Genomic DNA, 56,798 nt, shown 5'->3' with positions numbered 1-56,798 from the left:
TGGTGATGGATGATGCCGGTACGCGCATGTTTGTCTGCTCCGATACCGATTTTTGCCACCAGCAGCAGGAACAACAGCATGCACAGTGAACAGCCGCTGCTCGCGGTCAATAACCTGACGCACCTCTACGCGCCGGGCAAAGGTTTTGAAGACGTCAGTTTTGCGCTCTATCCCGGAGAGGTGCTGGGGATTGTCGGTGAATCCGGCTCGGGGAAAACCACGCTGCTGCGCAGCCTGTCGGCGCGTCTGGCGCCCCAGCAGGGCAACATTCTTTATCGCGGCCGCGATCTGTATCAGCTCAGCGAGAGCGAGCGCCGGCGGTTACTGCGCACCGAGTGGGGCGTGGTGCATCAGCATCCGCTGGATGGCCTGCGTCCGCAGGTGACGGCGGGCGGCAATATTGGTGAGCGTCTGATGGCGATTGGACAGCGTCATTACGGCGACATCCGCAACGAGGCGCTGCGCTGGCTGCAGGACGTCGAAATTCCGGCCAACCGCATCGACGATCTGCCCACCACCTTTTCTGGCGGCATGCAGCAGCGTTTGCAGATTGCGCGCAACCTGGTGACGCAGCCGACGCTGGTGTTTATGGATGAGCCGACCGGCGGGCTGGATGTCTCGGTGCAGGCGCGCCTGCTGGATCTGCTGCGCACGCTGGTACGCGAACTGAATCTGGCGGTGATTATCGTCACCCACGATCTCGGCGTCGCGCGTTTGCTGGCGCACCGCCTGCTGGTAATGAAGCAGGGCAAAGTGGTGGAGAGCGGACTCACCGACCGGGTGCTCGACGATCCGCACCATCCGTACACCCAGCTGCTGGTTTCATCGGTGCTGGCATAGAACACGCTGGCGGTGCGCATTAATGCGCACCCTACAGGTCTGCTACCCGCGTGGTGTGTAGGGTCGCCATTAATGGCGACCGTGCTGCGGGGATCAGTGGTCAAAACATTCAGGACATCAACATGCAACCCATTTTGCGCGTAGAGAATCTCAGCAAAACCTTTGTGCTGCACAACCAGAACAGCGCCGAGCTGCCGGTGCTGCAGCACGCCAGCCTTGAGGTGGCCGCCGGCGAATGCGTGGTGCTGCACGGGCGCTCCGGCAGCGGTAAATCCACGCTGCTGCGTGCGCTGTACGGTAACTATCAGGCCAACAGCGGCCACATCTGGCTGCAGCATCATGGCCAGTGGGTCGATCTGGCACAGGCACCGGCGCGTCAGATGCTGGCGATCCGCCGTGACACCGTCGGCTGGGTCAGCCAGTTTCTGCGCGTGATTCCGCGCGTACCGACGCTGGAGATTGTCATGCAGCCGCTGCTGGAGCGCGGCGTCGAACGCGCCCGCTGTGAACAGCGCGCCCGCGAACTGCTGACGCGTCTTAACGTGCCGCAGCGCCTGTGGTCGCTGGCCCCCTCGACCTTCTCCGGCGGGGAACAGCAGCGCGTTAACATCGCACGCGGCTTTATCGCTGACTATCCGGTGCTGCTGCTGGATGAACCCACGGCGTCACTTGACAGCGCTAACAGCGCGGCGGTGGTGGAGCTGATTGAACAGGCGCGCGCCCGCGGCGCCGCTATCGTAGGTATTTTCCATGACGAAGCGGTGCGCGCCCGGGTGGCCGACCGCCTGCACGTCATGCAGCCGCTGCACACAGGAGAACAGGCATGATCGTGAATAATGTCCGGCTGGTGCTGGAAAATGAGGTCGTCAGCGGATCGCTGGAGATGCGCGGTGGCCGGATCGCCAGCTTCAGCGACAGCGGCAGTCAGCAGCCAGGCGCGCTGGACGGCGGGAACGCGTTTTTGCTGCCGGGGCTGGTCGAGCTGCATACCGACAACCTCGATAAATTCTTTACGCCACGGCCCAAAGTCGACTGGCCAGCGCATTCGGCGATGAGTAGCCACGATGCACTGATGGTCGCCAGCGGCATCACCACGGTGCTGGACGCCATCGGCGTCGGTGACGTGCGCGACGGCGGTCATCGCCTCGAAAACCTGAGCAAAATGATTACGGCGATTCAGGACAGCAACCGCAAGGGCATCAACCGCGCCGACCACCAGCTGCACCTGCGCTGTGAGCTGCCGCACCACACCACGCTGCCGCTGTTTGAAGCGCTGATGAGCACCCCGGAGCTGTCGCTGGTGTCGCTGATGGATCATTCACCCGGCCAGCGCCAGTATGCATCGCTGGAGATGTACCGCACCTACTATCAGGGCAAATATCAGCTCAACGATGAGCAGATGGATCAGTTTGAGCGCGAACAGCTGGCGCTGGCTGCCGAATTCTCCACGCCGAACCGCAACGCCATCGCTGGCCTGTGCCAGGCGCGCGGTATTCCGGTTGCAAGCCACGATGATGCCACGGCGGCGCACGTCGCGGAGTCACACGCGGTGGGCAGCGCCATTGCCGAGTTTCCCACCACGCTGGAAGCGGCACGCGCCTCGCGCGACTGCGGCATGCGGGTGCTGATGGGCGCGCCAAATATCGTGCGCGGCGGATCGCACTCCGGCAATGTCGCGGCGTGGCAGCTGGCCAGCCACGGCCTGCTGGACATCCTCTCGTCAGATTACTATCCGGCCAGCCTGCTGGATGCGGTATTCCGCCTGGTGGCCGACGAGCGTAATGCGCTGACGCTACCGCAGGCGGCGGCGCTGGTCACGCGTAACCCGGCACAGGCGATTGGCCTGCACGATCGCGGCACGATTGCGGAAGGGCTGCGCGCCGATCTGGTGCTGGCACACACCGATCACGGTCATGTGCACATTCGCCACGTCTGGTCACAGGGCAGGCTGGTGTTCTGATGGCGCGCCTCATCTGGCTGACCGGGCCCTCGGGCTCGGGTAAAGACAGCCTGCTGAACGCGCTGCGCGAGGCGCCGCCGGACAAGCTGGTGATTGCCCATCGCTATATCACGCGACCGGCCGATGCCGGCGGTGAAAACCACGTGGCGCTAAGCGAAGCCGAATTCCGCCGGCGTGAAGCGCTCGGCCTGTTTGCCATCAGCTGGCGCGCACACGGCCTGAGCTACGCGCTCGGCGAGGAGATTGAGCACTGGCTGGCGCGCGGTCTTAACGTGCTGGTCAACGGTTCACGTCTGCATCTGCCAGTCGTGCGTCAGCACTACGGCGAGCAGCTGCTGCCGCTGGTACTGCAGGTCTCGCCGGCCGTGCTGGCGGCACGGCTGCGCCAGCGCGGACGCGAAAGTGAAGCCGACATTCAGCGACGGCTGGCGCGTGCGGCAGAACCGCTGCCCGCCCACTGCCACGCGCTCAACAACGACGGCGCGCTGATCGACACGCTCCATCAGCTGCGCCAGTTACTGGAGCATCCGCCATGAATCTGACCTTTCTCGGTACGGGCGGCGTGCAGGCCGCGCCGCTGTTCGGCTGCGACTGTCGCGCCTGTGAACGCGCCCGGCAGCAGCCACGCTATGCGCGTCACGCCACCAGCGCGCTGATCGACACCGGTCGCGAGCGCATCCTGCTCGATGCCGGTCTGCCCGATCTGCATCAGCGCTTCCAGCCCGGTGAGCTGAGCCGCATTCTGCTGACGCATTTCCACATGGATCACGTGGCCGGCCTGTTCAGTCTGCGCTGGGGCCGCGGCGCGCCGATTCCGGTGTGGGCGCCACCGGATGAAAAGGGCTGCGACGATCTGTTTAAGCATCCCGGCCTGCTGGCGTTTCGCCCGGCGCTGACGCCTTTTGTCGCGCACAGCTTCGGCAGCCTGCAGGTGACGGCGCTGCCACTGCAGCATTCGCGGCTGACTTACGGCTACCTGTTCGACTGGCATGGCACGCGGCTGGCGTGGCTGTGCGACACCTGTGGTTTGCCACCGGACACCGCCGATTTCCTGCAGGGCCAGCCACTCGATCAGCTGGTGATCGACTGCAACGATGCGCCGCGCGCCGCGGTGGGTAATCACAACGACGTCACCCGCGCACTGGACATCGTGGCCCGGCTGGCTCCGCGCCAGGCATGGCTGGTGCACCTGTCACATGAGATGGATAACTGTTTGCTGGACAATGGGTTACCGGAAAACGTCAGCGTACCGTTCGATGGCCAGCAGATTGCTGTCGGTTTGCGCGACGCTGTCACCGTTTAATCATGGTTCTGTCATCAGACCTTCATCGCCAGTGTCCGTAATAACGGGCAATCAACACCTCAGAAGAGATGGAGCGCAACATGGCACAGGCACTACTCAAAACCGTCGTCGACAATGCACATCCTGCCCAGCGCCATGGCGACAAAGTGCTGTCGGTGCAGGGGCTGTGCAAAGCCTTCGGTGATAACCGCGTGCTGGATGATGTCAGTTTCGATCTGCATGCGGGCGAGCTGGTGGCGGTAATCGGCCGCTCGGGCGCAGGCAAATCGACCCTGCTGCATATGCTGAACGGCACCATTGCCAGCAGCGAAGGCGCGATTCTCAGCATGCGTCACGGCGAGGCGGACCGCGATGTGGTGACGCTCAACAGCCGGCAGATGCGCGAATGGCGCAGCGAGTGCGGCATGATCTTTCAGGACTTCTGCCTGGTGCCGCGCCTCGACGTGCTGACCAACGTGCTGCTGGGCCGGCTCAGCCAGACTTCAACGCTGAAATCCTTTTTCAAAATCTTCTCCGACACCGACCGTGCGCAGGCGATTGAACTGCTGCAGTGGATGAACATGCTGCCGCAGGCGCTGCAGCGGGCGGAGAATCTGTCCGGCGGCCAGATGCAGCGCGTCGCCATCTGCCGCGCGCTGATGCAGCGCCCGAAAATCCTGCTGGCCGACGAGCCGGTGGCGTCGCTCGATCCCAAAAATACCAAACGCATCATGGATGTGCTGCGCCAGGTGAGCGAGCAGGGCATCAGCGTGATGGTCAACCTGCACTCGATTGAACTGGTGCAGCAGTATTGCACCCGGGTGATCGGCATCCAGCGCGGCAAAGTGCTGTTTGACGGCCATCCCGCTCAGTTGACCGACAGCCTGCTGCATGCGCTGTACGGCGACGAAATTAACCAGCTCCACTAACTCCCACGGCAAGAGAAAATCTCACAATGAAACTGACTGCTTTAGCTTTACTGACAGGCGCTCTGATGGCTTTTGGCGTTAACGCAGCGGATGCACCGAAACAGCTGAACCTGGGAATTCTGGGCGGGCAGAACGCCACCCAGCAGATTGGCGATAACCAGTGTGTGAAAACCTTCTTCGACAAAGAGCTGGGCGTGGATACGCAACTGCGCAACTCGTCTGACTATGCCGGCGTGATTCAGGGGCTGCTGGGCAACAAGATCGATATGGTGCTGAGCATGTCGCCGGCATCTTACGCCTCGGTCTATCTGCAAAACCCGAAGGCCGTGGATATCGTCGGTATCGTGGTGGATGACAAAGATGGCTCGAAAGGCTACCACTCGGTGGTGATCGTTAAAGCCGACAGCCCGTATAAGAAGCTGGAAGATCTGAAAGGTAAATCGTTTGGCATGGCCGATCCGGATTCCACCTCCGGCTTCCTGATGCCCAATCAGGCCTTTAAGAAAGAGTTTGGCGGTACGGTGGATGATAAGTATAACAACACCTTCTCCAGCGTGACGTTTTCCGGTGGCCACGAGCAGGACATCCTCGGCGTGCTGAACGGCCAGTTCGACGGCGCGGTGACCTGGACGTCGCTGATTGGCGATTACAACAGTGGCTATACCTCGGGGGCCTTTGGTCGTCTGATTCGTATGGATCACCCGGATCTGATGAAGCAGATTCGCATCATCTGGCAGTCGCCGCTGATTCCTAACGGCCCGATTCTGGTGAGTAATAACCTGCCCGCTGACTTCAAAGCGAAAGTGGTGGCCGCGATCAAAAAGCTGGATAAAGAAGATCACAGCTGCTTTGTTAAAGCGGTGGGCGGCGCCCAGCACATCGGCGCCGCCAGCGTCGCGGATTACCAGAATATCATCGATATGAAGCGCGACCTGATGAAGGGTGCTCGCGGGTAACCGCTCAGGGCAACGCGTGGCAAGGTGCGCATCAATGCGCACCCTACGACGCCATGCAGACAATATTGTAGGGTCGCCATTTATGGCGACCTGATTACCCTGCTGGCATCAACAAAGGATCTCTCCCTTGACCGATTTCGAACACTACTACCAACGTATCCGCCGCCAGCAAAAGCGCGACACGCTGCTGTGGTCGCTGCTGCTGGTGGCGCTCTATCTCGCGGCCGGCAACGTGGCGGAATTCAACCTGGTCACGGTCTGGCAATCGCTGCCTCACTTCTTTGACTACATCGGCGCGACGCTGCCGGTGCTGCACCTGCCGCTGCTGTTCGCGGACGTCAAAACCGAGGGTTCGCTGGCTTACTGGGGCTATCGCCTGCACTTTCAGCTGCCGCTGATCTGGGAAACCCTGCAGCTGGCGCTGTCCTCCACCCTGATTGCGGTACTGATCGCCGCCGTGCTGGCGTTTTTCGCCGCTGATAACACTCAGACGCCGCGCAGCCTGCGCGTGGCGATTCGCGCCTTTGTTGCCTTCCTGCGCACCATGCCGGAGCTGGCGTGGGCGGTAATGTTCGTGATGGCGTTCGGCATCGGTGCCATCCCCGGCTTTCTGGCGCTGGCGCTGCACACCATCGGCAGCCTGACCAAACTGTTCTACGAATCAATTGAGAGCGCCTCCGACAAACCGGTGCGCGGTCTCGCCGCCTGTGGTGCCAGCAAGCTGCAGCGTATGCGCTTCGCCTTCTGGCCGCAGGTGAAACCGACCTTTCTCTCCTACAGCTTTATGCGGCTGGAAATTAACTTCCGCTCCTCCACCATCCTCGGGCTGGTAGGCGCGGGCGGCATCGGTCAGGAGCTGATGACCAACATCAAACTGGATCGCTACGATCAGGTCAGCATGACGCTGCTGCTGATCATCGTGGTGGTATCGCTGCTGGATACGCTATCCGGCTGGCTGCGCCGCCGTGTAGTTGAAGGAGACGTAAAATGATCGCCTTAGCGCCCGACGTGGCGAAACTGAAACAGCAGCACGCTGCACTGTTTGCCGCGCAAAACCGTTATCTGCGGCGCATCGCGCTGATTGCACTGGCGCTGGTGCTCTACTATCTGTTCTTCTTCAGCGTGTTCGGCATCGACTGGCAGCGCTTTGTCATCGGCTGCCAGCAGCTCGGACGCTATTTCCTGCGCATGTTCGTCTGGCAGGATTTCGTCAACTGGCCGTTTGGCTACTATTTCTCGCAGGTCGGCATCACGCTGGCTATCGTGTTTGCCGGCACGCTCACCGCCACCGTCATCGCGCTGCCGGTCTCCTTTCTGGCGGCGCGCAATGTGATGCACGATCCGCTGACGCGGCCGATATCACTGCTGGTGCGCCGGCTGCTGGATGTGCTGCGCGGCATCGACATGGCCATCTGGGGATTGATCTTCGTGCGGGCGGTAGGCATGGGGCCGCTGGCCGGGGTGCTGGCGATTGTGATGCAGGACATCGGCCTGCTGGGCAAGCTGTATGCGGAAGGGCATGAAGCGGTTGAACGTTCACCCAGTCGCGGCCTGAGCGCAGTGGGGGCCAACAGCCTGCAAAAACACCGTTACGGCATTTTTACCCAATCGTTTCCCACCTTTCTCGCGCTGAGTCTGTATCAGATTGAATCCAACACCCGCTCGGCGGCGGTGCTGGGTTTTGTCGGCGCCGGTGGCGTCGGGCTGGTCTACGCCGAAAACATGCGCCTTTGGAACTGGGATGTGGTGATGTTCCTCACCGTGATTCTGGTGGTAGTCGTGATGGTGATGGACGCCATCTCCAGCCGGCTGCGTAAACGCTACATCATCGGGAAAGGGGTGCCGCTGTGGCAGCCTGCCGCGCGCGACTGAGCCGTTCACTGCGCTGCCAGGCGCGCTCCAGCGCCTGCACCAGCTGCGCCTGCTGCCAGGGTTTCGCCAGCCGTTCACACAGCGGTAGCGTCACCGGCGTCTGGCGCAGATCCTGACCGCTGATCAGCAGGGTGGCCAGTTGTGGCCACTGCTGCTGCGCCTGACGAATCACATCCGCACCGTTCAGGGCACCCGGCAGCATCAGGTCACTGATCAGCAGATCGATATCCGGCGTCTGGCGCAGCAGCGTCAACGCGCTCTCGCCGTCAGCACACTCCAGCGTCAGATAACCCAGCTGATGCAGATGTTCGCACAGCGTCTGGCGCACCGCCGGCTCGTCATCCAGCACCAGTATCAGGCGATCGCGGCTGGCGCGCGGCGTCAGCACCGGCGCGCTCACCAGCGGCTGCGCGGCTTCCGGCGCGCGCGGCAGCAGCAGACGCACCGTGGTGCCCTGGCCCGGCGCGGTCTCCAGTTCGATCTGTCCGCCGGACTGGCGCACAAATCCGTACACCATCGACAGCCCCAGCCCGCTGCCGCTGCCGGTGGCTTTGGTGGTAAAGAAGGGTTCAAACACCTGTTCCCGCACCTCGGCGGACATGCCGCAGCCGTGGTCAATCACTTCAATGGTGACGCGGTCGCGCTTGCCATCAGCCTCCTGAATTCGCTGATTCCAGATGCGCAGGCGGATCTCGCCGCTCTGGCGCTCCATGGCATCGCGCGCGTTCACCACCAGATTCATCAGGGCGTTCTCCAGCTGACCGGCATCAATCCACGCCGGCCAGCCGGGGCGCTGCGCATCCACCACCAGATGCTGGCCGGGCAGCAGGGAGTGCTGCAGCAGCGACTGCAGGTTTTCCACCAGCTCCACCACCGCAACGGCACGCGGATAAAGCGCCTGCTTGCGTGAGAAGGCCAGCAGACGCTGCGTCAGCTGAGCGGCACGATCGGCGGCCAGCCGCGCGCGCTCAATGCGGCTGGCCAGCGTGCCGGGCGGTAGCTGATCGACGGTCAGCGCCAGGCTGCCGATGATCACCGCCAGCAAATTATTGAAATCGTGCGCCAGGCCGCCAGTCAGCTGACCGACCGCTTTCATCTTCTGGCTGTGCAGCAGTGCCGCTTCCAGCGCCTTACGCGAGGTGCGCTCCAGCACTGTGTTGACCATGCCGCGCCGCGGCACCGGGCTGAAGCGCAGTTCCAGCGTGCGGCCATCCGGCAACCTGACTTCCTGCGCGTCGTGCAGGCTGCTGAGCTGCACATCGACGCGATCGAGCAAACGCTGATAGTGCATGCCGCGATGCAGCTCGCGCGGCGCGAAGCCCAGCAGTTCGGCGTACTGCGCATTCCACACCACCAGTTGACCGCTGTTATCAAACAGCGCGAAGCCGTCGCGCATGGCGAGGAAGGTCGATTCCAGCTGGTTACTTTTCTCTTTCAGTAGCTGCGAAGTGTGCGCCAGCGAAGCGGTGTTGCGGGCGAACACGTTAAAGGCGCGCGCCAGATCGCCCAGCTCATCGCGCCGTGCCAGGCCGGGCACGCTGACGCTTTTCTCCCCCTGCGCCAGCCGCGTCATGGCGTGCGCGATGGCGGTAAGGCTGGAGCCGAGATTGCGGTAGATGTAGTAACCGGCGTAACCGGTAATCAGCAGCGCCAGTAGCATAAACAGACCGATGAAACCGATGATTGAATCCAGTTCCTGATGGGCGGTGGCGCTGCGCGCATCGCTCTGCTGCGCTACCAGCTGAACGTAGTGGGTGATGTCTTCGTTGAGCATCGCCACCAGCGCCTTGATGCGATACGTGGCGTAGGCGATGGCGATGTCACTCTGCTCCAGCTGACCGGCCACCGGCAGCAGCTGCTGGCTGGTGCTGACCAGCCGCGCGCGCTGCATCGCCAGCACGCCCTGCAGCGGCAGCGCAGACCAGATCGGCAGCACGCTGTTGAGCTGTTGCACTGCGGCCTGCGGCGTGGCGGACTTAATTGCCACGGTTAACAGCGCGGCCGTCTGCTGGCGCAGCGGCAGAAACGCGCCGTCGCTGGCCAGCAGGTCGATACGGTTGAGCAGCAGCTGCGCCTGCCACAGGCCGCTGAGCATCACGTTACGCTGTAAATGGCGCTGATGCCCCTCCAGCAGCAGCTGGCTGATGCTTTGCTCCAGCATCTGGCTGCGCTCGCGGATGCGTGCCAGCAGCGCCGGCTGCTGTGCGGCCAGCGGCGCGCTGGCCAGCTGACTCAGCGACTGCTGCAGCGCCTGCTGGGTCTGCTGCAGACGCGCCGATTCGCTCTGGTATTCGAGCGCGCCCACCACCTGCGCCAGCCGCACCGCGGCGATGGCAACATTGGCCGTATCACGCGCCAGCGCCAGGCTGCCGTTCATATCGGCCAGCGTTTGTGCCTGTGCCTGCTCCTGAATGTGACCGGCGTGGCGAAAACCGAAAATAGCCACCAGGCTCACCGCCAGCGTAACGCTCACCACCAGCAGGTTAAACATCAGCAGGCGCCCGCGCGCGCCGGCGTGCCAGTGCAGACTGTGACTCATTGCTGCCGCTCCTTACCGCTCAACTCCGGCGAGTATAGAAGCGCGGCCGGAGCGCAATATGACAAATATGAACGGCGTCTGACATTTTCCATTTATCTGGCGTTGCTTAACTCGCGGCTATCCACTGGCAGCAGGAGCCTGAAGATGGCGGCGACACCGATATTAGAAATGCGGGCAATTACCCGGCGCTTCGGCAGCTTCTATGCGCTGAAAGGCGTCGACCTGACCGTCTGGCCGGGTGAAGTGCACGCGCTGATGGGCGAAAACGGTGCCGGTAAAAGTACCTTAATGAAGATTCTGGCCGGCGCGTATACCGCCAGCAGCGGGGAAATTCTTATCGATGGTCAACCCTATACCATCAGGGGCCCGAAAGAGGCGCTGGCGGCAGGGATCACCCTGATTTATCAGGAAATTAACCTGGCACCGAATCTGACGGTGGCGGAAAACATCTTTCTCGGCAGTGAAATTTCCCGTGGCGGGCTGGTGAAGCGTCGCCATATGGCGGAAGAAGCGCAGCAGGTGATTAACCGCCTTGGCGCGCAGTTCAGCGCCACCGATCTGGTGAGCCGCCTGAGCATCGCCGAGCAGCAGCAGGTGGAAATTGCCCGCGCGCTGCATCGCAACAGCCGCATCCTGGTGATGGACGAACCCACCGCTGCGCTCTCGAATCGCGAAACCGAACAGCTGTTTGCACTAATCAAACGCCTGCGCAGCGAAGGCATGGCGATCATCTACATCAGCCACCGCATGGCAGAAGTGTATGAACTCTCCGATCGCGTCAGCGTGCTGCGCGACGGCCAGTACGTCGGCAGCCTGACGCGCGAACAGCTGAACGCCAGCGAACTGGTGCGCATGATGGTTGGCCGTCCGCTCAGCGATCTGTTCAACAAAGATCGCGCCATTAGCTTCGGCGAAATTCGCCTGGCGGTAAATCATCTGACCGACAACCGCAAAGTGCATCCCAGCAGCCTGGCTGTGCGCGCCGGGGAGATTGTCGGGCTGGCCGGACTGGTCGGTGCCGGCCGCAGCGAGCTGGCGCAGCTGATTTTTGGTGTGCATCAGCCAGCCGGCGGGGAAATCTGGATCGACGGGGAAAAAGTGCAGATTCACTCGCCGCGAGACGCCATTGCGCGCGGCATCGGTTTCCTGACCGAAAACCGCAAAGAGCAGGGGCTGTTTCTGGAACTGGCAGCGCAGGAAAACATCGTGATGGCCACGCTTGAGCGCGATGCCAGCTACGGCCTGCTTAACCGGCGTAAAGGGCAGAAGATCGCCAGCGAGGCGATTCAATCGCTGAATATCCGCGTGCCGCACGCCCAGGTGCGCGCTGGCGGTTTATCCGGTGGCAACCAGCAGAAGCTGCTGATTTCGCGCTGGGTATCGATAGCGCCGCGCATCCTGATTCTGGATGAGCCGACGCGCGGCGTGGATGTCGGCGCCAAGAGTGAAATCTACCGCATGATGAACCAGATGGCGCAGCAGGGCGTGGCAATTTTGATGATCTCCAGCGAGCTGCCGGAAGTGGTGGGCATGAGCGACCGCGTGTACGTGATGCGCGAAGGCACCATCGCCGGCGAGCTGAGCGGCGAGCAGATTAGCCAGGAAAACATAATGACACTGGCCACCGGCGCGCAGCCGGTCCAGGCCTGAGGAGACGGGAATGACCAGTGAAACCGCACGCGTAAAAAGTCCAACGCTAAAACGTGCGTTGATGAGTGACCTGCTGCAAACCGTGGGTATCTTGCCGATTCTGATCCTGATCGTGGCGGTATTTGGCTTTGTCGCCCCGAACTTTTTTACCGAAGCTAACCTGCTGAATATCACGCGTCAGGCCTCGATCAACATTGTACTGGCGGCGGGCATGACGTTTGTCATTCTCACCGGCGGTATTGACCTGTCGGTTGGCTCAATGCTGGGCACCACGGCGGTGGTAGCGATGGTGGTGTCGCTCGATCCGGCGTTTGCCGGGCTAACCATCCCCGCCGCGCTCGGAGCCGGGCTGATCATGGGGCTGTTCAACGGCATTCTGGTCGCCTGGGCGGGCCTGCCGCCGTTTATCGTCACGCTGGGCACCTATACCGCGCTGCGCGGGGCGGCCTATCTGCTGGCTAACGGCACCACGGTGATTAACTCGGATATCAACTTTGAGTGGATAGGCAACGGTTATCTCGGCCCGATCCCGTGGCTGATTATCATTGCCTTTGCGGTGATTGCGCTGTGCTGGTTTATTTTGCGCCGCACCACGCTTGGCGTGCATATCTATGCGGTGGGCGGCAACATGCAGGCAGCGCGCCTGACCGGTATTAAAGTCGGCGCGGTACTGGTGTTCGTCTACGCCATGAGCGGCCTGCTGTCCGGGCTGGGTGGCCTGATGAGCGCATCGCGTTTGTACAGCGCTAACGGCAACCTCGGCGTGGGCTATGAGCTGGACGCGATCGCCGCGGTGATTCTGGGCGGGACCAGCTTTGTCGGCGGCATTGGCACCATTACCGGCACGCTGATTGGCGCGCTGATTATCGCCACGCTGAACAACGGCATGACGCTGATGGGCGTGTCGTACTTCTGGCAGCTGGTGATTAAGGGCGGGGTGATCATCATTGCGGTGCTGATCGATAAGTACCGTACGCGGCATCACGTGGGGTGAGGGGCGGGCGCTGGCTTTGGCCCTCACCCCAACCCTCTCCCGCTTGCGGGAGAGGGGGCTGTCCGGAGAGAAGAGGTAACTAACGTGCTTCACCTGAACACCATGCAGAACGGTTCCCTCTCTCGCTCGCGGGAGAGGGGGCAGCCCGGAGCGAAGATCTGGAAAACGAGAGCTTCACCTGAAAACTATGCAGAACGGTTCCCTCTCCCGCACGCGGGAGAGGGTTAGGGTGAGGGCAAAGGCAAAGGCAATCAGGGCATAAAACCAAAAAAGCAGGAGAACATCGACTATGCGTTTTAATCCGATTATCACCGGACTGCTGGCCGCGACGCTGTTCAGTGCGCCATTTGTGCAGGCCAAAGAACTGAAATCCATCGGCGTGACGGTGGGCGATCTGGCTAACCCGTTCTTCGTCCAGATCACCAAAGGGGCGGAGCTCAAGGCGCGTCAGCTGGCGGGCGATAAGGTCAACGTGACGCTGGTCTCCAGCGGCTATGATCTTGGCCAGCAGGTAGCGCAGATTGACAACTTCATTGCCGCTAAAGTGGACATGATCATCCTCAACGCCGCCGACTCCAAAGGCATCGCGCCGGCGGTGAAGCGCGCGCGTGATGCCGGCATCGTGGTGGTGGCGGTGGACGTGGCCGCCGACGGTGCCAATGCCACCATCACTTCCGATAACACCCAGGCCGGGGCCATGGCCTGTAAATACATCTCCGACCGCCTGAAAGCCAAAGGCAACGTGGTCATCATCAACGGACCACCGGTGTCAGCGGTGCAGAACCGCGTGGAAGGTTGTATGAATGAGCTGAAAACCCACCCGGATATCAAACTGCTCTCTTACAACCAGAACGCCAAAGGCAGTCGCGAAGGCGGACTGGAAGTGATGACCGGTCTGCTGTCGGCCAATCCGAAGATTGATGCCGTGTTCGCCATCAACGATCCTACCGCTATCGGTGCCGATCTGGCGGCGAAACAGGCGCAGCGCAACGAATTCTTTATCGTCGGCGTCGATGGATCGCCAGACGGCGAAGAGGCGCTGAAGCGCAAAGGCTCGCTGTTTGTCGCGACACCAGCCCAGGATCCGCAGGTGATGGCGGCCAAAGCGGTTGAGATTGGCTATGACATCCTGCAGGGCAAGCCAGCGCCGGATAAGCCGGTGCTGATTCCGGTAACGCTGATCGATCGTAACAATGTCAGCAGCTACAAAGGCTGGACGGTGAAATAAGCCACACGGGCGTCGCGGTGCACACTGCGCGCCGCGACGCCCGCCGGAGACGCAGCTATGCAACGTTCCGAAGTTAACGCTATTTTGCAACTGACCCGCGAATTCTTTCTGCGGCAGGATGTGCATCTGCCGCCGTGGGCCGATTACGGTCTCAGCCAGTGGCGCGCGCTGGACACCTCAGCCGCTGCCGAACTGCTGGCGCTGCACCTCGGCTGGGATGTCACCAGTTTTGGTGCCGATGATTTCAGCCAGACCGGCCTGACGCTGTTTACCCTGCGCAACGGTTCACGCGGCGGACAGCCGTGGGGCAAACCGTATGCGGAGAAGATCATGCACGTGCGCGAAGGGCAGGTGACGCCGATGCATTATCATCCGCAAAAAATGGAAGACATTATCAACCGCGGCGGTGGCAACCTGATTGTCACGCTACACAATCGCGACGGCGATCGGCTGGCGGATTCGCCGGTACAGGTCACGCTGGATGGCATCTGCCAGACCCATGCCGCCGGTTCCCAGCTGCGGCTGTCACCCGGCGAGAGCGTCACGTTACTGCCCGGTGTCTGGCACAGCTTCTGGGGCGAAACCGGCTACGGCGATGTGCTGGTGGGCGAAGTCTCCATGCCCAATGACGATGAGCACGACAACGTCTTTCTTACCCCGCTGGCGCGCTTTAATCCGATTGATGAGGATGAAGCGCCTCGCTGGCTGCTGTGTAACGAATATCACCGCTGGCTGGCATAACAGGAGTGTTCCATGGCACTGATCTCTCTGGCGCAGGGCCTCGCCCATGCGCAGCAGCACGGTTACGCGCTCGGCGCGTTCAACGTTCTCGACACCCACTTTCTGCGCGCGCTGTTCCATGCGGCGGAGCAGCAGCGTTCGCCGTTTATCATCAACATTGCCGAGGTGCATTTTAAATACGTCAGCCTGGAACCGCTGATCGCCGCTATCCGTGCCGAAGCGGCGCTGCACGCCATCCCGGTGGTGCTCAACCTCGATCACGGCCTGCATTTTGATGCGGTGATGCGGGCAATTCGCCTCGGCTTCACCTCGGTAATGTTCGATGGTTCAACCCTGAGCTATGACGAGAACATTCGCCAGACGCGGGAAGTAGTGAAGATGTGCCACGCGCTGGGCATTTCGGTTGAGGCTGAGCTGGGCGCCGTGGGCGGCGATGAGGGGGGCGCGCTGTTTGGCGAAGCGGACAGCATTAAATTCACCGACCCGGCGCTGGCGGCGGAATTTGTCCAGGCAACCGGCATCGACTGTCTCGCCGTGGCCATCGGCAACGCGCACGGCAAATACAAAGGCGAGCCAAAGCTCGATTTTGACCGTCTGGCGGCGATTCGCGCAGCGGCTGGCATTCCGCTGGTGCTGCACGGCGGTTCCGGCATCAGCGACGCCGATTTCCGCCGCGCCATCAGCCTCGGCATCCACAAAATCAACTTTTACACCGGTATGTCGCAGGCGGCGCTCGCGGCGATTGAAACGCAAATCACCCAGCGCGACGCGCGCTATGACTCTTTCGCCGAACTGTTAATGGCGGTTGAACGCGATATCGCCAGCGTTGTGGCTCAGCAGATGCAGGTGTTTGGCAGCGCCGGGAGGGCCTGACATGGCAGCACGCAACGGCATTCTGGCGGCGGGTAACATGCTGGTGGATCACGTGCAGCGCATCAGCCACTGGCCAGAACAGGGCTGGCTGGCGGAGATTAGCCACAGCGAGAAATGCAGCGGCGGTGCGGCGCTGAATGTGCTGTTTACCCTGGCGCGCATGCAGGTCGGTCTGCCGCTGGCCGCCGTGGGGATGCTGGGCGAGGACAGCGACGGCGATTACCTGCTGCAGCTGCTGGATGAACATCATGTGGACCGTCAGCACGTTCAGCGCACCGGTGCGGCAGCCACGGCGATGACGCAGGTGATGACCGCGCCGGACGGTCAGCGCACCTTTTTTCACGCGCGCGGGGCCAATGCGCAGCTCGATGTGGCGCACTTCGCTCACCTCGCCACCGCGCACCGCATCTTCCACCTCGGCTATCTGCTGTTACTGGATAAGCTCGACCAGCCCGATGCGCAGTACGGTACCCGCAGTGCCCGGCTGCTGGCGGAGATGCAGCAGCGCGGTTATCTCACTTCGCTCGATCTGGTTTCGCGCGCCGGCGAGTATCAGACGCTGGTGAAGCCGGCACTGCGCTGGCTCGATTATCTGGTGATTAACGAACTGGAAGCGCAGGCGCTCACCGGCATCGAGCTGCGCAGCAGTGGTACGCTGGCGTCGCCGGCGGCGTTTGCTGCGGCGGCACGCTGGCTGCTGGCGCAGGGTGTGCGCCAGCGCGTGGTGATTCATGCACCGGAAGGTGCCTGGGGCCAGCAGCCAGCGGGCGACGGCCTGTGGCAGCCCGCCTGGTGCTTAGCGGCAGAAGAGATTGTCGGCAGCGTCGGGGCGGGCGATGCCTTCTGCGCCGGCGTGCTGTACGCCAGCCATCAAAACTACAGCCTGCAGCAGACGTTAAAGCTGGCCCATACCTGCGCCAGCTTTAATCTGCATGCGGCCAACGCGCTGGACGGCATCCGGCCACTGAGCGAGATGCAGCGCTGGATGGATCAGGCGATTTGCGTTTCGCGCGCCGCGGCGGACGGGCGCATCACATCGGCGGAAAAAACATAGCCCAGTCCGCGAATGGTGCGGATCAGGATCGGCTGATGCGGATTAGCCTCGATTTTGCGTCTGAGGCGCATGATCAGCACATCAATGGTGCGATCGAACACGTCGAGGCTCTCGCTGTGGGTCAGCTCCAGCAGCTGGTCGCGCGTCAGGACCTTACGCGCGTGGCCGACCAGCGCGCGCAGCAGGCTGTATTCGCCCTGAGTGAGCGGCACGCTTTCACGCTGCGGATTGAACAGCTGACAACGCACATCATCCAGCCGCCAGCCATTAAACTGCCAGCCCTCATCAATCACCGTTTCCGGCTGCGCCAGTCGCCCGCAGCGGCGCAGCGCCGCACGGGCCCGCGCCACCACCACACGGGGATTAAAGGGTTTGGCGATATAGTCGTCGGCGCCCATCTCCAGCCCAACCACCATATCGGCTTCCGATCCCATGCCGGTCAGCATGATCACCAGCAGCTCAGGGCGCTGACGCTGCATCTGCTGTAATACCAGCAGGCCGTTGGTATCGGGCAGCATCATATCCAGCATCACCAGGGAGATTTCCGGATGCTGCGCCAGCAGCGCCAGGGCGTCGCGCCCCTGATGACAGCTATAAACGGTAAACACATGTTCGCTCAGCACATCGTGCAGCAATTCGCAGATGGCACGATCATCATCAACGACCAGAATCGCGGGCTTCATTGCACTGCCTCTTTTGTTGCGAAAGGGTTAAACGCAGTGTAACCCGGCGTTTTTAAGCTGCTGAAACGCGCAGCAGAAACGTGAGCGCCATCGCCTGGCAGAGTGTGAAAGCGTGCGTTACCGCAATATTTCACCCCCGGCTGCGCACGGCGGGAAAACGTTTGCGCGCAGGTGGTGCAATGCACCATAATCGCGCCTCGTTCTGGTTCAGAATTTTCTTAGCCGCAACGGCACGCTAAAACGAAAACGATTGCGTCAGGGAGTGGCATAGCAATTGCTATGTGGACAGGGGATAGCACACGACGTTCTGCTGCCAGCGGTGGCAAAACGCCGGCATAAAAAAATAATTTTCCTCACTTTTTCCGCGTCAGCTTAGCCACCACGCGCGGAATAGCGGGAAAACGCCTTGGCAAGAGAGAGCAGGCCTGCGGGCCGTCTCCGCTGATGAGAGATGATGATGTTAGAAAAACTTTTTAAGTTAAAAGCACACCACACCACGGTGCGCACCGAAATCATTGCCGGTATTACGACCTTTCTGGCAATGGCCTACATCCTGTTTGTGAACCCCAGCATCCTCGGGGCGACCGGTATGGATAAAGGCTCGGTGTTTGTCGCCACTTGTCTGGCTGCAGCCATCGGTTCGATTCTGATGGGCCTGATCGCCAACTATCCGATCGCGCTGGCACCGGGCATGGGCCTGAACGCCTTCTTCACCTACACCGTGGTGCTGCATATGGGCTACACCTGGCAGATCGCGCTGGGTGCGGTGTTCCTCTCGGCGGTGATCTTCTTTGCGCTGTCGATTTTTAAAATTCGCGAATGGATTATTGCCAGCATTCCGCTGCCGCTGCGTGCCGGGATTGCGGCAGGCATTGGCCTGTTCCTCGCACTGATTGCGCTGGAAGGGGCGGGCATTGTGGTGGATAACCCGGCTACGCTGGTCGGTCTGGGCGACCTGACCAAACCGGGTCCGCTGCTGGCGCTGCTCGGCTTCTTTATCATTGTGGTGCTGGAAGCGCGTCGCGTCACCGGAGCCGTACTGATCGGCATTCTGGTTGTTACCTTTATCTCGATGGGCATTGGCCTGACGCCGTTCGCGGGCGTGTTCTCTGCGCCGCCGTCGATTGCGCCGACCTTTATGCAGCTGGATATCGCCGGCGCGTTCAACGTTGGCCTGGTGAGCGTGATCTTTGCGTTCCTGTTTGTCGACGTGTTTGATAACACCGGCACGCTGCTGGGCGTAACGAAACGCGCCGGTCTGGCCGATGAGCAGGGCAACGTGCCGAAAATGGGCCGTGCGCTGATCGCCGATAGCGCCGCTGCACTGTTCGGTTCACTGCTGGGTACCTCAACCACCACCAGCTATGTGGAGTCAGCTGCGGGCGTCAGCGCCGGTGGCCGTACCGGTCTGACGGCGATTGTGGTCGCTATTCTGTTCCTGCTCAGCCTGTTCTTCTCGCCACTGGCGGGGAGCGTGCCGGTCTACGCCACGGCGCCAGCGCTGCTGTTCGTCGCGGTGCTGATGGCCTCCGGTCTGGCAGAAATTGACTGGAAAGATGTCACCACGGCGGCACCGGTCACCGTGACCGCGCTGACCATGCCGCTGACTTACTCAATCGCTAATGGTATCGCCTTTGGTTTTATTACCTGGACGGTGGTGAAACTGCTGAGTGGCCGCACCAAAGAGGTCAATGCGGCGCTGGTGATTCTGTCGATTCTGTTTGTGATTAAACTCGGCTGGCTGAGTGCCTGATGCTGTGTAACGGAAGCCCGCCCGGGCTTCCGTGTAAGTTGTTACATTCGCGTAATGATTGTTTGCGTGATGTCTCGCAATTCCTGCCCGTCGCCACTTTTCTCTTTCAGGCCTGTTGTTTACTGTCTCTCCGTAAATTCTGCCATGCGCAAATTTTTTGCCTGCAGTGGCGGGATCGTGGAATGTTTAATCGCTGCCGCTCTGCTTAAATAGCGGTGGAGTGAGGCGATGACACAAGGTTGCTGAAGAAGGACAAGATAATGGATTATCCCGTTTGCACGCTGCCGCATCGGTTGCCGCCTCGCCTTCTGGCGTTAAGAAATCAGGGAGCACCGCTAATGGTACGATTAACCCAACACGTGGAACAGCTGGCGAACACCACCCGGCTGTTACAGCAGGATGCCGCGGTCCTGACCGCACGTTTTGAAAACCTTGCCACCAGAGCGGACGTGGAACGCGTGCGTACCGAACAGGGGCTGATGTGCAATCAACTGATGAATGAGATCGGTCAGGTGGAGAAACGCATCGATAAAAAGTTCGAACGGTTAAATGACAGACTGATCTGGACCCTCATGTTGCCGGCTATCCTCGCCGTACTGGCATGGTTTGTAAAAGTGGCGGTGCTGAAAATTTAAGGTTGCCAGCAGAAATCCGGCCCGTCCATGGGCCGGAACAGCGGATTTAGCGGAAGGGCGGTTCGTTGAAGGTACGTAGTTTCCTGGAGTGCAGTTTGTCACCCTCGGCGCGCAGCAGCTCAACGGCGCAGATGCCAATCTGCAGATGTTCCGAGATGGCGCCCTCATAGAAACGGTTGGCCTGGCCGGGCAGCTTGATCTCACCGTGCAGCGGTTTATCCGAGACGCACAGCAGGGTGCCGTACGGTACGCGGAAACGATAGCCCTGTGCGGCAATGGTGGCGCTCTCCATATCCACCGCCACTGCGCGGCTCAGGTTGAAACGTAACGCAGATGCGGAGTAGCGCAGCTCCCAGTTGCGGTCGTCTGTGGTGACAACCGTACCGGTGCGCAGGCGCTGCTTCACCTCTTCGCCGGGCATACCACTGACTGCTTTGGTGGCGTCGTACAGGGCACGCTGCACCTCCGCAATGCTCGGGATCGGGATATCCGGCGGTAATACGCTGTCCAGCACGTGGTCGTCACGCAGATAGGCGTGTGCCAGCACGTAATCGCCGATGCTCTGGCTTTCACGCAGGCCACCGCAGTGACCAATCATCAGCCACGCATGTGGGCGCACCACCGCGAGGTGATCGCAGATGGTTTTGGCGTTCGACGGACCGACGCCAATATTCACCAGCGTGATGCCGCGACGGTTGGGCGAGGTTAAATGCCAGGCGGGCATCTGATGCTTCTTCCACGCCAGATCCGACATCATCGCCGTTGGGTCCTGCGTCTCCGCCGTGATCACCACATCGCCGGCGCAGGCGAGACTGTCGTACGGCGTGCTGGGATCCTGCACCTGCTCAATCGCCCAGCGCACGAACTCATCGACGTAGCGCGTGTAGTTGGTGAACAGCACAAACGGCTGGAAGTGTTCTACCGCGGTGCCGGTGTAGTGACGCAGGCGCGCCAGGGAGAAATCGGTGCGCAGCGCGTCGAAATGCGACAGCGGGAACAGCGCGTCGGCGTTGAACAGGCCATCAGCGGTTTCATCGCCAATCTGCGATAGTTCGGTCGTCGGGAAATGGCGCGCAATACTGGCGCTCATGGAGCGGTCCAGCGACAGGTCGGAGCCATCAATCACATAGGGATAAGGGATTTCCTGCTGTGACGGGCCCACCTCGATCAGCACGTCGTACTCTTTTTCGATCATCTGCAGCTGTTCGCTGAGATAGTGACGCAGCAACGCCGGGCGCGTGATGGTGGTGCTGTAGCGGCCGGTGTGGGTAAAACGTCCCCAGGCGCGGGTGCGATTTTGCTGCGGGCCTTCACCCTGCCAGGTGATGCGCAGCTCCGGATAGACAAACAGCCCCTGCTGGCGCAGTCCGGCGTCCGGCAGTGTGCCGCTGGCAGTGAACGTGCGAATGGCGTTGCGCAGCGCTTCAACCGCGTCGTCATACAGACGCTCCAGTTGATCCAGCGCCTGCTCAGTGGTCAATCCGTTCCGTTGCGTATTCATAGATTCTCCTTCAGCAATTTGGACCGATTTGACCAGAGCATAGCGGATAAACCTCTCATCACGATGAAGAATCTGTGATCGACCGCATTCTGCACCATCACGGTGCTGGTAGGCGGCAAAAGGCTGGCTATGTTTATCAGGTGCAGGGAGGCCACATCGCACGTTTTCCGCCCGGCTGCGATGCCGCTGCAAAAAAATTGTCACCGATTGTCTTCTCTGGCGAGCTTTTTGCTTAAATTTCAACCGTGGTCGCGCTGACCACACTGCTCTCGAAGTGTTTCAGATTGATTTCTCCCAGGCCGTGGTATGGCTCCGTTCCTGACCCGTTGAGGATTGAAAGCATGTCTTTGAAATTCATAAAACACCCATTGAAGGTGGTGATGGCAGGTTGTTTAAGCATGGCGTTCTACGCGCAGGCTGACATAAAGATCGGCGTGGCCGGTCCGTTTACCGGACCGAATGCTACGTACGGTACACAATACTGGAAGGGCGCCAGCCAGGCCGCGGCGGACATTAACGCGGCGGGCGGCATAAACGGTGAAAAAATTGTGCTGGTGCAGGGCGATGACGCCTGCGAACCCAAGCAGGCGGTGGCCGTTGCCAACCGGCTGGTGGATCAGGACAAAGTGATGGCGGTGGTGGGCCATTTCTGCTCATCTTCGACCATGCCAGCCTCAGAGGTGTATGACGAGGCGGGCGTACTGGCGATTACGCCCGGTTCAACCAATCCACAAATCACCGAGCGCGGCATGAAAACCCTGTTCCGCATGTGCGGGCGGGATGACCAGCAGGGAACTATCGCCGCGAACTATATTCTCGATACGCTGAAAGCGAAGAAAGTGGCGGTGATCCACGATAAAGATACTTACGGTCAGGGGCTGGCGGATGCCACCAAAGCGGCGCTGGAGAAACGCGGCGTCAAAGAGGTGCTGTATGAGGGGCTGTCGCGCGGTGAAAAAGACTTTAACGCGCTGGTCACCAAAATCGGCGCGGTGAAACCGGATGTGGTCTATTTCGGTGGCTGCCATCCGGAGGCGGGTCCGCTGGTGCGGCAGATGCGTGAGCAGGGCGTCAATGCGGCCTTCTTCTCCGGCGACTGCATCGTGACGGAAGAACTGGTTACTGCCGCCGGCGGTCCGCAGTTCACTAAAGGCGTGTACATGACCTTCGGCAATGACCCGCGCACCATCGCGGATGGCAAAGCGGTGATTGAAAAATTCCGCGCCAGCGGTTTTGAGCCGGAAGGGTATACGCTGTACGCCTACGCCTCCATTCAGGCTCTGGCCGCCGCCTACAAAGCGGCAGGTAAAGACAATGCCAAAGCCAGCGACTGGCTGAAGGCCAACAGCGTTGACACCGTGATGGGCAAGAAGGCGTGGGACGAAAAAGGCGACCTGAAAGTCTCGGATTACGTGGTCTATCAGTGGGATGACAAAGGCAAATATCACCAGCTGTAATTCGCTCTGCGGCCCCGCGCGCAGCGGGGCCGTTCGCATCTGAGCGTGTCCTGTGCACGCCTTCCACCTGCGAGAGACAATATGGACGCCTTCTTTATACAGCAGCTGATTAACGGCCTGACGCTGGGCGCGGTCTACGGGCTGATCGCCATCGGCTACACCATGGTTTACGGCATTATCGGCATGATCAACTTCGCCCACGGCGAGGTGTACATGATCTCTGCTTATCTGTGTGCGATCGGGCTGGCGCTGCTCAGCTACTTCGGCATTCACTCCTTTCCGCTGCTGATCTTTGGCACGCTGTTGTTCACCATCGTGGTCACCGCCGCTTACGGCTGGGCCATTGAGCGCATTGCCTATCGTCCGCTGCGCAATTCCACGCGGCTGGCACCGCTGATCTCTGCCATTGGTATGTCGCTGATTCTGCAAAACTATGTGCAACTCAGTCAGGGACCGAATCAGCAGGGCATTCCCACCTTGCTCAGTGGCGTGCTGCGTATGGAGATCGACGGCGGCGTGGTGCAAATCACGTGGACCAAAGTGTTTATCCTGGTGGCGGCGCTGTGCGGGATGGCGCTGCTGACCTGGATTATCCAGTACACCAAACTGGGCCGTATCTGCCGTGCGGTCCAGCAGGATCGGCGCATGGCGTCGATTCTTGGCATCAATACCGACCGGGTGATTTCGCTGGTGTTTGTCATCGGCGCGGCGATGGCCGGGCTGGCCGGGGTGCTGGTTACCATGAATTACGGCACGTTTGATTTCTACGCCGGCTTCATTATCGGCATCAAAGCCTTCACCGCGGCGGTGCTGGGGGGCATCGGTTCGCTGCCCGGCGCGATGCTGGGCGGTTTGCTGCTGGGCGTGGCCGAAGCGCAGTTCGCCGGGCTGGTGAACTCTGATTACAAAGATGTGTTCTCGTTTTCGCTGCTGGTGGTGATTTTAATCTTCCGTCCGCAGGGACTGCTGGGCCGGCCGCTGGTCGCCAAAGTGTGAGGAAGCCAGAATGAATGCAATGACGCAAACCAGCGGCATCCGTCAGGTGCTGCTCGACACGCTGCTGGCCGGTGCCGTCGCGCTGGTGGTGTTCGGCCCGGTGGTGGGCGTGGTGCTCAGCGGCTATAGTTTTACGCTGTCGCCGCGGCGCGTGGCGCTGCTGGTGGCGGTGGTGATGGCAGGACGTTTGCTGCTGGGGCTGTTTCTGCATACCGCCGTGGGGCGCCGTTTTCTGCGCAAGTTTGAGGGCAACGATGACGGCGTATACGTGCGTGAACCCGGTTACCGCTCGCGCCTGCGCTGGATAATACCGCTGCTGCTGGTTGTGGCCCTGGCGTTTCCGTTTCTCTCCAGCAAGTATCTGCTGACGGTGGCGATTCTCGGGCTGATCTACGTGCTGCTGGGACTCGGGCTCAATATCGTGGTCGGCCTCGCCGGGCTGCTGGACCTGGGCTACGTGGCGTTTTACGCCATTGGTGCCTACGGGCTGGCGCTGGGCTATCAGTATCTCGGGCTGGGTTTCTGGAGCATGATCCCCATCGCTGCACTGCTGGCGGCATTGGCCGGTGCGCTGCTTGGCTTTCCGGTGCTGCGCATGCACGGTGACTATCTGGCCATCGTCACGCTCGGCTTCGGTGAAATTATCCGGCTGGTGCTGAATAACTGGCTGTCGTTCACCGGCGGGCCGAACGGCGTCTCGGTGCCGTCACCGACCTTTCTCGGCCTTGAATTCGCCCGCCGGGCAAAGGAGGGCGGCATACCGTACCACCAGTTTTTGCATCTCGATTACAACCCCAACATGAAGTTCATCTTTATCTACGTCGTGCTGGTGCTGGTGGTGCTGCTGGTGCTGTTTATCAAGCACCGGCTGACGCGCATGCCGATTGGCCGGGCGTGGGAAGCTTTGCGTGAAGATGAAATCGCCTGTCGCGCTATGGGGCTGAATCACGTGCTGGTGAAGCTGTCGGCCTTCATGCTCGGTGCCTCAACCGCCGGTATTGCCGGGGTATTTTTCGCCAGCTATCAGGGGTTCGTTAATCCCACCTCGTTTACCTTTTTTGAGTCCGCGCTTATTCTGGCCATCGTGGTGCTGGGCGGGATGGGCTCGACGCTCGGCGTGGTGCTGGCCGCGTTTGTGCTGACGGTGGCGCCCGAGCTGCTGCGCAGCTTTGCCGAGTACCGCGTGCTGCTGTTTGGCATGTTGATGGTGCTGATGATGATCTGGCGTCCGCGCGGCCTGGTGCGCACCGCACGCGTCGGGGTGCCGCTGAGAAAAGGAGTACGCCATGAGTGATGCCATCCTGCAGGTGGATAACCTGATGATGCGCTTTGGCGGCATCAAAGCGCTGAATGATGTCAGCCTGCGCGTGGAGCGCGGCTCGGTCACCGCGCTGATTGGCCCCAACGGCGCGGGCAAAACCACGGTATTTAACTGCCTGACGGGATTTTATCGCGCCAGCGGCGGGCGCATTGTGCTCAATGCCCATCAGCGCAGCACCGATGTGATTCAGGTGCTGGGCCAGAAGATTCAGCCGGGTGACTGGCTGCGGCCGGCGCGGCTGGGCTCGCGCATCTGGTACAAGATGTTTGGCGGCGCACATCTGGTCAACCGCGCCGGTCTGGCGCGTACCTTTCAGAACATCCGCCTGTTTCGCGAGATGTCGGTGGTGGAAAACCTGCTGGTGGCGCAGCATATGCAGGTCAACCGTCAGCTGCTGGCCGGCATCCTCAATACCCGCGGCTATCGGGCAGCGGAGAGTCGCGCGCTCGATCGCGCTTTTTACTGGCTGGAGCGTGTTGATCTGGTCAGCAGTGCCAACCGGCTGGCCGGTACGCTCTCTTACGGCCAGCAGCGCCGGCTGGAGATTGCGCGCGCCATGTGCACCCGGCCGGAACTGATCTGCCTGGATGAGCCCGCAGCGGGGCTTAATCCGGTCGAAACCGAGGCGCTGAGCCAGATTCTGCACCAGCTGCGCGCCGATCATCGCATCAGCGTGCTGTTGATTGAACACGATATGCCGATGGTGATGCGCATTTCCGATCACATCGTCGTGCTGGATCACGGTGACGTGATCGCCCAGGGCACGCCGCAGCAGATTCGACACGATGCGAAGGTGATCGCCGCTTATCTCGGCGCGGAAGAGGAGAGCGAGCATGGCTGAAGCAATGCTGGCGTTTGAACAGGTGGATGTGTTTTACGGCCCGGTGCAGGCGCTGAAGCAGGTGTCGCTGACCGTGGCGGAAGGGGAAACCGTGGCGCTGATTGGGGCCAACGGTGCAGGAAAATCCACGCTGCTGATGTCGATTTTTGGTCAGCCGCGCATTGCCAGCGGTGAAATTCGCCTGCGCGGAGAACCCATCAGCCAGCGGTCGACCCATTTTATCGCCGCCAGCGGTATTGCCCAGGCGCCGGAAGGACGGCGCATCTTTCCGGATATGACGGTGGAAGAGAACCTGCTGATGGGCACCATCGCCATCGGCGAGCGCTACATGAAGCAGGATAAAGAACGAATGTACACGCTGTTTCCACGCCTGCTGGAGCGGCGAAAACAGCGGGCAATGACGCTCTCCGGCGGCGAGCAGCAAATGCTGGCGATCGCCCGCGCGCTGATGAGCCGGCCGCGTCTGCTGCTGCTGGATGAACCCAGCCTCGGGCTGGCCCCGCTGGTGGTAAAGCAGATTTTCAGCATCCTGCGTGAGCTGACGCAGCAGGGCATGACGCTGTTTCTGGTGGAGCAGAACGCACGCCACGCCCTGCAACTGGCGGATCGCGGTTATGTGATGGTCAATGGCGAAATTCGTCTGAGCGGCAGCGGCAGCGAACTGTTGCACAACGAAGAGGTGCGCAGCGCCTATCTGGGCGGCAGCGGCAGCGTCGGCGCGGGCGGGGAGTCAGCAAAAAGTTTGTAATAATGATTAAATGGTGACGGGAAACACTTTGCATAATCGTTAGCAGCCTATCATCATTATTACTCTACTTCTTAACCAAAGTGATTTGGTACTCCCTTGCAAAATCCTGGCGTAGCAGTAATGCGGGCGATCAGAAACACGGCGTGGTATCCCAAACGCCGTGCTTATCGCACGCTGTTGTGGCGTGAAATCACCCCACTGGCGGTGCCCATCTTTATTGAGAACCTGTGCGTGATGCTGATGGGGGTTCTCAGTACTTTTCTGGTGAGCTGGCTGGGCAAAGAGGCGATGGCAGGCGTTGGGCTGGCTGACAGCTTTAACATGGTGATCATCTCCTTTTTTGCCGCCATCGATCTCGGTACCACGGTGGTGGTGGCGTTCAGCCTGGCCAAACGCAACGGCAAGCGTGCGCGTGCGGCGACGCGGCAGTCGCTGGGATTGATGACGGTGCTGGCGTTTGTGCTGGTCATCGCCATCGAGTTCTGGGGGCATCTGATTGTTGACGTGATTGCCGGCAACGCCGAGCCGCAGGTCAAAGAACTGGCGCTCAGCTATCTGCAAACCTCCGCGTGGAGCTATCCGGCGGCGGCGATTGCGCTGATAGGCAGCGGCGCGTTGCGCGGTGCCGGCAACACTAAAATTCCGATGCTGATTAACGGCGGCATGAATATCCTGAATATCATCATCAGTAGCGTGCTGATCTACGGTGCGCTCGGATGGGATGGGATGGGATTTGTCGGTGCCGGGCTGGGATTAACCATTTCACGCTATATTGGCGCGGCGGCGGCCATTTACGTGCTGTATCGCGGCATCAGTCCGGCGCTGAAAATCACGCTGGCCAGCTATTTCCGCCGCTGGGATCGCAACATCCTGATGGAAGTGCTGGGGATTGGCGTACCGGCCAGTATCGAATCGGTGTTGTTTAACGGCGGCAAACTGCTGACGCAGATTTTTGTCGCCGGCATGGGCACCAATGAGATCGCCGGTAATTTTATTGCCTTCTCCATCGCCACGCTGATTAACCTGCCGGGCAACGCGCTGGGTTCTGCGTCGACCATTATCACCGGCAGGCGCTTAGGGAAAAATCAGGTGATGCAGGCGGAGCGGCAGATCAAGCACGTATTCTGGCTGGCGATGATTGGGCTATGTACGCTGGCGTTTATCACCGTGCCGCTGGCGGGCACGCTGGCACGATTCTACACCCGCGATCCGCAGGTGATTGAGGTAACCAAACACCTGATCTGGCTGAATGCCGCCTTTATGCCTGTCTGGACCGCCTCCTGGGTGCTGCCGGCCGGGCTGAAGGGCGCGCGCGACGCGCGGTACACCATGTATGTATCGATGTTCAGTATGTGGGGCGCGCGCGTGGTGGCCGGTTATCTGCTCGGCATTGTGCTGGGCATGGGGGTGACTGGCGTCTGGCTCGGCATGTTCCTCGACTGGACGGTGCGCGGTATCTGTTTCTGGTGGCGTTTAACCAGCGGCAAATGGCTGAACAATTACCGCAAAATGCTCGCGAAGAGCAGTGGCCCACAGGGCTAAGGAATTCCCACAAAAAGACAGGCACAGGGTTTTATGATCGGGTTATTGCGCCAGCAAAAAAAGATCGCACCCTATGCCTGCCATACCCGGCCCCGCCTCAAGCCGCACGGCTATTTTCGGACTGACCGCTGCCTTTCCGCTGGCAACCTAACTCAGCGCTTTCGTGAATTCGAACGTGATGCGACAACTGTGCACCTTGCCAGTAAACCTAAAAAATTTTTTTAATTTCCTTAAGAATTGTCTTTATTGCGCCGTCCTGAAAATGAGAGCTTTCTTAGTGCGATGGGTGTAGAGATGATGGCAGTCAACTGGCAGACAATAGATAAGGTTGTATACATCAACCTGAACAAACGCAAGGATCGCAGGGTACGTATCGCTCGTCAATTAAAAGCAATTGGCGTACCACGTGAAAAGATTGTCCGTTTTGAGGCTATTGAAGAAGCGCCAGGCTATATCGGCTGTATTAAATCACATATTCTCGTGCTGCAAATGGCTCAGCAAAACGGCTGGAAAAATGTATTGATTCTGGAAGACGATATGGTTTTCCATGATGATATTCAGACCAAACAGCGAATTGATCTATTTCTCTCCTCTTTACAGCAGATCAACTGGCATGTCGCGCTGCTCGCTGCCCACTATGATAACGTCGTGCCGTTAAAAAGTGTGGATTTTATTATTAAGCCGCAATATGCATGGTGCGCTTGCGCTTACATTGTGAACGGTGATTACTACTCCACTCTCATTGATAATTATGCAGAAAGCTTGCAGGGGTTACTGGCGGGTGGCGTTCCTCAGTGCTGGGCTTTAGATGTACGCTGGAATAGTTTGATAAAACGTGACCGCTGGTTAGGTATCTTTCCCAATGCGGGTTATCAGGCCGCTGATAAAAGTGATATCGAAAACCAACCTGTTGATTATCGAGCGCATTTCGCTAAAAAATTAGAAGAAATAGTCTGGCCAGCCTATCAACCTGGCGAAGAAAAGATAAAAGTGGATATCTTTTTCCAGTGGGCCCCCGGCTGGACTAACTTTGAGTCGGTATATCGCGCTATGCAGGCCAAACCGCATTTTGATTGCCAGATTATCCTGGCGCCCTATTTCAGTCGGGGCGCAAAAGCACCGGATTACACTGCACAGCGTGATTTATTAAATGATAAGGGTATCCGGTATACCGAGTATCACGAGTATGAGATTACGGCGCGTAAGCCCCATGTGGTTTTTTTACAAAATCCTTATGATGATGCACGTCCCAATGAACTGCAAAGTTTGACGCTTAATCGACGCAATATTTCTATCGCCTATATTCCTTATGGATTAGATATGGGTGATGGTGAGAGAAACCGTGTTTATCGGTATAATCTTCCCTGTCAAAATGTTGCCAGGTGGGTATTCGTTCGCTCTCAGCGGCATAAAGATGAGTTTGCTAAATATTGCGGAAATGGCAATCAACACGTCTATGTTAGCGGACATCCAAAGCTTGATAACTATACATCACGCTTTGGCGCCCAGGCGGATGGCAAAGTTAATAAAGACAAGCCAACGCTATTATGGGCACCGCATTTCGTCATGCCTGATGATGAAAAGATGTGGTCTACATTTAATTTATATACACAGGCAATGCTCGATATCATCAAACGTGATGACGTTAATTTGGTTATTCGGCCACATCCGCTTTTTAAACAATTTCTGGATATTCGTATAGAGCGCGGAACACACAGCGAAACTGCTCAGAACTGGCAAATGCTGCGCGAATACTCTCATCTCAAATCACATGTGGAGTGGGATTTTTCTGCAGATTATCGCTACGCCTTTTCACAATCAGATGCGCTGATGGCAGATGCAGGATCGTTTTTGCTGGAGTATTTACCTTCGCGTAAGCCAATCCTTTTCCTGACTCATGAAAATTGCCTCGGTATTAACAGTAGCGCTGAATTTATTTATGACGCTTATGACGTTGCGAATGAATCCGCAGATATTAAAACTTTCGTTGATAATCTTGTTTCAGGCAAGGATCCCATGCGTGATAAGCGACTGCAGGTTTTACGTGATGAACTTCATATGCCAGAGCAGGGCGCAGGCAGTGAGATTGTAAAAATCATTGAAAAAACCCTTATGCCCGCTGGAGTTCATCACAATGTCTTCTAAACGCGCCGCAATATTACTGGTTGCTGGTCAGGGAACGAGAATGGGGCATCTGACCCTAAATTATCCTAAATGCTTGCTGCCGGTCGGTGAAATCACCGTGCTGGATACGTTGCTGACTGAGCTGTTAAAATGCGGCGAGCGTGAAATTGTACTGGTTACCGGTCATCAGTCATCAGTTGTAGAACGCTGGATTAAAGATAATTATGCTGATGCTAATATTAAGTTAGCGCACAATGATAATTATAAAAATGATGTCAACATATTATCCGTTGAAAAAGGTGTCAGCGCGCTTAATCATCCTGAATATGGCTATACAATTATCGAAACGGATGTTCTGCTGGATCCACGTGTATGGCCGCGGTTAATGCAAGCTGAAATGGGCAGTGACAGTTTTTGGCTCACCCATGGTTATTACAACTCTTGCCTTACTGGCGGTATTGTCGAAGCCAGTAAAGCTGAACCTGCTATAAAGAAAATTGCCTATGTGCCCGATTACGACTCCGCATTTGATGGCTGGATGAAAATGGTCGGCTTGCTAAGTGTCTCTCCGGAACAGGTGGAAAACGATCGACGCCTGCGGCAGACGTTTTTACAGCAAAGTACCCAGCAATATTACATGGCACCCTGGATTGTACACCGCTCTTGCTTACCCTGCCGTGCTGTAGATATTACGGATTTGTTTGCAAGATCTTTCAACGAAGAAGTCGATTACCGGCAGGCGGTTGCGGATTATCATTTATTATTAGAAAATTTTGAGGCACTAAAATGAATGTAGAGTTTTTTGAACCACAAAAATTGCGCCATATTGAAAAATTCAGTTCACGTCGCGTTGAATGGTTGCGTAATAAAATTCTTCAGGAAGGCGTATGGGTAAAACCTCTGGCGCTTGATCTACACCATAATCTGGTACTGGACGGCCAGCACCGTATGGAAGTCGCGCTCAGTCTGGGACTAAAAAGAGTGCCGGTCGTACGATTTGATTACGCCTCGGTGCCATTAAGATCGTTGCGCGAAAATCATCAATTTGACTGGCAGGAAGTGGCGAGGCGTGCATTAATTAATGACATCTACCCTTATAAAACGGTAAAGCATGATTTCGTTGTACCCATGCCGGTATGTCAATTTTCGCTGCAGGAGTTAGGCTATCATGGTTGAAAATGCCATCATTCTGGCCGCCGGCAGAAGCCTGCAACTGGATGGTAAAAATAAAGTTTTAATTCGCCATCCCAAAACGCGGAAAACGATTCTCGACTATGCTATTGATGCCTTTCATGGGAAAAGAATTACCGTAGTGATTGGCTTTGGTGCGTTACAGATTATGGAGTCCTACCCTGATCTGAATTACGTTATCAATGACAACTGGGCAACGACTAATAATGCAATGAGTCTGGGATTGGCCCTGAATCAGATTAATAGCCCCACGTATGTTGTCTCGGGAGATATGTTTTTTTCTCCTCAGCTTATCCATGAAATGGATCACGCTGAGGGAAATCTCGTTTTGACTCACCAGCGGCATAATCGCATGCTGACCTCCATTCATTGTGACGTTAATCGCCGGGGCATCGTGGAGGAGACGTATCTGGGACCGATACGCGCCGCAGAGCACCCTGAGGCTATGGGTCTGTTTAAAGTCAGTGATATGGCACTCCTGAGTCAGTGGCATAAGCAATGCCTGCGGTATGGTAATTTGTATGCCGCCCAAACGTTACCGTGTCAGAAAACGACAGCACTCTACGCTCACGACCTGGGGGAGCATGCATTTAATGAAATTAATACGCTGGCAGATTACTGGCGTCTGATGCAGGAGGATCACGGTTAATGATACGAGCTATTACGCTGGGCTTGCCTTACTCCGCTATTTCCGACGGGCATTCTGAGTCACGTTTACATCACTTTCGCACGTTAGTGATTGATAAACTCCAGTCTCGTCGTTGGCCACTGCGAACCTTACGTTTAACTCTGCCACCATTGAATGATCGTGATGAAGATGAGATTTATACCCTGCCAGCACGAATAAATTCAATCAATGCGTTGGCTGAAAGACTTGATATTCGTTGGTTTTGCTTACCGCTGGACTTAACGCATGGCGATAATTACCGCGGACGGTTAGATGCCGCGTTTGCTTTACTCTTCAGGCAACCGCGTATGTTTCTGAATCTGATGGTAGCCGATGAGCAGGGTATAAATATTCGAGCCAGCCATGACGTTGCCCGTTTCATGTTGCAGGTAGCACATCGCAGTAATAATGGCTTTGATAATTTCCGCCTCGGTGCCTCATTGCGTTGTCCGCCAAATGCCCCGTTTTTTCCGTTTTCCCGGCATGAAGGTGAGACACTGAAGTTTAGTTTTGCCCTCGAAACTACCGATATTGCTTTGGAATTGAGTGAGCAGGTACGGGAAGGCAACATGCTGCTGGCGGACTTTGCTGACCAGTTTATTCTTCGACTCTGCGCACGCTTACGCGAAATTGATGCATTCGGTCATGAGCTGGCGTCTGATTCAGGGCTTGACTATGCCGGTCTGGATGCCTCACTGGCGCCTTTTCCGGATGGCAGTATTTCTGTTGGCAGGTTAGTTGAAAATCTTGGTGCGCGTCCTGGTGGCGTTCAGGGATCACTCTTTATAACCAGTATTCTGACGAATGCGATTAAAAGCGCAGTCGCAATCAGTGGTGCTCGCGCAACGGGTTTTAATGGCGTCATGTTCTCAGTACTGGAAGATGATGCCCTGGCGAGTACCAATAATCGTCGTGCATTAAGCATTGATACGCTTAATGCATGGTCAACTGTTTGTGGTTGTGGATTAGATATGCTCCCGGTGCCAGGTTCGACACTGCCTGAAGATATTGCCGCGATTATTCTTGATACGGCTGCACTCGCGGTGCGGTTAACGAAACCGCTCGGTGTACGTTTATTACCTATTCCTGGCGGAGAGGTAAATGAATTTACACGCTTTAATTATGACTTCCTCTGCAATAGCCGCATTATGAATATCGCGAAAAGTGATGTCGATTTTTCTGCTGATAATGAACGCTGGACGTATCGCTAAAATCAGGCTTAATGAAATGTTAGATGCAAAAAAAGTGAAGGATTTTTGGGATCGCCGAGCGGATAATTACAATAAGTTATCGTTTGAAAGTTTAGCAAATCTGGAAAACGATCCAAAATTTCTCGATATTAAAATTCGCACAGAGATGCAAAAAGTTTTTGCCTGGTTGCCTGACCTGACAGGGAAAACGGTACTTGATCTCGGCGCCGGGGTCGGGCAGTGGGCTTTTCGCTTTCAGCATGAGGGCGCAAAAAAAATCACCGCTGTAGAGTTTTCAGCTGCAATGATTGAAGTGGGTAAGCTTGAAGCCAGCAAACGCAATATTAATAATGTCGATTTCATTCTTTCATCTGCTGAGAATTATTGTAGCTCAGAGCAGTACGATGTCATTTTTATATCTGGCCTGATGATCTACCTTAATGATGAGCAAACTGAAAAATTGTTAGGTAATTTGCGTGCTTACAGTAAACCAGAAAGCACTATATTATTGCGTGATGGTACGGGGGTCGGTGAAAGATTCGAAATCAATAACCGCTACTCTGCGAATCTGCAAGCAGAGTATTCGGCTACATATCGAACTGCTGAGCAATACGAAGCTATATTTGCGCGGCATGGTTTCAGCTTAACCAGGAGTGAAAATATGTTCCCTGAAGGTCATATGCTTAATAAGTATCCTGAAACCCGATTACGCCTTTATCACTTTGAGCAAAAAAATGGTTAATATCTCACCTCTCTATGACGATGTTAGCTGGCCGGCAGATGAAGGTGTTTTAGGCGTCGTAGGCGTAGCCCCCTGGGCAACACTGGATTTTTGCCAGCAGCTGTATGGCCTGGTTCAGGCAGATAAAGAGTGGCAATATCCGCGACTTATTATTGATAATAATAGTAAAATTCCCAGCCGCGGGCGTCATTTGCAACTGGGTGAACGTGATCCTTCTCCCTGGATTCACGCAACTATCACAGAACTCGCTGCTGCGGGTGCGACGGTTGCCGTTGTGCCTTGTAATACCGCTCACCTCCTTTGGTCGCGCTGGAGCAAGGACGCAGCTATTCCGGTTATTAATATTATTGATGCCACACTTGAGCATATTGCGCCTCAGGGCAAGCGGGTTGTTGTGCTCGGTTCGCAAATGTTGTACCAGAGCAGGCTGTATCAGAATGCGCTTACGCAACAGCACGCCGAGATCGTCAATGTAGCTGCATCCACCCAACAGCTTTTGACACGCTGCATTAACGAGATAAAAGCCACAAAAAGCGTGTCTGAACTCTCAATGCGGCAGTTAGCGGACGCCGTAATTAGCTGGAAGCAACAGGGCGCTACGCACATTATTCTGGCTTGCACAGAGTTGAGTTTGTTAAAACACAGCGCGATCTGGCAGGAAATGACGTTAATTGATTCGAGCGAAGCTCTCGCGCGTGCCGCTTTGCGCGCCATATCATTTCGCCGCCTGCGTGATTAAGGCGGACGAATTATTTCAACGACGAAGGGCCGCTTATCTCATTAATTTTCCCGCCCCCGGGCCTGTGAAAATCCTGCTTTGATTTTCACCCGGGCGGGGTAAACACCGATTTGTATCACACTGTATCTCCCGCCACACAGCACACACGCCGTTGCATAACCCACCAATCTGTACATATCCGCTATACATCGCCGTGGTCTTCTGTACGCATCAACCGAATGCATGGAGATACCACGATGTTAACCCGACTGTTTATTTCAACGTTACTGATGGGCGCCTCTGCGACCTGCGCCTGGGCGGAGCGACTGAGCGCTGCTGATGTGCTCGGCCCGGCGGCCGTGGCGCCACTGGATCATCCTCAGCCGCCTGCGCGATTAATTGTGGATGCGCCGCTGGCCGGACCGCTGCGCAAGGGCGCGGTGTTTATCCAGTACCGGGCAGAAAACCTGCGCATCGAGCCAGTGTTTGGCCAGGAAGCGCTGAAAATCACGCCGCGCATCGGCCACATTCACGTCATCGTCGATGACAACCCGTGGCACTGGGCGGACACCAGCGGTGAGCCAGTGATTCTGGTCGGTCTGCCTGTCGGGCCGCACAAGGTCACCCTTATTCTTGCCGATCCTACGCATAAACCGATCGACAGCAAAACCATCACCTTTAACGTGCCCGTACAGATTGCACCGCACTGATGACCCGGAGATAAATTATGAAAACACTGTTACGTCAGACTCTGTTGGCAACGCTGATTCTCACGGCGGCAGGCACCGCGTTTGCCGCCCCCCCGGCCTCACACGATTACGCCGCTGACTTCAGCCACGTGCAGCAGATCAACGCGGGCGTGCTGAACACAGGCTATGTGGACATCGGTCCGCGTGATGGTCAGGCGGTGATCCTGCTGCACGGCTGGCCGTACGATATCCAGAGCTATGCTCAGGTGGCACCGGCGCTGGCGGCAAAAGGGTATCGGGTGATCGTGCCGTATCTGCGCGGCTTCGGCAGCACGCGCTTCCTGTCGGATAAAACGCCGCGTAACGGCCAGCCTTCGGCAATGGCAGCGGACGTCGTGGCGCTGATGGATGCGCTCAATATCAAACAGGCCGTGCTGGGCGGCTTTGACTGGGGCGCACGCACGGCGGACATCGTCGCAGCGCTATGGCCAGAACGGGTAAAATCGCTGGTGTCGGTCAGCGGCTATCTGATCAGTAGCCAGCAGTTGGGTAAAAAACCGCTGCCGCCACAGGCCGAACAGCAGTGGTGGTATCAGTTCTATTTCGCCACTGAGCGCGGTCAGCAGGGGTATGCCGCCCATACACACGACTTTGCGAAACTGATCTGGCAGCAGGCATCGCCCGGCTGGAAATTCAGCGATGCCACCTTTAACCAGAGCGCCAAAGCGCTGGATAATCCGGATCAGGTGGCGATCACTATCAGCAACTACCGCTGGCGCCTGGGCCTGGAAAAAGGCGAGCAAAAATATGCCGCTTATGAGAAAACATTAGCCACATTACCGGCAATTCGCGTCCCCACCATCACCATCGAAGGGGATAATAACGGGGCGCCGCACCCGGCACCGGAGACGTACCGTACCAGGTTCAGCGCCAGGTACCAGCATCGCACCTTCACGGGCAATATCGGACACAATCCGCCAGCGGAAGCACCGCAGGCGTTTGTGCAAGCCGTTGAGGATGCGGCCGCACTGTAGCGGAGTAATTCACGACCCGGACCGGCCATCGCGTGCCGGTCTTTTTTGCATAAGTGGCTGACAGGAGGCTGTTTTGGAGCATGTTGATCACATTCTGGTGGTGGATGATGACCGGGATATCCGCGAACTGATAACCGACTATCTGATTAAGTCCGGTTACCGCGCCACCGGTGCGGCCAATGGCCGCGAAATGCGCGCTGTGCTGAGCAGCAGCCTGGTGGATCTGGTGGTGCTGGATATCATGATGCCGGGTGACGATGGCCTGACGCTGTGCCGTCAGCTGCGCAGCGATCCCCGGCAGAACCTGCCGGTACTGATGCTTACTGCCCGCAGCGAAGAGACCGATCGCATTCTCGGGCTGGAGATGGGGGCGGATGATTACCTGATCAAACCCTTTGTGGCACGTGAGCTGCTGGCGCGCATCAAAGCGATCCTGCGCCGTACCCGGGCGCTGCCGCCGAATTTACATATTACCGGGGCCGGCCGCATCATTGCCTTTGGCGAGTGGCAGCTGGATACCTCCGCGCGCCATCTGCTGGACAGCGACGGCGTGATTGTGGCGCTGAGTGGCGCAGAGTACCGCCTGCTGCGCGTGTTTCTCGACCATCCGCAGCGCGTGCTGAATCGCGATCAGCTGCTCAACCTGACGCAGGGCCGCGACGCGGAGCTGTTTGAGCGCTCGATCGATCTGCTGGTTAGCCGGCTGCGCCAGCGGTTACGCGAAGATGCCCGTGAACCGGCCTACATCAAAACGGTACGCAGCGAAGGTTACGTACTGGCGAGCACGGTGGTGATCAAAGAGGCGCATCAATGAGGCTATGGCCGCGATCGCTGCTGTCACGCCTGCTGATTATCGTGTTGGGCGGGCTGCTGCTGGCAAATACTCTCACGCTGGCAAGCCTGCTGATTGAACGCATGAGCAGCGCTAAAAGCGTGATGCTGGGCAACCTGGAGTACGATGTGGCGACCAGCGTGGCAATCCTCGATCGTCTTCCGGCGGACGAGCGTCCGGGCTGGCTGGCGAAGCTGGCGCGCGGCAACTATCGCTACAGTCTGTCGCCGGGCGAAGCGGGGCCGTATCCCTCCAGCTGGCGCACGCGCGACGCGGTACGCTCACTGCAGGAGACACTTGGCGGGCGCTATCAGATGAGCATTCATGCGATTCCGGGGCCGCGGGAGCATATTCAGGTGCATCTGACGTTGCATGACGGCGCGCCGCTCACGCTCGATCTCTGGCCGCGCATGCCGGCGATTGCGCGCTGGCTGCCGCTGGTGCTGATGGGGCAGCTCCTGCTGCTGCTGTGTTGCGCATGGCTGGCGGTGCGGCAGGTGGTGCGACCGTTTGTGCACTTTACCCAGGCGGTTGATGCGCTCAAACCGGCCGCCAGCCACGCACAGCTGATGGCAGAGAACGGCCCGGATGAAGTGCAGCAGGCGGCGCGTGCGTTTAACGCGATGCAGCTGCGGATTCAGGATCACCTCAAAGCGCGTGCGCAAATCCTCGCGGCCATTTCCCACGATCTGCAAACCCCGATCACGCGCATGAAGCTGCGTGTGGAGATGGCGGAGCAGCCTGAACTGCGCGACAAACTGCTGAGCGATCTCGATAACATGAGCCGTCTGGTGCGCGAGGGCATCGCCTATGCCCGCTCATCGGAAGTGCTGGAGGAGAAGCGCCAGAGCGTCAGCCTTAACGCGCTGCTGGATAGCGTCGTCTGTGACTATCAGGATGTCGGTAAAGCGGTGAACTTTGTGCCGTGCACAGGTCATGACACCTTCGCCGTGCGGCCGCAGGCACTTCGGCGCATCATGACCAACCTGATCGACAATGCGCTCAAGTTTGGCGGCGAAGCGGAGGTTGAACTCTGTTCACCCCAGGGTGACAGCGTAGAGATTCGGGTGCGTGATAACGGGCCCGGCATTCCGGAGGAAGCGTTACAGGCGGTGCTGGAGCCCTTCTACCGCGTGGAGAGTTCACGCAATCGCCACACCGGCGGGACCGGGCTCGGCCTGGCGATCGCCACCCAGCTGGTGAGCCAGATGGCGGGCAGCCTGCAGTTGCGTAACCGGGCAGCTGGCGGGCTGGAAGCGTGCATCATCCTGCAGCAGCAGGATGTGTAACCTGATGTATCTGCCTGTCCGCTACATACATAACACGACAAAACGGCGTTTCCCCGACACAGCCTGAACACATGCGGTGGATGTAATAGACGTACTGCCGGACGCGCAGACGTTTATCCACCGTATGAGGTTCCTTATGACACTGCTTATCGCTTTTCTCGCCGGGATGCTGACGCTGCTCAGCCCCTGTACCTTACCGATTATTCCTTTTGTATTTGCCAGCGTCCGCGGCCGACGCGGACAGCTGCTGGCGCTGCTGAGCGGCATGGTCCTGATGTTCACGCTGGTGGCGCTGCTGGTATCGCTTACCAGCCACTGGGTCAGTCAGGTCACCAGCATTGGTCGCGACCTGGCGCTGTTGTTCCTGGCGATAGCCGCACTGACGTTAATCTCCACGCGCATCGCCCAACGCGTCACCCGGCCGTTTGTCGCGCTGGGTAACCGCCTCAACGATGCCAGCCAGCGACGTAGCGGGGTGCTCGCCGCGCTGCTGGCGGGCCTGGCAACCGGTCTGCTGTGGTCGCCCTGTGCCGGACCGGTGCTGGGCGCGATCCTCAGCCTGGCCGTCGTGGGCGATCATCCCCTGTCGGTTGGCGTATTGCTGCTGGCGTATGGCAGCGGTGCCGCGCTGATGCTGGCGCTGCTCTATTTCGCCGGACGATCGCTGGTGGCGCGACTGCGTCCGGGGCTGGCGATGAGTGCGCGGCTGCGTCAGGCGGCGGGCGTGCTGATGCTCGCCTCGGTGGGCGTGATTGTTACCGGCTCACAGAGCCAGCTGCAGGCAGCGCCCGCTTTTGCCCTGAACCTGGAGCAGCAGCTGAGCCAGTGGCTGACCACGCCGGCACCCAAAGTACGCCTGGAGCCGGTTAGCCAGCCGCAAACCAGCAGCGCGTTGCCGTCGCTGGAGGGGGGCACAGCGTGGCTGAACGGGGCGCCGGTGACGCCTGCCACGTTAAAGGGCAAAGTGGTACTGGTCGATTTCTGGACCTGGGATTGTATTAACTGCCAGCATACGCTGCCATACGTGCGCGACTGGGCCAGTAAGTATCAACGTGACGGGCTGGTTGTCGTGGGTGTGCACACGCCGGAGTACCCGTGGGAGCGCGATGAAAAGGCGCTGAAGCGCGCGATTACGCGCTGGCAGCTGCCCTACACCGTAGTGGCGGATAACCATTACAGCATCTGGAACCGTTTTGGTAATCAGTACTGGCCCGCGCACTACATCTTTGATGCACACGGACAGCTGCGCTACACCGCGTTTGGTGAAGGCAACTATGAAGAGCAGGAGAGGGTGATTCAGCAGTTGCTGAAAGAGGCGCGTGCATGACAGGTCAGGCGGCCCGCCCGGGCCGCCACTGCTTCTCATTTAGGTTGTGGTTCGCGGGGTACGACTTTGGAAGCCGGGGGTGACACAGGGACTATCAGGTAAACAGCGTGCGGCATTGCCAGGACCTCCCAGCCCGTAGGGTCACTCTTCAGGGTGACCGTCATGGCGCAGCCCCCCTTACCACCCCGATATGCAAAATGCAGTAATCCAACGCATAACTTGTCGTTTGGTTCCGCGTTCGGGCTGGGGTTTACTGTCAGCGTTAACCTTTTATGGAGAAGCTGACAATGAAGAAGATCCTGCAGCAGTGGCTGGCGCGTCTGGCAGCCAGCAAAGCCGCTACCCCTGACGGGCGCGAATTCGACCCCGGTGAGCATATCGATCTGCTGATCCCGATCAGCCAGCTGTACGGCGTGGAGTTTCATCCTTCCGTGTATCGCTACTATGAGCGATAACCGCCGCCACCAGCGCATGCGCTATTGCTACTGGAATGAACTGTGCACGCCAGACTAAAAACCCGCTCACGCCGAGCGGGTTTTTTTATGCTGTTTGCCCGCCTGATGAAAAAATTGCCGTAACGTCCCGCCGGTTTGTTCAATTGTATTGATTTCGTAATTTTAACGTAAAGAAAAGTATTCCCAAGCGGCAGTGTGCGTGTAAGAATATAAAGGTAAATGATAACCATTGGCGTTATCATTTAGGTGTTGTCTGGGAAAACCGTGTTGATTCAGTGCCATGCCTGAATGGCAGGCGCGGTTAAGACAATGAGTGCGTTAATAACGATAAGAAACTCACCTTTTAACATGGATAAAAATCGCCAGCTGCCGTTTGGTAGCTTCAATTCGCTGACCCTGTTCACCGGGCTTTGTATTGGTATTTCGCCGGCTGCGGCGCTGGGTGCCGATAACTCCGGCAAAAAATCTGATGATACGCTGGTGGTTGAAGCGCGCACGCCGTCGCTGTATGCGCCAAATGCCTCGGCCGATCCCAAATTTACCCGTCCGCTGGTGGATACCACCCGCACCATGACGGTGATTCCGGATCAGGTTATTAAAGATCAGGGCGTCACCAATCTGACCGACGCGCTGAAAAACGTGCCGGGCGTCGGGGCGTTTTATGCCGGTGAAAACGGCAGCTCAACCACCGGCGATGCGGTGTACATGCGCGGTGTCGATACCTCCAACAGCATTTACGTGGATGGTATTCGCGACATCGCCAGCGTCACGCGTGACACCTTCAACACGCAGCAGGTGGAAGTGATCAAAGGGCCTTCCGGCACCGATTATGGTCGCAGCGCGCCATCCGGCTCGATCAATATGATCAGCAAACAACCGCGGCTGGATACCGGGCTTGACGCGTCAGTCAGCGCCGGCAGCGCGTGGATGCGCCGCGGCACGCTCGATTACAACCAGGCAATCAACGACAATGCGGCGTTTCGCCTTAACCTGATGGGTGAGAAAACCCATGATGCGGCGCGCGACAACATCCAGAACGAGCGATATGGCGTCGCGCCTTCGCTGGCGCTGGGGCTGGACACCGCAACGCGGCTGTACGTCAACTATTTACACGTCCACCAGAACAACACACCGGACGGCGGTATTCCGACCGTTGGCCTGCCAGGCTATTCGGCACCGTCTGCCGCGTATGCTGCGCTGAACAATTCCGGCAAGGTCGCCACCAGCAACTACTACGGCACCGATTCTGATTTCGACAAATCGACTACCGACAGTGCCACGCTGCGCTTTGAACACGATTTGAGCGATAACACCACGCTGCGCAACACCACGCGCTGGTCACGGGTGAAGCAGGAGTATCTGCTGACGGCGGTGATGGGCGGAGCCAGTAACATTACTGCACCCAACCCGAACGATGTTGGCAGCTGGCGCTGGTCGCGCCTGGCAAACACCAAAGATATCAGCAACCGTATTCTTACCAACCAGACCAATATCACCTCGAAATTTGCCACCGGTTCCGTCGGGCATGATGTGAGTGCGGGCGTAGAGTTCACGCGTGAAAACCAGACCACCTATGGCGTTAACGCGCTGACCCCACCTGCGGTGAATATCTACCATCCCATCAGCAGCATTTCGATTGGCGGTCTGGACCGCAACGGTGCGAACGCTAACGGGCAGACTGACACGTTTGGCATCTACGCATTTGATACGCTGGCGATTACCTCTGACTTTGAGCTGAACGGCGGCATTCGTCTCGACAACTATCACACCGAGTACGACAGCGCGACGGCCTGTGGCGGCACCGGACGCGGCGCGCTGGCTTGTCCGGCGGGCGTGGCGCGCAATACGCCGGTGACCACGGTGGACACGGCGAAATCCGGCAATCTGGTGAACTGGAAAGCGGGGGCGCTCTATCGTCTGACCGAACAGGGCAACCTGTATGTGAACTACGCCATCTCCCAGCAGCCGCCGGGTGGCAGCAGCTTCGCGCTGGCGGCGGGTGGCAGCGGCAACAGTGCCAACCGTACCGATTTTAAACCGCAGAAGGCCAAATCCAGCGAAGTGGGCACCAAGTGGCAGGTGCTGGACAAGCGGCTGCTGCTGAACGCCGCGCTGTTCCGCACCGACATCGAAAATGAGGTCGATGCCAACGATGACGGCACTTACTCGCAAACCGGCAAGAAGCGCGTGGAAGGCTATGAACTCTCAGCAACCGGCAACATAACGCCAGACTGGGAAATCATTGCCGGTTACACCATGCAGCACGCGTCGGTGCGTGAAGGTGCCAGCGTGGCGCAGGATGGCTCATCTGCGCTGGCCTATACGCCGAAGCACGCCTTTACGCTGTGGACCAACTATCAGGCCACTGATGCGTTGTCGGTGGGCGCCGGCGCACGTTACGTTGGCAGCCTGCGTCGCGGCAGCGATGGGGCCGTGGGCACGCCGGATCACACCGAAGGCTACTGGGTAGCTGACGCGAAGCTCGGGTATAAGGTCAACAATAACCTCGACCTGCAGCTCAACGTGTATAACCTGTTTGATACCAACTATGTGGCATCGATCAACAAGAGTGGCTACCGCTATCATCCGGGCGAGCCGCGTACCTTCCTGTTGATGGCTAACGTGCATTTCTGATGGTCAACCGTGGGGCGTTCGCGCTCCACGCTTAATGGCGAGAACTCCGCGATGATGTATCACATTCCTGCCGTGCTTAACGCTGAACAGCTGGCGCACTTTACCGCCCAGCTGCAGCAGGCTGACTGGGTTGACGGACGGGCGACGGTCGGCAGCCAGGGCGCGACCGTAAAAAATAACCAGCAGATTGACACCGGCACGCCACTTTACGATCGGCTGCAGGCTGCAGTGCTTCAGGCACTGAATAGCCATCCGCTATTCTTTGCCGCCGCGCTGCCGCGCACGCTTTCTGCGCCGCTGTTTAACCGTTATCAGCAGGGGGAAACCTACGGTTTTCACGTGGATGGTGCGGTACGCCACAATGGCACGGCCGGCTGGATGCGTACCGATCTCTCCGCCACGCTGTTTCTGTGTGAACCCGACAGTTACGAGGGCGGCGAACTGGTGATCGAGGATACTTACGGTCAGCACCGCGTAAAACTGCCGGCGGGCGACCTGGTGCTTTATCCCTCCAGCAGCCTGCACTGCGTCACGCCGGTCACGCGCGGCGCGCGGGTCGCCTCGTTTTTATGGATTCAGTCGATGGTGCGCGATGATAAGCAACGCGCGATGCTGTTTGAACTGGACCGCAACATTCAAAGCCTGAAAGCGCGCCACGGTGACAGCGAGGAACTGCTGTCGCTGCTGAATATGTACCACAACCTGCTGCGCGGCTGGACGGAGGTTTAGTCGTCACGCAATAACAAAAAGCCCGCTCAGGTTTCCCTGAGCGGGCTTCTTTAAATCTGGCTCCTCTGACTGGACTCGAACCAGTGACATACGGATTAACAGTCCGCCGTTCTACCGACTGAACTACAGAGGAATCGTTGGAACGAGGCGAATATTAATGGCAGCCCCTGTGGGTGTCAACCGCTAAAAACACATTTGTATTCAACTGGCTAGCAAAGCGGCAAAGCGATCGTGATTTAAGCAGATTCCGGTGCCTGCTGCGCCAGACGCGCCAGCGGATCCTGATGGTAAAATTGCTGCAGGTGGCGATACATAGCCGGAAAACGGCTGGCGAGCAGGTCGGGGGCGCTGAAAAAGTACTCTGACAGCACGGCAAAACATTCCGCCGGATCGCTGGCGGCATAAGGATCGAGGGTCGCGGCCTGTTCACCCACCAGATCCACTTCCGCTTCAATCTCGGCCATCGCCTGCAGTAAATCTTTCTCCCAGCTGGCCACATCGCGCAGCGCGATGGCCGGGATGCCGCTGGTGTAACCGCTGCCGCGCGCGTCGAGCTTGTGCGCTACTTCGTGGATCACCAGGTTGTAACCAGAGAGATCGTACGAGTCCTGGATGTCCAGCGCGTTCAGCACCACCGGTCCCTGCGTCCAGCTCTGGCCGGCATGCACGGCCGGCGCGTGGTGCACCAGGCCGCTGTCGTCCTCCCAGCGATCGTCAACGCTGAACGGCTCCGGGTAGATCAGCACTTCGTGGAAGCCGTCGAGCCATTCCAGACCCAGCTTCAATACCGGCAGGCAAAACAGCAACGACAGGCGAGTCAGGCGCAGCTCGCTGAGTTCCAGACCCTGCAGCGGGGTGATTTTTTTCTGCAGCAGGAAGCGTTGCGCCAGCGCCACCAGCGCCTGCTGCTCGTCGCTGTTCAGCAGAGAAAAGATCGGCTGCCCCAGCGCCTGTTGCCAGGGCAGGGCAGTCACGGCAGCATCTTTTTGTGCACGCCACGGCCATTTGATCATTGCGTCACTCACTCTGCAGGGCGGAAATCATATCCTGACGCGGCAGACGATAAATTGCCAGCGTGGAATCAAAGCCGCTTATTCAACCTGTTAGCGGCGGATTTGTCTGTGACAGGGATTGCAAACTGGCAAGGTGGGAAAGGGGGCGTGCTGTGCCGCCGGTGAGAAGGCAAGGGCTGGTGACTCACTGAATCGCGCAAAAGATGACGCCCTCTTCTGTGCGGAAGAGGGCAAACGCTTAGCCTTCACGCTCCACACGCTGGAATTCGATGACCCAGACCCAGGGATTCACCTCCCAGCTGGTGGCGCCGTACTGCTTCTGCCACGCCTTGCGGTAAGCTTCTTTCGGCGATTCGGAATTCATGTTCATCGTGAAGAAATTATTGAGGAAGTGCGAATCGGTCTGCACGCCTTCCGCCATGATGTCGTCTTCGCTGATGTCCTGAATTTTCTCCGCGCGTACCGCCGTGATTTCCAGATCGATGCGGCTGGCCCAGCGCGGCATATGGATGGCGGTCTGCCAGCCAAACTGCTCGGCGACCTGCTGATTTTCTTCCTGTTGTCCAAGTTCATGGCTGTCGGCGCGATACTGGCAAAATGCCGGATTGCGGAACGGCAGCGGATCGCGCTCGTATTCCGCCAGCTGCGCCTCAGGCACAATCGGACCCCGCCAGGTTTCACGCACCCACAGGCGATCGCCGACCTGGCCAAACGGGCACTGGGCGCCAATGTCCGCCATCGACATCAGCTTATAGCCATGCAGATGATTAGCGCTGACATCAAACGCGTGCACGCCTTCATGATGATCCTGGCCCGGGCCAAACGCCTGAGTTTTCATAATGCGCCGGGTCTGAGTTTGCTGGCCAACCAGCAGGGCGCGCACCCGCTGTTCGGAAAAAAGAATCGGCCGTTCTTTCATTATGTACCTCATGTTGTATCACGTACCCGGAGAACTTCGACGAAACATCCGTATCCTCGGATGAGAGCATTAGCATAATGGGTTTGAATCAATTTGCTTAATAATTTGTCGCCTTATTATCGGGCAATAACTGTCGCTTCCGGTATTAAAAATGGCTCATAAGCAAATAGTGTGCTGACGAAGGCTTCGGGTACAGGTGAGAGCCGTAAATTTCCCCTATACAGTACGTTATAACGGTCGCAATGGGAATCTTTTCAGATTATGTCGCTATGCAAAGGGGCGTTTTAATGCTGGGGTTGCGACAGGCTAAACTGGACCTTTGGCGATGCTGAAAATTCACCCAGCGGGAAATGCATCACTGAAATTAAACAGAGTGGCTTAACTAAAACAGGTTAAGGAAATACTGAAAACCGCATCGCGACTGGGCAAGCGGCTTTAACAGCGCTATAACATGATCGGGATCGCATTTTTTTGCGCTGGACATCCGGGAAGGGTGTAAAGAAAGTGTCATCACCGGGCCGCTATGATGGGCGCAAGCCGTACCCGGTGCGAAATAATAGCAATAACAGGAGAAGCACGATGTCACTGACCCATTGGCAACACCGTTACGAAAGCTGGCTGCAGCTGAACTGGCTGCACGATGATAAAGCCCATGATATCGCGCACCTGCGCCGCGTCTGGATGAGCGCGGCCCGCATTATGCAAAACACCAATGCCGATCCGCTGGTGGTGCTGACCGCCTGCTATTTTCACGATGTGGTGAACCTGCCGAAAAACCATCCGGAACGCCATCTGGCTTCGACTTACGCGGCGGAAGAGACGCGCCGCATTCTGCAACAGGATTTTCCGGACTTCCCCTCAGCGCTGCTGGACAGCGTGGCGCATGCGGTGCAGGCCCACAGTTTCAGCGCCCGCATCACGCCAAAAACGTTAGAAGCGAAGATCGTTCAGGACGCCGATCGTCTCGAATCATTAGGCGCGATTGGCCTTGCGCGCGTTTTCTATACCGCAGGTGCGCTGGGACGTCCGTTGTTCGACAGCGACGATCCGCTGGGTAAGGATCGTGAACTGGATGACGTCAAGTGGACGCTGGATCATTTCCAGAAGAAACTGCTGAGCCTGCCGCATACCATGCAGACGGAAACCGGCCGTCTGCTGGCGGAACACAACGCCGATTTTCTCGTCCGCTATATGGCGAAGCTGTGCGCCGAACTGCAGGGCAATCTGACCGATATTGATGAGTCCGTGTTACGCGATTTCAGTCCCATACCGGCACAATATTAAATTTTTATGACAGTCTGTTAACTTTCATCTGCTTCCGCTACGTTGTTGTAAATCAAGAGGGAGTGTGAAGATGACCGAGACCGTTAACTTAACCATTAAAATTGACCCGGCGCTGAAAGAGCACATTAAACAGTTAGCCGCTGATAACCAAATCTCCATGAGTCAGGAGATCGTTAACCGCCTGCAGGCCAGTTTAGATGCCGTTGAGCCACCGGCCGTCGACAGCCTGCATACCGAAGAGGCGGGCGATCAACTGAGCGCCGCCGAGCTGAAGCAGGTGCGTGCACTGCTGAAGAAAAGTAAGAAAAAGAAATAATACGAAAACCCGTCGCTGACGGGTTTTTTCTTTCTGCGCCTTAGCTAACGCGGAACTGCTGCGCGCGCTGCGTCAGTCGCGCTGAAAGTTCACTCAGCTGCGCCGCTGCCTGCACCTGCTGATCAGTCAGGGCTTCGTTTTGCTGGAGCTGAAGACTCATTTCCACCACTTCCCGGGCAATTTTGCTCACGCGATGGCTCTGCGCCGTACTGTTATCCTGTAGCTCATTCAGCTGGCTGACCACGCCCGATACCGCCTGGCCAATCCGCGCAAACAGCACTTCCAGCGCCTGCACCTTCGCAAAGCCATCCTGCACGTGCTGCTGCGTGTGCTGGATTAAACCGTCGATCTGCCGCGTGGATGCGCCGCTCTGCTGCGACAGCAATCCCATCTCTTTGGCGACGACCGAAAAACTGCGCCCGTAAGCGCCAGCATGCGCAGACTCTATCGCCGCATTAAGCGACAGCAGACGCGTCTGCATCGACAGGCTATCCAGCATGCCGACGATGCCAGCGATATCGCCGGCGGCCGCGACGATCTGCTGCATCTGGTGCTCCATATTGTCGACTTCATGGGCGCAGTGACGCATCAGCGCATCCGCGGACTGCGCGTCGTGCGTCGCCTGTTGCGAGAAGTGTGCACCTTTTTCCACCTCTTCTGACACGCGATGCAGCCGCTGCGACAGATGATGGAAGCTGGCATTTTGCGCCTGATGCTGCTGCATCACCTGCTGATTATGCTGCTGCATCTCGTCAGCGCCGGCCGCCACACGGGTTGCTACCGTCGTAATGTCGCTGACGATCTGCTGCAAACCCTGACGCATGGTACCGATGGACTGGAGCAGCTGGCGCGTTTCCAGCGACTGACGGCGCGTCGGTGCCGGGCTGGCGACCAGATCGCCCGTCGCGATTTGTGCCAGCTGGGCGTTGGCGTGACGCAGCGGCAGCAACACGCCGCGCATCAGCAGCGCGGCGGCCAGCAGCAGCAGCGCCATTAATAACGCGGCAATCGCCAGCGCCAGATTGCGGCTCTGCTTGAGCGTGCTGAGCGAATGCTGGTTGACGCTGCCGAGCTGCTGATTGGCCTGTTCAATTTCGCTAAACCAGGCATCGTTGAACTGCTGCTGGAAAGCCTGCATCGGCACCATAAAAAATGCGTTGATATCATTAGCTGCCAGCCCTTTCAGCTGCTCCTGCAGCCCGCCAGCCAGCAGCACGAAGCCCTGTGCCAGCGGGCTATCGCTTTTCGCCTGATAGGCAGCAAACAGCTGCTGCGCCTGCTGCAATGAGGTAGTGGCTGCCGCCGCCAGGCTTTTCCAGCTGTCGACCGAACCGCTTTGCTGGTCCTGCATCAGATAAATGCCGGCACGATGGCTGTTGTCGCTGGCGGTGAGTAACTCAATACGTGCTTTATCCAGCAGGGCCAGCCGTTCGCGCAGCTGGCTGGCCTGCTGCAATGAGTGTTGCGTCTGATTCACGTGCTGGTTGAGCAACAGCACCCCGGCAAACTGCAGCAGACAAAACAGCACAATAAACAGCATGAACTGGCTGCGCAGGCTGGAGAGCCAGACGGGCAGACGCAGGGTAAAACGAGGTCGCAGCCGCAGCGGCAGGGAGATTACAGACAGGAGAGACATCAAACAGCTCCGCAAAAAATAAAACGCAGTATTGGTTTGATGCGTGACAGTCCGGTGACAGTGCGCGCGATGTGCGGCAAAACAGCACATCGCGCGTTACTAAAGCAAATTGCGGGGCGGAAAACCGGGGCGTGAAGCGCGGCTGCGTTTTCAGCGGCGCTGACGCGCGTGCTGCTCAATCAGCGGCAGCAGCAGTTTCGCTACGGCGGCGAACACCGGTACCACCACCGAGTTACCAAACTGTTTGTAGGCTTGTGTGTCGGAGACCGGAATGCGGAAGCGCGCTTCGCCCGGCGCTTCAAAGCCCATCAGGCGGGCACATTCACGCGGCGTCAGGCGGCGCGGGCGGCGCGCCATGTTCGCGGCCTGCTGAAAATCCTGTTCGCCCAGCGCGTGATCCCAGCCGCGATCGATCAGGATTTCCGACCCGTCTTTATAGTAGCGCGCTGACAGCGTGCGCACGCAGCAGTGCGGATTGCGCGGATCGTTGAGGCCAAAGCCAAAACCGTTGCCTTTGGCTTTATGCTTCTTCGCATACTGGTAGAGATAGTGCCACAGCGTGGGCGACAGGGTATATTTTGCCGCCGGCTGCGGCTCCAGCAGGCTGTGCAGCGGCGGAACTTCAGGCGGATAGAGTGCCGCCAGCGCGCGCAGCGAAAAACCTTCGCTCAGGCCGGTATCGCGCCGGATCCCTACCAGCACGATGCGCTCGCGGTGCTGTGGCAGGAAGTGACGCGCATCGACCACTTTGGCATCCGGCGATAAGTCGTCAGCCGCGTCAGCGACGTCGTAACCCAGCTCATCCAGCGTGGCCATAATAATGGCAAAGGTGCGGCCTTTATCATGGCTCTTGAGGTTCTTCACATTCTCCAGCACGAAAAACGGCGGTTTTTTGGCGGCGAGGATGCGCGCCACATCAAAAAACAGCGTGCCCTGGGCTTCACATTCAAAACCGTGCGCGCGACCCAGCGCATTCTTCTTACTGACGCCGGCCAGCGAAAAGGGCTGACAGGGAAAGCCGGCCAGCAGCACCTGATGGTCGGGAATCGTCTTATCGATATGCTGATAAATCGCCTGCTCATCCGGCAAACCGGCCGGCTGGGTAATCAGCCGGATATCACTGTTGAACTGATGCCGGGCGGGATCGCTGTAGTGATTAGCTTTATAGGTGCGCACCGCTTCTTTATTCCACTCGCTGGTGAATACGCACTGGCCACCAATCTGCTCAAAGCCGCGGCGAATACCCCCGATGCCGGCAAACAGATCGATAAACTGAAAGCGGGGATTGTCATAATGCGCCGGTCGCGACGGCAGCAGTGCCTGCAAACGGGCAACCTCCGCCGCGGACAGCGCGGGCGCGGCACTTTTTCCCGCGCGAATACGGTTAAGCTGCGTGATACTCCAGTCGCGGCCGCCGGCCTCGCTCAGGATGACCACCAGATCGCGGGCCGCGTAGATATCCAGTACCTGCAGCAGTAACGCGGTGGCGTCAGCATCAGCGGAGTGCGGGGAGGGCGAAGCCGTCGCGGCGGGATCGAGTGCAAGCATGCGTTTTTCCTTAACAGTGAAGCGGCTATGCTACCACTCCTGGCGCGGCGTGGAAATTACGATGGCTGCGCAGCGTCTCGCAATCTGCTCCGCACAAACTTTCGCTTTCGCCTCAACGCGCTAAAGTTGAAGAAGCCCGCAAAAAAGGAGACGCCATGGCAGACGTCCACTCGCATGATATTCGCAGCAAAAATATGCGCGCCATTCGCAATCAGGATACGGCGATTGAGCAGCGTATTGCGCTGCTGCTGAAAGATCGCGGCTTTAGCTTTCGTGTACAGGATAAAGCGCTGCCGGGCCGGCCGGATTTTGTGCTGCCGCAGCACAAAGCCATTATCTTTGTGCACGGCTGTTTCTGGCATCGTCACCAATGTTATCTGTTCAAAATGCCGGCCACGCGTACCGAATTCTGGAGCGGCAAAATCAACAGTAACGTGGAGCGTGACCGGCGCTATGTGCAGCAGCTGCAGGAGAGCGGCTGGAAGGTGCTGATCGTCTGGGAATGCGCGCTGCGCGGCAAACTGCGGCTGGAAGATGAAGCGCTGGTGGAGCGGCTGGAAGAGTGGCTGCTGGCCGCCACGCACAGCAGCGAGATCGATCATCAGGGATTGCATCACTATCGGGCGGATTAAGGCAGGGTGATTGCTTTTACCTGCCATAACAGTTTAGATCAGCGTTTTCTCTGGGACGCGGAACACCACCATGAGCAGCATCAAACTGACGGTCAGACGCCTGTATCAACTGCGCGATGAGCGCATGGTCAATGCCCATGCCACGGCGCGCATTTACCTGGACGATACGCTGGTGGCCACCGAGGAGATAAGCGGCATGACAGAAAGTCCGGTGAGCAAGTATCTGCACGCCGACGATCTGCACGGGAAAACGTTACGCGTCGAATGGGACTGTGCGGGCATCGCCGATATGACGGTGACGGCGATTGAGCGGTGCCCCTGTTGTCAGGATCACGAACCGGAATAAGGAATGACATTTTGGCAGGAACCAGCTTACTGACTCTTCTGGATGATATTGCCACGCTGCTCGACGACATTTCCGTCATGGGCAAAGTGGCGGCAAAAAAGACCGCTGGCGTGCTGGGCGATGACCTGTCGCTCAATGCACAGCAGGTGACGGGCGTGAAGGCCAATCGTGAGCTTCCGGTGGTGTGGGGCGTGGCGAAAGGCTCGTTTATCAACAAACTGATCCTGGTGCCGCTGGCGCTGCTGATCTCCGCGTTTGCGCCCTGGCTGATTACGCCGCTGCTGATGATTGGCGGCGCTTATCTGTGCTATGAAGGGGTGGAAAAAGTGCTGCACAGCCTGCACCACGACAAAGCGGAGAAGAGCCCGGAAGCGCGGCAAAAGCGGCTGGATAATCTGGCGCAGCAGGACCCGCGCCAGTTCGAAAAAGATAAGGTGAAAGGCGCAGTGCGCACCGACTTCATTCTGTCGGCTGAAATCGTGGCGATTACCTTGGGCATTGTTTCGGATGCGCCGCTGCTCAATCAGGTGTTGATCCTCGCCGGTATTGCCATTCTGGTGACCATCGGCGTGTACGGTATTGTGGCGATGATCGTTAAGATTGACGATCTCGGCTACTGGCTGCGTGAGAAGTCTTCCACGCTGGCGCAGGCCACCGGCGGCGCGCTGCTGGCGCTGGCACCGTGGCTGATGAAAATCCTGTCGGTGGTTGGCACCGTCGCGATGTTCCTGGTGGGCGGCGGTATTATCGTGCACGGTATCGCGCCGCTGCATCATGCCATTGAAGAGTACAGCAGCGGCTTCCCGGGCGTGGTTTCCATGCTGCTGAGCAACGGCGCGAATCTGGTGCTGGGCTTTATCGTTGGGTCGATTGTGCTGTTAGTGGTAAATCTGGTTGCGAAGCTGCGCGGTAAATCGGTATAAAGCGCAGGAAATTTCTAATCACGGGTCAGGAGAACGATGATGAACGACGATATGTTTGAATTTGATATCGATGCACAGCTGGAGCAGGCGGAAGCCAAAGCGGCAGAAAAAGCCAGTGAAGTGCCGGCGGATATCAGCGACGAAGCCGACTGCGAAGGCTGCAAAATCTGATTTTCCACCCGGGAAAATCGTTCAAAGCCGATAATAACTTTTATCGGCTTTGTTTATTTACGGCATTCTTCACTGCTTATTCCGAATTTGTCACAGTAATAGCAATATCCTATAGGCAAAAAACGCGCACAGCTGCTATACCTTAATCCGTTCATTCAACGGTGAGAAGGGAGGGCGCGGTATGACCTTTGCAATCAGTGACGAAGTTCAGCACAAACAGGGCGGACCCACTATGGTGGTGACCGGCTATGCCAGCGGAATGGTAGAGTGTCGTTGGTATGATGGCTACAGTGTACGCCGCGAAGCGTTCCGCAGTGATGAGCTGACGCATCTGTCGGCCGCGCGCCAGCTGGCCAGCTGAGCCCCTCGGGACGGTCAGCGCGCCGTCCCGATGTCATTGTCACTTTTCACGTTTTTCCTGATCTCTGCCTGTACGCCGTTTTCCCGCCTGACTACACTTCTTCAATTCGTTGTTATCCGGAGCCTGGCTGATGCCAATCTCGCCACTGTCATCACGCCGCATGACGCCTGCGCTGCGCGTGCATCTCTGTTTTCTGGCGGTCTTTCTCTTTTCACTTTTTCTCACCGTCCATGAAGCGCTGGAATTAAAAATAACTATCAGCAGCGGCAGCGCGCCCAGCTGTCCGAGATCCAGCGCAGCCTTGATAGCCGCTTTCAGGAGAGTCTGGACGAGCTTAATTACTATCAGCGGATGCTCAGCTACGCGCTGACGCACCCGCTGGACGCCGATTATGGTCAGCACGCCCTGCAGCGTTTTCAGCAGTTGCGCCATCAGCCGGTGTGGCAGTTGCAGATCGCTAACCTGCGCAGCATGCCGATTAATGGCGTCAGCGACGAATGGCTGCAGCGTGATGCACTGCTGCAGCGCGATGATACTTATCTGCTGCCCGAGCTGCGCGCTGCGCTGGAGTTCAGCTTTATCATGCAGTTCAGCGATGAGGCGCAGGACTTTCATTCACGCTTCTGGTACACCTCGCGCGCGGGCTATTACATCAGCTCACGTCCGCCGCGCGACGCGCAGGAGCTGGCACAAAGTTACGCCACCATGACGCAGCGACCCTATTTTCGCGACCAGCAGCCGGGCCGGGCGCCGCAGACGCGATGGCACTGGACCGAAGCCTATCAGGGGGAGTTCAACGAAGGGTTGATGCTGACGGTGAGCGCACCGGTGATCGCCCATCAGTACTGGTACGGCGTGTTGTCGATGGACTTCACCCAGCAGCGAATAAATGCATTGCTGCACCAGTCGCGTCACAGCGTGCTGCAGGGCAAGCTGGTGCTCGAAGATCGCGCTCTCAACGAGATCACCCGGCTGCCGGCACCGCACGATGTGGCATTGACCCCCGCGCAGCGCGGCCAGCTGATGCAGGCGATTCACCAGCAGCCGGCCGGAACACTGTGGCTGGGCAGTCAGCTGGCCAGCTGGGTTAAGTTAAAAAATGTCGATGCCTGGCTAATCAACGTGCAGAGCCTGCGCCAGGGGCTGGCGCAGGAGCTGGGGCGGGTAGCGCTGTTTCTGTTGGGCATGTGGCTGCTGTTCGTGCTGTTACTGGCGCTGGCGCATCAGGTGATTTTCCGCCTGGTGAGGCGACTGGAAGACCTCTCGGCGCGACTGGCCTGGCGCGCTAATTATGACGGCCTGACGCGCCTGCTTAATCGCAGCGCCTTTTTCGACCAGTTTATCGCGCTGGCGCGGCGCTGCGAACAGCAGCAACAGCCGCTGGCGGTGATCCAGCTCGATATTGATCATTTCAAAAAGGTCAATGATAGCTGGGGCCATCACGCGGGTGATCAGGCGCTGATGCGCGTGGCCGGCGTCATCAAACATACGCTGCGCCCTTACGACGTAGCCGGACGCATCGGCGGCGAAGAGTTTTGTATCGTGCTGCCGCACACCACGCTGGCTGAGGCGCAGGGCGTGGCGGAGCGTATCCGCAGCCGGCTGGCGGCCAAAACCATTCTGGTCAACGCCAGCACCACCTTTAGCGTTACGTTGTCAGCAGGTGTCAGCTGCAGTACTGAGCAGGGCAGTTACCATGCAGAAAGTCTGCAGGCGGTAGCGGACCACCGCCTGTATCTGGCGAAAAGCGGCGGTCGCAATCGGGTGTGCGCGGCCGGTTAGACTTTGCCCTCGTTATCCTCTTCTACCGCCTGGTAGATGCGCTGCAGGATATCGGGGAACGCCGACTGCACGCGGCTCCAGCTGGGGATAAACGGTTTCTCGTTTGGCCGCTCGATGAACGACTGGCCGGCGTCGAGAATCGCCTGAGTGAACATCTCGACCGCCGCTTCTTCAATGTGCTGATCAAACTTCAGTCCGTTCATGGTGGCTTCGTGGTTGTAGATCTCCATCATGTCCAGCGCGTTGCGATAATAGGTGGCCTTCAGCACGCGGAACGAGTCGCTGGTGAGCGGCACGCCCATTGTCGCCAGCTTACGCAGTAGCGACTGCACGATATCGTTACTCATGCGTTTCAGGCCACCGGTGCCGTCCTCTTCTGCCAGCGGCTGATGCTTATGGTCGTAGTTGTCCGCGATTTCCACCTGGCAGGTCTGCCGCGTGGTGTAATTGCGATAAATCTCTGACAGCACGCCAATCTCCAGCCCCCAGTCGCCAGGGATTTTGATGCCGTTCAGCACGTGGGTGCGCATGGCAAACTCGCCGGACAGCGGATAGCGGAAACTGGTGAGATAGTCGAGATACTCCGAATGGCCGTAGACTTTCTGCAGCGAGCGCAGCAGCGGGCCCACCAGCAGACGCCCGACGCGGCCATTAAGCTTACCGTCCGCAACGCGCGCATAGAAACCTTTGCAGAATTCATACTGAAACGCCGGGTTGGCCAGCGGGTAGAGCAGACGTGCCAGCATGCCGCGCTCATAGGTCACGATGTCGCAGTCATGCAGCGCCACGCACTGCGAGCGGTCGGAGGCCAGCGTGTAGCCGGTGCAGAACCACACGTTGCGCCCCTTGCCGGGCTGGCTGGGCGACAGGCCCTCTTTATCCAGCTCGGCGTCCAGCGCTTTCAGCCGCGGGCCATCGTTCCACAAAATGCGGTGGCGCTGCGGCAGGCGCGAAAAAAATTCGCGCGCGAAAAGAAACTGATCGCGATCGGCACGATCGAGGCCAATCACAATCTCCTCCAGATAGGGCACTTTCGCCAGTTCGTTGACGATATTATCCAGCGCCGGGCCTTCCAGCTCGGAAAACAGCGAGGGCAGAATCAGCCCCATTTTGCGCTTGCGCGCAAAGCGCACCATCTCTTTTTCCAGCGACTCCACGTTGCGGTGGGTGAGATTATGAAAGTTGGTAATTACGCCGTTCTGGTAAAAATCACTCATCGTCTCATCCTTCTGGTCAGCTGCCGTCATTCAGGTTGGGCAAGAAAGTAATCCAGACCTTCGCGCCAGCCCTCAGGGCCAACGTGAGCGGTGTGGTAAACGTTGTGATGATCGCTGCGTTGCAGCACCACCGGGGTTTTACTGAAACCTTTAATCACCACGGCATAATCGACGCGCTCCAGCATCGGCGCATCATTAGGGCCATCGCCCAGACCAATCGTGGTGCGCTTCGTGCCTTCCTGCTGCTGCAACTGCTGCAATAACTGTTCCAGCGCCACGCCTTTACCGCTGCCCGCCGGCATCACATGCCAGAAGCGTCCGCCCTGCGTCAGGGCCAGTTGATGCTGCGCCAGCGCCGCGCGGAAGGCGTCGAGCCGCGTTTCATCATCGCGCCATACGATGACTTCAGACGCATCGCGCAGTCGGCTCTGGCTGGCTTCCGTCAGCGTCAGGCCGGTGAAACGGGCCACTTCTGCGTCGCTAAAGTCATGAAAGCCGGTGAAGCGAAAATCCGCCTGCAGGGTGCTGAGCGTGGCGCAGAGCGCAAGATAATCGGCGCCGGGCTCTTCGGCAATCTGCGCTTCCCCGCCAAAGGCAACGCGTGCGCCGTTTTCCGCGATAAAGGGCGCACCGG

General features: G+C 58.2%; 57 protein-coding genes and 1 tRNA gene (2 of these 58 cut by a window edge). 48 read left to right on the top strand and 10 right to left on the bottom strand.

The window, feature by feature from the left end; all coding sequences use genetic code 11:
* The 10 genes from OXR61_RS17670 to phnE (OXR61_RS17625) all read left to right on the top strand — a co-directional run.
* On the top strand, positions 1–89 hold the end of the coding sequence (locus OXR61_RS17670) for an alpha-D-ribose 1-methylphosphonate 5-phosphate C-P-lyase PhnJ (protein WP_021509799.1). 760 nt of this gene lie to the left of the window's left edge; 89 of the gene's 849 nt are visible here — the last part of the coding sequence; its start codon lies beyond the left edge, outside the window; the stop codon is at positions 87–89.
* The gene (gene phnK, locus OXR61_RS17665; RefSeq protein WP_021509800.1) at positions 79–840 is read left to right on the top strand and encodes a phosphonate C-P lyase system protein PhnK; all 762 of its coding nucleotides are present in this window, start codon (positions 79–81) and stop codon (positions 838–840) included. The genes OXR61_RS17670 and phnK overlap by 11 nt, the downstream gene beginning before the upstream one ends.
* Positions 841–962: 122 nt before the next feature.
* Positions 963–1,667 carry a phosphonate C-P lyase system protein PhnL gene (gene phnL, locus OXR61_RS17660; RefSeq protein WP_021509801.1) on the top strand — a complete coding sequence of 235 codons (705 nt, stop codon included), beginning with the start codon at positions 963–965 and terminating at the stop codon, positions 1,665–1,667.
* Complete coding sequence (gene phnM, locus OXR61_RS17655; protein ID WP_021509802.1) at positions 1,664–2,800, top strand: alpha-D-ribose 1-methylphosphonate 5-triphosphate diphosphatase; 1,137 nt, start codon at positions 1,664–1,666, stop codon at positions 2,798–2,800. The genes phnL and phnM overlap by 4 nt, the downstream gene beginning before the upstream one ends.
* The gene (gene phnN, locus OXR61_RS17650; protein ID WP_021509803.1) at positions 2,800–3,336 is read left to right on the top strand and encodes a ribose 1,5-bisphosphokinase; all 537 of its coding nucleotides are present in this window, start codon (positions 2,800–2,802) and stop codon (positions 3,334–3,336) included. Before phnM ends, phnN begins: the two co-directional genes overlap by 1 nt.
* Positions 3,333–4,103, top strand: coding sequence for a phosphonate metabolism protein PhnP (phnP, locus tag OXR61_RS17645; protein ID WP_021509804.1), 771 nt, complete (start codon positions 3,333–3,335; stop codon positions 4,101–4,103). The genes phnN and phnP overlap by 4 nt, the downstream gene beginning before the upstream one ends.
* An 80-nt stretch (positions 4,104–4,183) precedes the next feature.
* A complete protein-coding gene (gene phnC / locus OXR61_RS17640; protein ID WP_021509805.1) occupies positions 4,184–5,011 on the top strand; it encodes a phosphonate ABC transporter ATP-binding protein in 828 nt (275 codons plus the stop codon).
* A gap of 26 nt (positions 5,012–5,037) precedes the next feature.
* Positions 5,038–5,967, top strand: coding sequence for a phosphonate ABC transporter substrate-binding protein (gene phnD, locus OXR61_RS17635; RefSeq protein ID WP_031280167.1), 930 nt, complete (start codon positions 5,038–5,040; stop codon positions 5,965–5,967).
* 127 nt (positions 5,968–6,094) lie between these two features.
* A complete protein-coding gene (gene phnE / locus OXR61_RS17630) occupies positions 6,095–6,958 on the top strand; it encodes a phosphonate ABC transporter, permease protein PhnE (RefSeq protein WP_021509807.1) in 864 nt (287 codons plus the stop codon).
* The gene (phnE, locus tag OXR61_RS17625) at positions 6,955–7,839 is read left to right on the top strand and encodes a phosphonate ABC transporter, permease protein PhnE (protein ID WP_021509808.1); all 885 of its coding nucleotides are present in this window, start codon (positions 6,955–6,957) and stop codon (positions 7,837–7,839) included. The genes phnE (OXR61_RS17630) and phnE (OXR61_RS17625) overlap by 4 nt, the downstream gene beginning before the upstream one ends.
* On the opposite strand, the gene OXR61_RS17620 is transcribed toward phnE (OXR61_RS17625), so the two are convergent.
* Positions 7,793–10,378 carry an ATP-binding protein gene (locus tag OXR61_RS17620; protein WP_021509809.1) on the bottom strand — a complete coding sequence of 862 codons (2,586 nt, stop codon included), beginning with the start codon at positions 10,376–10,378 and terminating at the stop codon, positions 7,793–7,795. The two genes, phnE (OXR61_RS17625) and OXR61_RS17620, sit on opposite strands and share 47 nt — an antisense overlap.
* A 144-nt stretch (positions 10,379–10,522) precedes the next feature.
* On the opposite strand from OXR61_RS17620, the gene OXR61_RS17615 reads away from it, so the two are divergent.
* The 6 genes from OXR61_RS17615 to OXR61_RS17590 all read left to right on the top strand — a co-directional run bounded on the left by OXR61_RS17615 (position 10,523) and on the right by OXR61_RS17590 (position 16,918).
* Positions 10,523–12,028, top strand: a complete 1,506-nt coding sequence (locus OXR61_RS17615; RefSeq protein ID WP_031280168.1) for a sugar ABC transporter ATP-binding protein — start codon at positions 10,523–10,525, stop codon at positions 12,026–12,028.
* 10 nt (positions 12,029–12,038) lie between these two features.
* A complete protein-coding gene (locus OXR61_RS17610) occupies positions 12,039–13,022 on the top strand; it encodes a COG4158 family protein (RefSeq protein ID WP_021509811.1) in 984 nt (327 codons plus the stop codon).
* Positions 13,023–13,311: 289 nt separating this feature from the next.
* Positions 13,312–14,250 carry an ABC transporter substrate-binding protein gene (locus tag OXR61_RS17605; protein WP_021509812.1) on the top strand — a complete coding sequence of 313 codons (939 nt, stop codon included), beginning with the start codon at positions 13,312–13,314 and terminating at the stop codon, positions 14,248–14,250.
* Positions 14,251–14,307: 57 nt separating this feature from the next.
* Positions 14,308–14,991 (top strand): D-lyxose/D-mannose family sugar isomerase, encoded by a 684-nt coding sequence (locus OXR61_RS17600; protein WP_021509813.1) that lies wholly within the window; start codon positions 14,308–14,310, stop codon positions 14,989–14,991.
* A gap of 12 nt (positions 14,992–15,003) precedes the next feature.
* Complete coding sequence (locus tag OXR61_RS17595; protein ID WP_267412489.1) at positions 15,004–15,864, top strand: ketose 1,6-bisphosphate aldolase; 861 nt, start codon at positions 15,004–15,006, stop codon at positions 15,862–15,864.
* 1 nt (position 15,865) lies between these two features.
* The gene (locus OXR61_RS17590; protein ID WP_021509815.1) at positions 15,866–16,918 is read left to right on the top strand and encodes a carbohydrate kinase family protein; all 1,053 of its coding nucleotides are present in this window, start codon (positions 15,866–15,868) and stop codon (positions 16,916–16,918) included.
* Here the strand turns inward: OXR61_RS17590 and OXR61_RS17585 are convergent.
* The gene (locus OXR61_RS17585; protein ID WP_021509816.1) at positions 16,855–17,601 is read right to left on the bottom strand and encodes a response regulator transcription factor; all 747 of its coding nucleotides are present in this window, start codon (positions 17,599–17,601) and stop codon (positions 16,855–16,857) included. The genes OXR61_RS17590 and OXR61_RS17585 overlap by 64 nt on opposite strands.
* A gap of 454 nt (positions 17,602–18,055) precedes the next feature.
* Between OXR61_RS17585 and OXR61_RS17580 the strand changes: the two genes are divergently transcribed.
* Both OXR61_RS17580 and OXR61_RS17575 read left to right on the top strand, forming a co-directional pair.
* Positions 18,056–19,354 carry an NCS2 family permease gene (locus OXR61_RS17580; RefSeq protein WP_021509817.1) on the top strand — a complete coding sequence of 433 codons (1,299 nt, stop codon included), beginning with the start codon at positions 18,056–18,058 and terminating at the stop codon, positions 19,352–19,354.
* A gap of 338 nt (positions 19,355–19,692) precedes the next feature.
* Positions 19,693–19,989 (top strand): hypothetical protein, encoded by a 297-nt coding sequence (locus tag OXR61_RS17575; protein ID WP_052022898.1) that lies wholly within the window; start codon positions 19,693–19,695, stop codon positions 19,987–19,989.
* A gap of 46 nt (positions 19,990–20,035) precedes the next feature.
* On the opposite strand, the gene OXR61_RS17570 is transcribed toward OXR61_RS17575, so the two are convergent.
* Entirely contained in the window at positions 20,036–21,490 is a 1,455-nt protein-coding gene (locus tag OXR61_RS17570) for an AMP nucleosidase (RefSeq protein ID WP_021509819.1), read from the bottom strand.
* Between the two features lie 74 nt (positions 21,491–21,564).
* Between OXR61_RS17570 and OXR61_RS17565 the strand changes: the two genes are divergently transcribed.
* From OXR61_RS17565 to ybiX, 22 genes are all read left to right on the top strand, one after another.
* Positions 21,565–21,726, top strand: coding sequence for a hypothetical protein (locus OXR61_RS17565; RefSeq protein ID WP_155519940.1), 162 nt, complete (start codon positions 21,565–21,567; stop codon positions 21,724–21,726).
* Positions 21,727–21,888: 162 nt separating this feature from the next.
* A complete protein-coding gene (locus tag OXR61_RS17560) occupies positions 21,889–22,947 on the top strand; it encodes a branched-chain amino acid ABC transporter substrate-binding protein (protein WP_021509821.1) in 1,059 nt (352 codons plus the stop codon).
* Positions 22,948–23,028: 81 nt separating this feature from the next.
* Complete coding sequence (locus tag OXR61_RS17555) at positions 23,029–23,943, top strand: branched-chain amino acid ABC transporter permease (RefSeq protein ID WP_021509822.1); 915 nt, start codon at positions 23,029–23,031, stop codon at positions 23,941–23,943.
* A gap of 10 nt (positions 23,944–23,953) precedes the next feature.
* Positions 23,954–25,237 carry a high-affinity branched-chain amino acid ABC transporter permease LivM gene (livM, locus tag OXR61_RS17550; protein WP_021509823.1) on the top strand — a complete coding sequence of 428 codons (1,284 nt, stop codon included), beginning with the start codon at positions 23,954–23,956 and terminating at the stop codon, positions 25,235–25,237.
* Complete coding sequence (locus tag OXR61_RS17545; protein ID WP_021509824.1) at positions 25,230–26,105, top strand: ATP-binding cassette domain-containing protein; 876 nt, start codon at positions 25,230–25,232, stop codon at positions 26,103–26,105. Before livM ends, OXR61_RS17545 begins: the two co-directional genes overlap by 8 nt.
* The gene (locus OXR61_RS17540; RefSeq protein ID WP_021509825.1) at positions 26,098–26,853 is read left to right on the top strand and encodes an ABC transporter ATP-binding protein; all 756 of its coding nucleotides are present in this window, start codon (positions 26,098–26,100) and stop codon (positions 26,851–26,853) included. Before OXR61_RS17545 ends, OXR61_RS17540 begins: the two co-directional genes overlap by 8 nt.
* A gap of 120 nt (positions 26,854–26,973) precedes the next feature.
* Entirely contained in the window at positions 26,974–28,395 is a 1,422-nt protein-coding gene (locus OXR61_RS17535) for an EmmdR/YeeO family multidrug/toxin efflux MATE transporter (protein ID WP_021509826.1), read from the top strand.
* Positions 28,396–28,689: 294 nt separating this feature from the next.
* On the top strand, positions 28,690–30,540 hold the full coding sequence (locus tag OXR61_RS17530; protein ID WP_267412488.1) for a glycosyltransferase family 25 protein: 1,851 nt from the start codon (positions 28,690–28,692) through the stop codon (positions 30,538–30,540).
* Positions 30,530–31,309 carry an NTP transferase domain-containing protein gene (locus OXR61_RS17525; protein WP_071813657.1) on the top strand — a complete coding sequence of 260 codons (780 nt, stop codon included), beginning with the start codon at positions 30,530–30,532 and terminating at the stop codon, positions 31,307–31,309. Before OXR61_RS17530 ends, OXR61_RS17525 begins: the two co-directional genes overlap by 11 nt.
* Positions 31,306–31,695 carry a hypothetical protein gene (locus OXR61_RS17520; protein WP_021509829.1) on the top strand — a complete coding sequence of 130 codons (390 nt, stop codon included), beginning with the start codon at positions 31,306–31,308 and terminating at the stop codon, positions 31,693–31,695. Before OXR61_RS17525 ends, OXR61_RS17520 begins: the two co-directional genes overlap by 4 nt.
* Positions 31,688–32,359 (top strand): NTP transferase domain-containing protein, encoded by a 672-nt coding sequence (locus tag OXR61_RS17515; protein ID WP_021509830.1) that lies wholly within the window; start codon positions 31,688–31,690, stop codon positions 32,357–32,359. Before OXR61_RS17520 ends, OXR61_RS17515 begins: the two co-directional genes overlap by 8 nt.
* The gene (locus OXR61_RS17510) at positions 32,359–33,588 is read left to right on the top strand and encodes a DUF711 family protein (RefSeq protein WP_071813658.1); all 1,230 of its coding nucleotides are present in this window, start codon (positions 32,359–32,361) and stop codon (positions 33,586–33,588) included. The genes OXR61_RS17515 and OXR61_RS17510 overlap by 1 nt, the downstream gene beginning before the upstream one ends.
* Positions 33,545–34,309, top strand: a complete 765-nt coding sequence (locus OXR61_RS17505) for a class I SAM-dependent methyltransferase (protein ID WP_081035995.1) — start codon at positions 33,545–33,547, stop codon at positions 34,307–34,309. Before OXR61_RS17510 ends, OXR61_RS17505 begins: the two co-directional genes overlap by 44 nt.
* Positions 34,302–35,048 (top strand): amino acid racemase, encoded by a 747-nt coding sequence (locus OXR61_RS17500; protein ID WP_021509833.1) that lies wholly within the window; start codon positions 34,302–34,304, stop codon positions 35,046–35,048. The genes OXR61_RS17505 and OXR61_RS17500 overlap by 8 nt, the downstream gene beginning before the upstream one ends.
* 269 nt (positions 35,049–35,317) lie before the next feature.
* Positions 35,318–35,737, top strand: a complete 420-nt coding sequence (locus tag OXR61_RS17495) for a DUF6130 family protein (protein WP_222952032.1) — start codon at positions 35,318–35,320, stop codon at positions 35,735–35,737.
* 17 nt (positions 35,738–35,754) lie between these two features.
* Entirely contained in the window at positions 35,755–36,750 is a 996-nt protein-coding gene (locus OXR61_RS17490) for an alpha/beta hydrolase (protein WP_241798910.1), read from the top strand.
* Between the two features lie 73 nt (positions 36,751–36,823).
* Entirely contained in the window at positions 36,824–37,564 is a 741-nt protein-coding gene (locus tag OXR61_RS17485) for a response regulator (protein WP_021509836.1), read from the top strand.
* Complete coding sequence (locus OXR61_RS17480) at positions 37,561–38,871, top strand: ATP-binding protein (RefSeq protein WP_021509837.1); 1,311 nt, start codon at positions 37,561–37,563, stop codon at positions 38,869–38,871. Before OXR61_RS17485 ends, OXR61_RS17480 begins: the two co-directional genes overlap by 4 nt.
* Before the next feature lie 136 nt (positions 38,872–39,007).
* Complete coding sequence (locus OXR61_RS17475; RefSeq protein ID WP_021509838.1) at positions 39,008–40,198, top strand: cytochrome c biogenesis protein/redoxin; 1,191 nt, start codon at positions 39,008–39,010, stop codon at positions 40,196–40,198.
* A 287-nt stretch (positions 40,199–40,485) separates the two neighbouring features.
* Positions 40,486–40,653 (top strand): hypothetical protein, encoded by a 168-nt coding sequence (locus tag OXR61_RS17470; RefSeq protein WP_021313248.1) that lies wholly within the window; start codon positions 40,486–40,488, stop codon positions 40,651–40,653.
* A gap of 348 nt (positions 40,654–41,001) precedes the next feature.
* Positions 41,002–43,287, top strand: coding sequence for a catecholate siderophore receptor Fiu (locus tag OXR61_RS17465; protein WP_021509839.1), 2,286 nt, complete (start codon positions 41,002–41,004; stop codon positions 43,285–43,287).
* 51 nt (positions 43,288–43,338) lie between these two features.
* Positions 43,339–44,016, top strand: coding sequence for a PKHD-type hydroxylase YbiX (ybiX, locus tag OXR61_RS17460; RefSeq protein ID WP_021509840.1), 678 nt, complete (start codon positions 43,339–43,341; stop codon positions 44,014–44,016).
* A gap of 57 nt (positions 44,017–44,073) precedes the next feature.
* Here ybiX and OXR61_RS17455 read toward each other — a convergent pair.
* From OXR61_RS17455 to OXR61_RS17445, 3 genes are all read right to left on the bottom strand, one after another.
* Positions 44,074–44,149: transfer RNA gene (locus OXR61_RS17455), tRNA-Asn, on the bottom strand.
* A 103-nt stretch (positions 44,150–44,252) separates the two neighbouring features.
* Positions 44,253–45,029 carry a DgsA anti-repressor MtfA gene (mtfA, locus tag OXR61_RS17450; RefSeq protein ID WP_021509841.1) on the bottom strand — a complete coding sequence of 259 codons (777 nt, stop codon included), beginning with the start codon at positions 45,027–45,029 and terminating at the stop codon, positions 44,253–44,255.
* Between the two features lie 238 nt (positions 45,030–45,267).
* Positions 45,268–45,948, bottom strand: coding sequence for a hypothetical protein (locus OXR61_RS17445; RefSeq protein ID WP_021509842.1), 681 nt, complete (start codon positions 45,946–45,948; stop codon positions 45,268–45,270).
* A 579-nt stretch (positions 45,949–46,527) separates the two neighbouring features.
* Here OXR61_RS17445 and OXR61_RS17440 point away from each other — a divergent pair.
* On the top strand, positions 46,528–47,232 hold the full coding sequence (locus OXR61_RS17440) for a phosphohydrolase (protein WP_021509843.1): 705 nt from the start codon (positions 46,528–46,530) through the stop codon (positions 47,230–47,232).
* 70 nt (positions 47,233–47,302) lie between these two features.
* The gene (locus tag OXR61_RS17435) at positions 47,303–47,548 is read left to right on the top strand and encodes a hypothetical protein (RefSeq protein WP_021509844.1); all 246 of its coding nucleotides are present in this window, start codon (positions 47,303–47,305) and stop codon (positions 47,546–47,548) included.
* 40 nt (positions 47,549–47,588) lie between these two features.
* Here OXR61_RS17435 and OXR61_RS17430 read toward each other — a convergent pair whose 3' ends face one another.
* Complete coding sequence (locus OXR61_RS17430; protein WP_021509845.1) at positions 47,589–49,184, bottom strand: methyl-accepting chemotaxis protein; 1,596 nt, start codon at positions 49,182–49,184, stop codon at positions 47,589–47,591.
* A 150-nt stretch (positions 49,185–49,334) separates the two neighbouring features.
* The gene (dcm, locus tag OXR61_RS17425) at positions 49,335–50,732 is read right to left on the bottom strand and encodes a DNA (cytosine-5-)-methyltransferase (RefSeq protein ID WP_021509846.1); all 1,398 of its coding nucleotides are present in this window, start codon (positions 50,730–50,732) and stop codon (positions 49,335–49,337) included.
* Between the two features lie 155 nt (positions 50,733–50,887).
* Here dcm and vsr point away from each other — a divergent pair, with 155 nt between their 5' ends.
* From vsr to dgcQ, 6 genes are all read left to right on the top strand, one after another.
* Positions 50,888–51,364, top strand: coding sequence for a DNA mismatch endonuclease Vsr (vsr, locus tag OXR61_RS17420; RefSeq protein WP_021509847.1), 477 nt, complete (start codon positions 50,888–50,890; stop codon positions 51,362–51,364).
* Positions 51,365–51,434: 70 nt separating this feature from the next.
* Entirely contained in the window at positions 51,435–51,710 is a 276-nt protein-coding gene (locus tag OXR61_RS17415; protein ID WP_021509848.1) for a hypothetical protein, read from the top strand.
* An 11-nt stretch (positions 51,711–51,721) separates the two neighbouring features.
* Entirely contained in the window at positions 51,722–52,633 is a 912-nt protein-coding gene (locus OXR61_RS17410) for a DUF808 domain-containing protein (protein WP_021509849.1), read from the top strand.
* A gap of 36 nt (positions 52,634–52,669) precedes the next feature.
* Complete coding sequence (locus OXR61_RS17405) at positions 52,670–52,804, top strand: hypothetical protein (protein ID WP_254919505.1); 135 nt, start codon at positions 52,670–52,672, stop codon at positions 52,802–52,804.
* Positions 52,805–52,985: 181 nt separating this feature from the next.
* A complete protein-coding gene (locus OXR61_RS17400; RefSeq protein ID WP_010618657.1) occupies positions 52,986–53,165 on the top strand; it encodes a DUF2158 domain-containing protein in 180 nt (59 codons plus the stop codon).
* Positions 53,166–53,408: 243 nt separating this feature from the next.
* A complete protein-coding gene (gene dgcQ / locus OXR61_RS17395; RefSeq protein ID WP_346733072.1) occupies positions 53,409–54,947 on the top strand; it encodes a cellulose biosynthesis regulator diguanylate cyclase DgcQ in 1,539 nt (512 codons plus the stop codon).
* Here the strand turns inward: dgcQ and OXR61_RS17390 are convergent.
* Together OXR61_RS17390 and OXR61_RS17385 are read right to left on the bottom strand one after the other, a co-directional pair.
* The gene (locus tag OXR61_RS17390) at positions 54,944–56,164 is read right to left on the bottom strand and encodes a glycosyl transferase (RefSeq protein ID WP_021509852.1); all 1,221 of its coding nucleotides are present in this window, start codon (positions 56,162–56,164) and stop codon (positions 54,944–54,946) included. The genes dgcQ and OXR61_RS17390 overlap by 4 nt on opposite strands.
* Before the next feature lie 26 nt (positions 56,165–56,190).
* Positions 56,191–56,798, bottom strand: the 3' portion of a protein-coding gene (locus OXR61_RS17385; RefSeq protein WP_021509853.1) for a mannosyl-3-phosphoglycerate phosphatase-related protein. Its footprint extends 190 nt past the window's final position; the window shows 608 of its 798 coding nt (coding positions 191–798); the start codon falls outside the window, past its right edge; the stop codon is at positions 56,191–56,193.

The sequence above is a fragment of the Pantoea sp. GM_Pan_4 genome, assembly GCF_026541005.1.
In the GTDB taxonomy this organism is placed as follows: Bacteria; Pseudomonadota; Gammaproteobacteria; order Enterobacterales; family Enterobacteriaceae; genus Pantoea; species Pantoea dispersa.
This window is presented reverse-complemented; position numbering and strand designations above follow the sequence as displayed.

Bases quoted from the DNA above. Each gene is read 5' to 3' on its own strand.
- phnK (WP_021509800.1), top strand. From the start codon at position 79: ATGCACAGTGAACAGCCGCTGCTCGCGGTCAATAACCTGACGCACCTC.
- phnL (WP_021509801.1), top strand. From the start codon at position 963: ATGCAACCCATTTTGCGCGTAGAGAATCTCAGCAAAACCTTTGTGCTG.
- phnM (WP_021509802.1), top strand. From the start codon at position 1,664: ATGATCGTGAATAATGTCCGGCTGGTGCTGGAAAATGAGGTCGTCAGC.
- phnN (WP_021509803.1), top strand. From the start codon at position 2,800: ATGGCGCGCCTCATCTGGCTGACCGGGCCCTCGGGCTCGGGTAAAGAC.
- phnP (WP_021509804.1), top strand. From the start codon at position 3,333: ATGAATCTGACCTTTCTCGGTACGGGCGGCGTGCAGGCCGCGCCGCTG.
- phnC (WP_021509805.1), top strand. From the start codon at position 4,184: ATGGCACAGGCACTACTCAAAACCGTCGTCGACAATGCACATCCTGCC.
- phnD (WP_031280167.1), top strand. From the start codon at position 5,038: ATGAAACTGACTGCTTTAGCTTTACTGACAGGCGCTCTGATGGCTTTT.
- phnE (WP_021509808.1), top strand. From the start codon at position 6,955: ATGATCGCCTTAGCGCCCGACGTGGCGAAACTGAAACAGCAGCACGCT.
- OXR61_RS17620 (WP_021509809.1), bottom strand. From the start codon at position 10,378: ATGAGTCACAGTCTGCACTGGCACGCCGGCGCGCGCGGGCGCCTGCTG.
- OXR61_RS17615 (WP_031280168.1), top strand. From the start codon at position 10,523: ATGGCGGCGACACCGATATTAGAAATGCGGGCAATTACCCGGCGCTTC.
- OXR61_RS17610 (WP_021509811.1), top strand. From the start codon at position 12,039: ATGACCAGTGAAACCGCACGCGTAAAAAGTCCAACGCTAAAACGTGCG.
- OXR61_RS17605 (WP_021509812.1), top strand. From the start codon at position 13,312: ATGCGTTTTAATCCGATTATCACCGGACTGCTGGCCGCGACGCTGTTC.
- OXR61_RS17600 (WP_021509813.1), top strand. From the start codon at position 14,308: ATGCAACGTTCCGAAGTTAACGCTATTTTGCAACTGACCCGCGAATTC.
- OXR61_RS17595 (WP_267412489.1), top strand. From the start codon at position 15,004: ATGGCACTGATCTCTCTGGCGCAGGGCCTCGCCCATGCGCAGCAGCAC.
- OXR61_RS17590 (WP_021509815.1), top strand. From the start codon at position 15,866: ATGGCAGCACGCAACGGCATTCTGGCGGCGGGTAACATGCTGGTGGAT.
- OXR61_RS17585 (WP_021509816.1), bottom strand. From the start codon at position 17,601: ATGAAGCCCGCGATTCTGGTCGTTGATGATGATCGTGCCATCTGCGAA.
- OXR61_RS17580 (WP_021509817.1), top strand. From the start codon at position 18,056: ATGATGTTAGAAAAACTTTTTAAGTTAAAAGCACACCACACCACGGTG.
- OXR61_RS17575 (WP_052022898.1), top strand. From the start codon at position 19,693: ATGGTACGATTAACCCAACACGTGGAACAGCTGGCGAACACCACCCGG.
- OXR61_RS17570 (WP_021509819.1), bottom strand. From the start codon at position 21,490: ATGAATACGCAACGGAACGGATTGACCACTGAGCAGGCGCTGGATCAA.
- OXR61_RS17560 (WP_021509821.1), top strand. From the start codon at position 21,889: ATGGCGTTCTACGCGCAGGCTGACATAAAGATCGGCGTGGCCGGTCCG.
- OXR61_RS17555 (WP_021509822.1), top strand. From the start codon at position 23,029: ATGGACGCCTTCTTTATACAGCAGCTGATTAACGGCCTGACGCTGGGC.
- livM (WP_021509823.1), top strand. From the start codon at position 23,954: ATGAATGCAATGACGCAAACCAGCGGCATCCGTCAGGTGCTGCTCGAC.
- OXR61_RS17545 (WP_021509824.1), top strand. From the start codon at position 25,230: ATGAGTGATGCCATCCTGCAGGTGGATAACCTGATGATGCGCTTTGGC.
- OXR61_RS17540 (WP_021509825.1), top strand. From the start codon at position 26,098: ATGGCTGAAGCAATGCTGGCGTTTGAACAGGTGGATGTGTTTTACGGC.
- OXR61_RS17535 (WP_021509826.1), top strand. From the start codon at position 26,974: ATGCGGGCGATCAGAAACACGGCGTGGTATCCCAAACGCCGTGCTTAT.
- OXR61_RS17530 (WP_267412488.1), top strand. From the start codon at position 28,690: ATGATGGCAGTCAACTGGCAGACAATAGATAAGGTTGTATACATCAAC.
- OXR61_RS17525 (WP_071813657.1), top strand. From the start codon at position 30,530: ATGTCTTCTAAACGCGCCGCAATATTACTGGTTGCTGGTCAGGGAACG.
- OXR61_RS17520 (WP_021509829.1), top strand. From the start codon at position 31,306: ATGAATGTAGAGTTTTTTGAACCACAAAAATTGCGCCATATTGAAAAA.
- OXR61_RS17515 (WP_021509830.1), top strand. From the start codon at position 31,688: ATGGTTGAAAATGCCATCATTCTGGCCGCCGGCAGAAGCCTGCAACTG.
- OXR61_RS17510 (WP_071813658.1), top strand. From the start codon at position 32,359: ATGATACGAGCTATTACGCTGGGCTTGCCTTACTCCGCTATTTCCGAC.
- OXR61_RS17505 (WP_081035995.1), top strand. From the start codon at position 33,545: ATGTCGATTTTTCTGCTGATAATGAACGCTGGACGTATCGCTAAAATC.
- OXR61_RS17500 (WP_021509833.1), top strand. From the start codon at position 34,302: ATGGTTAATATCTCACCTCTCTATGACGATGTTAGCTGGCCGGCAGAT.
- OXR61_RS17495 (WP_222952032.1), top strand. From the start codon at position 35,318: ATGGGCGCCTCTGCGACCTGCGCCTGGGCGGAGCGACTGAGCGCTGCT.
- OXR61_RS17490 (WP_241798910.1), top strand. From the start codon at position 35,755: ATGAAAACACTGTTACGTCAGACTCTGTTGGCAACGCTGATTCTCACG.
- OXR61_RS17480 (WP_021509837.1), top strand. From the start codon at position 37,561: ATGAGGCTATGGCCGCGATCGCTGCTGTCACGCCTGCTGATTATCGTG.
- OXR61_RS17475 (WP_021509838.1), top strand. From the start codon at position 39,008: ATGACACTGCTTATCGCTTTTCTCGCCGGGATGCTGACGCTGCTCAGC.
- OXR61_RS17470 (WP_021313248.1), top strand. From the start codon at position 40,486: ATGAAGAAGATCCTGCAGCAGTGGCTGGCGCGTCTGGCAGCCAGCAAA.
- OXR61_RS17465 (WP_021509839.1), top strand. From the start codon at position 41,002: ATGGATAAAAATCGCCAGCTGCCGTTTGGTAGCTTCAATTCGCTGACC.
- ybiX (WP_021509840.1), top strand. From the start codon at position 43,339: ATGATGTATCACATTCCTGCCGTGCTTAACGCTGAACAGCTGGCGCAC.
- mtfA (WP_021509841.1), bottom strand. From the start codon at position 45,029: ATGATCAAATGGCCGTGGCGTGCACAAAAAGATGCTGCCGTGACTGCC.
- OXR61_RS17445 (WP_021509842.1), bottom strand. From the start codon at position 45,948: ATGAAAGAACGGCCGATTCTTTTTTCCGAACAGCGGGTGCGCGCCCTG.
- OXR61_RS17440 (WP_021509843.1), top strand. From the start codon at position 46,528: ATGTCACTGACCCATTGGCAACACCGTTACGAAAGCTGGCTGCAGCTG.
- OXR61_RS17435 (WP_021509844.1), top strand. From the start codon at position 47,303: ATGACCGAGACCGTTAACTTAACCATTAAAATTGACCCGGCGCTGAAA.
- OXR61_RS17430 (WP_021509845.1), bottom strand. From the start codon at position 49,184: ATGTCTCTCCTGTCTGTAATCTCCCTGCCGCTGCGGCTGCGACCTCGT.
- dcm (WP_021509846.1), bottom strand. From the start codon at position 50,732: ATGCTTGCACTCGATCCCGCCGCGACGGCTTCGCCCTCCCCGCACTCC.
- vsr (WP_021509847.1), top strand. From the start codon at position 50,888: ATGGCAGACGTCCACTCGCATGATATTCGCAGCAAAAATATGCGCGCC.
- OXR61_RS17415 (WP_021509848.1), top strand. From the start codon at position 51,435: ATGAGCAGCATCAAACTGACGGTCAGACGCCTGTATCAACTGCGCGAT.
- OXR61_RS17405 (WP_254919505.1), top strand. From the start codon at position 52,670: ATGATGAACGACGATATGTTTGAATTTGATATCGATGCACAGCTGGAG.
- OXR61_RS17400 (WP_010618657.1), top strand. From the start codon at position 52,986: ATGACCTTTGCAATCAGTGACGAAGTTCAGCACAAACAGGGCGGACCC.
- OXR61_RS17390 (WP_021509852.1), bottom strand. From the start codon at position 56,164: ATGAGTGATTTTTACCAGAACGGCGTAATTACCAACTTTCATAATCTC.